Below are 57,047 nucleotides of genomic sequence, written 5' to 3' on the forward strand. Positions count from 1 at the left end.
CGACGATGGTGTTGAACTGCGTACGCATGCCGGCCGCCATGCCGTACTGCAGGTTGCCGCGCACCCGATAGTGCGGGAACAGGCGCGCATCCTGAAACACATAGCCGATACGGCGCTTTTCCGGCGGCAGGCAGAGGCCCGCGGCGGTATCCACCAGCGTGCGGCCATTGAGCGCGATGCGCCCCTGCTGCAAACGGGTCAGGCCGCCGATGGCGTTGATCAATGAAGTTTTACCCGCGCCGGACAGGCCGAAAATCGCGGTGATGCCCTGCGCCGGCAAATCGGCGCGGACGTTGAGATTGAGGTCGCCCAGCTGCTGCGAGAAATCCAGCTCCAGCATTTACACCCCCATCCGTTTGCGGCCCCAGCGGGCCAGCCATTCGGACACCATCAGCGAAGCCAGCGACAGCACGATGGCGATCACGCACAGACGCGCGGCGGCGGCCTCCGCCCCCGGCGTTTCGATCAGCGTATACATCGCCAGCGGAATGGTGCGGGTTTCACCGGGAATGTTGGAGACGAAGGTGATGGTGGCGCCGAACTCCCCCAGCGAACGGGCAAAGGCCAGCACCACGCCGACAATGACGCCGGGCAGCGACAGCGGCAGCGTGATGGTGAAAAACACCCGCCACGGGTTGGCGCCCAGCGTGCGCGCCGCCTGCTCCAGCCGGGTATCCACCGCCTCCAGCGCCAGCCGGATGGCGCGCACCATCAGCGGAAACGCCACCACCGCCGATGCCAGCGCGGCGCCGCGCCAGCTAAAGCTGAAGCTGAAGCCGAACCAGTCGTACAGCCACTCGCCGATGACGCCGCGCCGCCCCATGGCGATCAGCAGCAAATAGCCGACCACCACCGGGGGCAGCACCAGGGGCAGGTGAATGACGCCGTCCAGCAGTGCCTTGCCGGGAAAGCGGCAACGCACCAGCACCCAGGCCATCAGAATGCCGAACGGCAGGCTGCAGACCACCGCCAAACCGGAGACTTTCAGGCTCAGCTCAACCGCCTGCCACTCGTACTCACTCAGAATCATTTACGCGGGGTGAATCCATAATGTTCAAAAATAGCGGCCGCTTCCGGGCCCTTCAGATAGGTATAGAAAGCGCTGACCGTCGGATTTTGACGATCTTTCACAATCGCCATCGGATATTCAACCGGTTTGTGGCTGTCTTCCGGGAATACGCCCACCACTTTCACCTTGTCGCTGGCGACCGCGTCGGAGCCGTAGACGATGCCGAGCGGCGCTTCACCGCGCTCCACCAGCGCCATCGCGCTGCGCACGTTGTTGGCGCGCGCCAGTTTCGGCTCCAGCGCGCTCCAGGCGCCCAGGTGTTCCAGCGCCTCTTTGGCGTAGATGCCGGCCGGCACGTGATCCGGATCGCCCACCGCCAGACGGCCGCCGTTGAGCAGCTTGGTCCAGTCGGTCTGCTTGTCGATGGCGATCTTGTCTTGTTTATCGTTCTTGGCGGCGATCAGCACCAGTTCGTTGCCCAGCAGCGTATAGCGGGTGTCTTTCACCATCTGCTGCTTGTCGATGGCGTAATCCATCCACTGTTGATCGGCGGAGATAAACAGATCGGCCGGGGCGCCCTGCTCAATTTGGCGCGCCAGCGTCGAGGACGACGCGAAGGAGGAAACCACCTGCACGTCCTTGCCTTTTTGATACTGGGTGGCGATGTCCTGCAGCGCGTTGGTCAGCGACGCGGCGGCGAACACGGTGATCTTTTCCGCCGCCGAGGCCTGAGTCACCAGGCCCGATGCCAACACGATCCCGCCAACCCATTTGGTCCATTGCTGTTTCATTGTTTTTCTCCGCAAGTTAACGTGCATTATCACTCTTCGTTATATAAAAAATAATATAACGTTGCGCGAAAGCTTGTCATGCGGTTTATCGGCAAAGCGTGAGATAACTTGAGGAATGCCCGCCGGGCGATGCCGACGGGTATCGGGATGGGGAACGGTCAGTGCTGGGTGCGGTTTTCTTTCGAACGGCCCACTTTGGAGAAGACGTTGAACACTTCGCCAAAACCGTAGATCAAGCCGAGAATGAGCGCCATGACCACCGGCACCATCACCACGGCGAATAACAGACTTTTCAATAATTCCAACATGATAGCCTCGCTTAACTGCCCATTGAGCGGCAAATGCCTTTCACCGCATATCAGGTTATTCTAACCCAAAAAATCGCTAAAACCGGAGTTATTTTAGCCAGCGAGGCGAAATTGTGATCGGCTAAACGTGCCCTTTCCACCGGGCTCATGCCGGTGCGGGGTAATAGATCAGCGGCGGCGCATAGCCGGCGGGCGCCGCCAGCCGGGCCTCCACCCCGTACACCGCGCGAATGTTCTCCGGCGTCAGCGCCTGCCGCGGCGCACCTGCCGCACAGACCCTGCCCCACTGCAGCAGCGCCACCCGATCGCAATAGCAGGCGGCCAGATTCAGATCGTGCAGCGTTACCACCACGCTGAGCTTCAGCCGCCGCAGCAAGGCCATAAACTGCTGCTGATGGGCGATATCCAGATGGTTGGCGGGCTCATCCAGCAGCAGCCACGGCGTTTGCTGCGCCAACGCGCGCGCCAGGTGCACCCGCTGCCGTTCGCCGCCGGACAGCCGCTGCCAATCGCGATCGGCCAGGTGGCTGATGCCCACTTGCTCCATCGCCTGCCCGGCGAGACGGCGATCTTCGGGGCCGAAACCGCGCCAGCGGCCGATATGGGCCAGGCGCCCCAGCAGCACCGCCTCCTTCACCGGCAGCGCGAAGGCGCCGGGGGCGGATTGCTCGAGAAAGGCGATGCGCCTGGCGCGCTCCCGCGCGGAAAACGCGGCGATTTCGCGCCCTTCCAGCCAAACGCGGCCGCCGGCGGCGGGCTGCAGCCCGGCCAGCAGCTTGAGCAACGTGGATTTACCGCTGCCGTTGACGCCGAGCACGCCGGTGATCTCACCGGGCAAAGCGCAGAAACTGAGGTTTTCCAACACCGTGCGCGTGCCCGCTCGCCAACTTACCCCCTCGGCGCACAGGCCAGAACGCGTTTTTTCAACCGTCATGTATTGACCTTCCGATACAGCAACAGCAGGAATACCGGCACTCCCAACAGCGCCGTCAACACGCCGACCGGCAACTCGCGCGGAGCAAACAGCGTTCTGGCCAGGGTGTCCGCCGCCACGGCGAACAACGCGCCGCACAGCGCGCTGGCCGGCAACAGCAGACGATGCCGCGAGCCGACCAGCCGCCGGGCGACGTGCGGCACCGTCAGCCCGATAAACCCCACCGCGCCGCTGAACGCGACGATCGCCGCCGTCAGCGCGGTGGTCACCACATACAGCAGCAGTTTCAGCGGGGCCACCGCCACCCCCAGCGAAGCGGCGGTCACGCCGCCGAACGCCAGCGCGTCCAGCTCCCCCGCCCGCAGCCAACAAAGCAGCAGCGTCGCCGCCAGCGCCAGCCCGCACAGCCCTACCTGTGGCCAGCGTGCGTCGCTGAACGATCCCAGCAGCCAGAACATCACGCCGCGCGTGGCGTTGGCGTCCGCCTGCCAGAGGGTGATCAGCGAAGTCAGTGCGGAGAGCAGCTGCGTCACCGCCACCCCGGCCAGAATAAACAGCGTGGACTCCCCCTGCAGCGAACGCCCGGCCAGCAACATCACCAGCGCAAATGCCCCCAGCGCGCCGATAAACGCCCCGCCGGACACCGACAGCAGGCCGCCCCCCAATCCCAATACCAGCACCGTTACCGCCCCCACGCCGGCGCCGGAGGAAATCCCCAGCACCCAAGGATCGGCCAGCGGATTGCGGGTCAGCGACTGCAGCACGGTGCCCGCCAACGCCAGCCCGGCGCCGGCTAGCGCCGCCAGCAGCGCGCGCGGCATCCGCAACGACCAGATGATGCGCTGATACACCTCGGCATCGGTCTGCGCACCGCCGCTCACCCCGAGCACGATGCGCCAGGCGTCATGCCACGCGATCGGCGCAGGCCCCGACAAGGTGGCGCCCAGCAGAGCCAGCGGCAGCGCCGCCGCCAGCAGCACCAGCCAGCCGGCCTCACGGCCGGGCAGTAACCGCCGACTCATGCTATTTCCAGCCTGCGATCACATAGTCGTCTAATAGCTGCCACACCGTCGCCGCCTCGCTGAAACCGGCTTGTCTGAGGGCCGCGAGCTGGAAATCCACCGGCGTCGGCGGCGGCACCGGGCGGCCGGCGAACAGCGCTTCACGCTCGGCCTGATAAGCGGCCAGCGCCGGCGATTGCAGCGCGCCCGCAAACCAGCGATCCCAATCCTCGACGCCGTTGTCCCAGGCGCGCTGTTGGGTCTGCTCGTCGTGCCGCTCCGCCAACGCTTTCAGCCGCGGCTGACGCTGGTCATAGCGCTGATGATCGGCGTTCAGGAACACGCCGCCGTCGGCCAGCAGCCCGGCAACGTTGCGGTACAGCGCCAGCTGCTGCTCGGGCATCAGCCAGTGCAGCGCCGTGCTGGACACCGCCGCCTGCGGCGCGGGGCCGGACAGCGCGGCAAAACAGGCCGGATCCGCCAGATCGGCCTGCAGAATGCGGATCCGATCGCCGTACTCCGCCAGCGCACCGCGCGCCACCGCCAGCAACAGCGGATCGAGATCGATGGCGGTCACCCTGGCCTGCGGAAAGCGCTGCAAAATGCGCAGGCTCAGCGATCCCGGGCCGCAGGCCAGATCCACCACGTGAAAATCCTGGCCGGCGGCCAGCGCCAGCACCTCCAGCTGGGCGTTAAAACGCGCTTCCCGTTCGGCGATGTAGGCCGCCTGCTGGCGATCCCAGGAGTCCAGCAGCGAAGAGAATGAAACGGCAGTCATATCAAGGTTCCTTGTTGGAAAAAGTCGGCGCCTGCGGCGGCAAGGCCGCCAGGCCCCGAATCAAACGGCCCAGCGCCGCCACGGTGCGGGCGGAAGGGTCCATGTCGTAACCGGGGAGGATCACGTAGCGCCGCTGACGCACGGCGCGCAGCGTCGCGGTCAGCGGGTGATGTTCCAGAAAGGCGATTTTGTCGGCCGCGCTGTCGCCGAGGCCGCCGCGCGGCAGATCGCCAAGCACGATCGCATCCGGATCGCGGGCGGCGATAACCTCCCAGGACACCGTCGGCCACAGCTCGGGCCGATCGCCGAACAGGTTCTCGCTGCCGACGCTGCGGCTCAGCAAACCTGGCGCGCCGCAGCAGCCCGCCACGTAGGGCGTTTGCGCGCCGGCATACCACCACAGCAGACGTAAATGCGGCAGCGGCGCGCGCTGCGCCTCAAACGCCCTCAGCTGCCCGCGCAGCCGCGCGACCAGCGCTTCACCGGCGCTGCTGACGTTGAAAATGCGCGCCAGCTCCCGCAGCTCGGTGAAAATGTCTTCGAACGTCAGCGCGGCGGCGATCGCGCTTTGCTGGCCGCTGCAGGCGCCGGGAGAGAGATAAGTGCCGATGCCCCATTCTGCCAGCCGCGCCCGATCGGGCGTTTCCGGGCTGTGCAGCCAGTAATAGCTAGCCGAATAGACAAAATCCGGCCGCATCAGCAGCAACGCTTCCGCCGTGGGCGGCGCCGGGCTGGTGGGCGCCTGCAATGTCTCGGCCGACGCCGTTGGCACGGGATCGCGCGTGCGGTCATACCCGACCACGCCGATCGCGCGGCCAGCCAGCCCCAGCGCCATCAGGTTTTCCAGCGCCGGGTTGGCGTAAACCAGCACCCGCTGCGGCGGCTGCGGGTAATCGCGCGTTACCCCGCAATTTTGCAGGCTGACGGCATCGGCACGCAGCGGCGCGCTGCCGCCCAATTCCAGGGCGCACAACAGCAGGGCAAGCCAGCCTTTCACGCCGTCAGAACCTGACCGACACGAAGGTTTCATAGCTGCGCGGCAGCGCGATCAGCGCCTGGTCCGGGTAAGTACGCTGATAGGCGTACAGCTGGTTGGTGGCGTTGCGAATGCGAAAACCAACATCGACGATCGGCGTCAGCTGATAGTCTGCCGCCAGATCGAGCGTGGTGTACGCGCGCATCTTGCGCCGGTTGGCGTCGTCGTTGTAGCTGCTGCCGACGTAGCGCAGCGAAGAAGCCAGCCCCAGGCGCTCCGTCGCCTGATAATGCACGCTGAGGTTGGCGGTCCAGTCCGGGATATAGGCCGGGCGATTGCCGTTGTAGCTGCGCAGCGGGCTACCGCCGCGATAGTCGTCGTAGCGGGCGTGCGTGTAGGCGGCGTTGCCGGCCAGCTCCCAGCGTTCGTCGGGACGCAGCACCACGCCAAGCTCAATGCCGCGCGACGTCTGCCTGCCTACCGCGTTCAACGCATCCGGCCGCTGCGCGTCGGGCACAAACAGGTTGTCCTTGCGCAGTTCGTACAGCGCCAGCGTCGCCTCGCCCTTGTTCCCCCAGAACTGCCCTTTGGCGCCGGCCTCCCACTGGCGCGCTCGCGTCAGCGGCAGATCGGTCTGCGTTGGGCTGAGGAAGAACAGATCGTTGCCCGGCTCCTGGCCGGTGGTGTAGTTGGCGTAGAGCGTGAGGTTGTCGGTCAATGCATAGCTGGGGCCCAGGCTCCAGGTGCTGAAAACGTAGGTGTGCGCGCGGCTCTCTTCCTGCGGCCCCTGGAAGCGCCAGTCCATGTTCATATGGTTGTAGCGCAGCTGGCCCAGCAACGCTAAACGCTCGGTCAGGCTGAAGCGATCCTCGAGAAAGGCGGCGTACTGGTTCTGGGTAACGTGGCGCACCGGCGCGCGTTGGCGGTCGGTACCCTGGGCGAACGGCTCTCTGGGCGGCGCGCCAAGCGGTACGTCTTCCGAGCCGGGGAAACCGTTGGAATAATACTGAAAATGCCGCTTGCTCAGATCGAGGCCGACCAGCAACCGGTTATCAAAACCGGCGATGGCGCGGTCGAATACCAGCGAACTGCGGTTGCCGATCAGATCGTCGTCGTGCGCCAGGGCGCCGAAGGAGTCGCGGTTGACGTCGCCGGGCCGGGCCGCCGCCGCGACGCGGAAGCGCTCGACGTTGCGCCATTCGCGAAAGCCGCTGTAGTAATAGAATTGGTTATGCCATTCCACTTCGGGCGTCATAAACCAGTCCAGGCTGGCCTGAAATGCGGTGGCGTTGCTCTGGATGCGGCTGTCGGTCAGGTTGTTGTAATTGATGTCGCGCAGCTCGCCGGCAATGCGCCCGTCCAGCAGCGGCGTGCCGTAGTAAGGGTTGTTGGTGCGGTTGAGCATGCGGTCCAGGCTAAGCGTCAACAGCGCATCGTCCGTCAGCTTAAACAGCAGCGAGCCGGAAACCCGCTTCTGCCGATCGCGTTCATACTGCACGTTGCTGCCGCTGTCGTTGCCGCTGACGTCCAACCGGTACGCCACCGCATCGTCCACCAGCGCGCCGCCGGCCCCCAGATGCAGACGCTGGCTGCGGTAGCTGCCGAAGCCATAATCGAGCTCGAGCGGCTGGCGGCTGAAGGTCGGCCGCCGCGAGATCAGGTTGACGCTGCCGCCCGCGGCGCTCAGGCCGTTCAAGGCCGATCCCGGCCCGCGCAGTACCTCGATGCTGTCGTAATGCGCCGGATCGCCCAGCTGCAGCGTGCTGCCGGGCATCTCCACGCCGTTATACAACCAGGCGATAGGCCGGAAACCGCGCGCGGAAAAGTTATTGGACAACGTTGGCGAAGCGACGCCGGACAGACCGGTGGCATGCTCGACGGCGGCGGCCAGCGAGCGGTCGCCCCGCTGTTGGATCGCTCTTGCGCTGATGATATCGACGCTGCGCGGCGTTTCCCGAGCGGTCAGCCCGAGCTGCGAAGCGCTGCGGCTCACGGCGCTCAACGCATCGTAGCGCCCGGCGGGGGCCGCCGCCTCCACGGTGAGCTGTTCTTCGCACCCCGTGGCATTGCGGGCTTTATCGCAGTCGGCAGCGAAAGCCAGCGGCGCCGTCAGTGCGCCGCCGACCCAAGCGGCAAGGCATAAAGATTTTCTGGGCGTGACAAGACGCCGGCGTGTCGTACTCATGTGGAGCATCCCTGTGGTGAAATAAAAACCGGCCGTAAGCCGGCGTAAAGCCTTATCGTTTTTCTGTTATGTTATATTATAACAACAAAGCAATACCAGTCTTTATTGCCCCGCGCTCCACCGCACTGCGTTTGGCGCTTTGCCGCCAAATCGGCGACAATACGATTTTTGCCGCCGACAGGATGCGCTATGCAGGCCGAAATTCTTCTGACTCTCAAACTCCAGCAAAAGCTGTTCGCCGATCCGCGCCGCATCGCGCTGCTGAAACAGGTGCAGCACACCGGCTCCATCAGCCAGGGCGCCAAACTGGCGGGCATCAGCTACAAAAGCGCCTGGGACGCCATCAATGAGATGAACCAACTGGCGGAACAAACGGTGGTGGAACGCGCCACCGGCGGCAAAGGCGGCGGGGGCGCGCATTTGACGCACTACGGCCAACGGCTGATCCAGCTGTACGATCTGCTGGGCCAGGTGCAGCAAAAAGCCTTCGACGTGCTGCAGCAGGACGATCTGCCGCTCGATAGCCTGCTGGCGGCCATCTCGCGCTTCTCGCTGCAAACCAGCGCACGCAATCAGTTTTTCGGCACCGTGATCGAACGCGACCACCAGCAGGTACAGCAGCATCTGGCGATCCTGCTGAACGACGGCAGCACTCGCCTGACGGCGGCCATTACCCAGCAAAGCGCCGATCGGCTGCAGCTGACGCCCGGCAAAGAGGTGCTGGCGCTGATCAAGGCGCCCTGGGTGCGTCTGAGCGTCGATGCGGCCGATAACGCCGACGCGGATAATGCGCTGGCGGGCGTGGTGGCCGGCATTCAGCCGGGCGCCGAACACAGCGAGGTGCTGGTGACGCTGGCGGGCGGCGAAACCCTGTGCGCCACCCTGACGACGGCGGAGCTGCAGCGCCTGCAGCTGAGCGTCGGCGCCGCCGTACACGCCCTGTTCAACGCCGATCGGGTGATTGTCGCCACGTTGTGTTAAGCGCAACGTGATGTTGCGTTTTTGTTGATTGACATCACCCGGCAATGCGCCTATTTCTAAGGCAAATAATTGCAAAAAAAGGAACAGGTGATGTCGTCGTTGCACATTTCGCAAGGTTCATTCCGCTTGAGCGATACCCGCACCCTGACGCTGGAAGCGCTGGCGATCCAGGCCGGTGAAAGCTGGGCCTTCGTCGGCGCCAACGGCAGCGGCAAATCCGCCCTGGCGCGCGCGCTGGCCGACGAACTGGTTCTGCTGCGCGGCGAACGCCGCAGCGACTTTCAGCATGCGGTGCGCATCTCCTTCGAACAGTTGCAAAAGATGGTCAGCGACGAGTGGCAACGCAACAATACAGATCTGCTCAGCGCGGACGAAGACGACACCGGCCGTACCGCGGCGGAGATCATTCAGGAAGAGGTGAAAGACGCCGCGCGCTGTGAGCGACTGGCCGCGCAGTTCGGCATTACCGCCCTGCTGACGCGCCGCTTCAAATACCTCTCCACCGGCGAAACGCGCAAAACCCTGCTGTGCCGCGCGCTGATGCCGCAGCCCGACCTGCTGATCCTCGATGAACCTTTCGACGGGCTGGACGTCCACTCACGCGCGCAGCTCGCCGCGCTGCTGAGCGAGCTTTCCGCCCAGGGGCAGACCGTGGTGCTGGTGCTCAACCGTTTCGACGAAATACCGGATTTTGTCCGGCAGGTGGGCGTGCTGGCGGACTGCACCCTGACCAACCGCGGGCCGCGCAGCCAGGTGATGGCGGACGCGCTGGTGGCGCAGCTGGCGCACAGCGAAAATCTCAGCGGGCTGGCGCTGCCGGAAACGGAGGATCCGGCGCATAAAGTGGCCCTGCCGGCGGATCGTCCGCTGATCGTCCTGCGTGACGGCGTGGTCAGCTATAACGATCGGCCGATCCTCAATCATCTCGACTGGCAGGTTAACCCTGGTGAACACTGGCAGATCGTCGGTCCGAACGGCGCCGGCAAATCCACCCTGCTCAGTTTGATCACCGGCGATCACCCGCAGGGCTACAGCAACGATCTGACGCTGTTCGGCCGCCGCCGCGGCAGCGGGGAAACCATCTGGGAAATCAAACGCCATATCGGCTACGTCAGCAGCAGCCTGCATCTGGATTATCGCGTCAACACCAGCGTGCGCAACGTGGTGCTGTCGGGGTTCTTCGATTCGATCGGCATTTATCAGGCGGTCTCGGATCGCCAGCGGCAGCTGACAGAGCAATGGCTGGCGCTGCTCGGGCTCAACGGCGCGCGCGGTGACGCCCCGTTCCACAGCCTTTCCTGGGGCCAACAGCGGCTGGCGCTGATCGCCCGTGCGCTGGTGAAACACCCGGCGCTGCTGATCCTCGACGAACCGCTGCAAGGGCTGGATCCGCTCAATCGCCAGCTGGTGCGCCGCTTCATCGACGTGCTGATCGGCCAGGGCGCCACGCAGTTGCTGTTCGTTTCGCACCATGCCGAAGATGCGCCGCAGTGCATCACCCACCGCCTCAGCTTCGTGCCCGACGGCGAGGGCGGCTACGGCTATCAACACCAGCGGCTGGAGGCAGCCTCCGTCTGAAACGCGGCGTAAACATATCCGGCAACACTTCACCGCAGCACATCACATTTGGCCTTTTATCATAGAAAGAAAGAAGGCCATTTTCTGGAGACGCCATGTCCGCTGCGTTGATTATCATCGACCTGATCGAGGATCTTATCGGGCCCAAAGGCCGCGCCAACCACTGCCGTGAACAGGTGGCGGCGACCCATCTGCTCGCCAACGTCAATGCCGCCGCGGCCTATGCGCGGGTGCGAAAAATCCCGGTAATTTGGGTGCGGGTGGGATTCGCCGACGATTATCATGACATCCCGCCTCACTCGCCGCTGTTCAACCATCTCAAGCAGATCGGCGCGCTGCGGCTAAATGGCCCGGGATGCCGCTGGGTGCCCGAACTGCACCGGGAAGAGACCGATCTGCAGTTTGAAAAAACGGCGGTTAGCGCCTTCTCCGGTAACAATTTGTTAGCCTGGCTGCGGCAACATCGGTGCCACCATTTGCTGCTGGCGGGCATCAGCACGCCGCTCGCCATCGAAAGCACCGCGCGTCAGGCGCACGACGCCGGCTTTCAGGTGACCGTATTGCACGATCTGTGCGCAGCCCCTACGCAGGAGATCCACCAGCAGAGTCTGGATACCCTGCAAAATCTGGCCGAAATCACCCGTTCGCAGGCCTGGATGAGAGGTTAACCCGCATCGCCGCCGGTTGTGTCGGCCGGCATAATGCACGAATGCATCACTGCCCCGACCTTTAGCGTCATTCTGGTGTGCTACTATCCGCTTTAGCGCTCAATTTCGCCATCATCGCACGCCGCAAAGGCGCTGAGCGCCGTGTACATATTTTAAAGGGACATATTATGTGGGGCGTACTGGCTGCTTCGTTATTTTTCTTGCCGTTTAACCGGCTGATAGCCTGGGTGATCCTGGCCGCCTCGGCGGGCATGGGGCTTTATCATGGGGTGCTGACGCCACTCAGCCTGGGTTGCCTGTTGGCCATCGTGGCGCTGGCGGGTCTACGTCATTATTTTCGCGCGCAGCGTAATCTGGCGATCGCGCTCGAAGGGTTGGTGATCGCCGGCTGCGTGGCGCTGTTCTTGCATCTGGTGCCTGGCATCCACAACCAGCTGATGATCGACGGCGAAAAGGCCGGCCCGCTCAGCGCGCCGTTCACCATGTATTACAACTTCGACAAGGCGATGGTGCCGTTCCTGCTGTTCGCCTGCTTGCCCACATTGTTTTCCGCCGAACGCGGCGGCAACGGCGGCAAGGCGGGCTGGATTGCGCTGCTGCTGGCCGTGCCGGCGCTGTTGCTGCTGGCCGTGGCGCTGGGCGGTTTAAAAATCGAACTGCATGCGCCCGCCTGGATCCTGCCGTTCGTGATGGCGAACCTGTTCTTCGTCTGCATGGCCGAAGAAGCGCTGTTTCGCGGCTACCTGCAACAGCGCCTCAGCCAATGGCTGGGGGCCTGGCCGGCGCTGATCGTCGCCGCCCTGGTGTTCGGCGCCGCGCATTTGGCCGGCGGCATGCTGATGGTGATCTTCGCGACGCTGGCCGGCGTGATCTACGGCCTGGCATGGATGTGGAGCGGCCGCCTGTGGGTGCCGATTCTGTTCCATTTCGGGCTTAACCTCACCCATCTGCTGTTCTTCACCTACCCGCTGTATCAGCACCCCTGACGGCTGACGCCGGCAGAGAGCCTCTCTCTGCCGGTTGACCAGGTGAAAACGCTATCACCGGCAGCTCACCGCAATCCCCTCAATCACGTAGCCACCGGCTCATCTCCGCCCATCCGGCGCTTTTCAATCAAGTGTAAACGATTCCATTTTTCGCGTTAGATCACCTTTTTATCGCCGCGGGCATGCTATCTTTTTGCGCAATGTACTCTCCCTTTTCAGCAACGGGCGTATCAAGACGGCGGCTGAAAGCGATTACACCTCGTCGACGCCAAGAAAGGAACCGTATGACGGCATTTAACCCTATCGATCATCCACACCGCCGCTATAACCCGCTGAGCGGCCAATGGGTGCTGGTCTCACCGCACCGCGCCAAGCGCCCCTGGCAGGGCCAACAAGAGGCCGTCCCCACGGCAACGCTGCCGGCGCACGATCCCGACTGTTTCCTGTGCCCGGGCAACGCGCGCGTCACCGGCGATCGCAATCCGGATTATCGCGGCACCTACGTCTTCACCAACGATTTCGCCGCGCTGATGAGCGATACGCCGCCGGCGCCCGACAGCCAGGATCCTTTGATGCGCAGCCAGAGCGCGCGCGGCGTCAGCCGGGTGATCTGCTTCTCTCCCGATCACAGCAAGACCCTGCCCGAATTGACGCTGCCGGCGCTGGAGCAGGTGGTCGCCGCCTGGCAGGCGCAAACCGATGAGCTGGGCAGGCAGTACCCCTGGGTACAGCTGTTCGAAAACAAAGGCGCGGCGATGGGCTGCTCCAATCCGCACCCGCACGGGCAGGTCTGGGCCAACAGTTTTCTGCCGAACGAGGCCGAGCGCGAAGATCGCCTGCAGCACGAGTATTTTCAGGAACATGCCTCCCCGCTGCTGCTGGACTACGCGCAGCGCGAGCTGGCCGCCGGCGAACGCATCGTGGTGAACACCGAGCACTGGTTGGCGGTGGTGCCCTACTGGGCCGCCTGGCCGTTTGAAACGCTGCTGCTGCCGAAAGCGGCGGTGCAGCGCATTACCGATCTCAGCGCGGCACAAAGCCAAGATCTGGCGCTGGCGCTGAAGAAGCTGACCAGCCGCTACGACAACCTGTTCCAGTGCTCCTTCCCCTATTCGATGGGATGGCACGGTGCGCCGTTCAACGGTGCCGACAATCGGCACTGGCAGCTGCACGCCCATTTCTACCCGCCGTTGCTGCGTTCAGCCAGCGTGCGCAAATTTATGGTCGGTTACGAGATGCTGGCGGAAACCCAGCGCGACCTGACCGCCGAACAGGCCGCAGCGCGTCTGCGCGCCGTCAGCGATATTCATTACCGTGAAGCCGGAGCCCAAGCATGAGCCTGAAACCGCTTACCCATTCCCTGTTTACCGAACACTTCGGCTACGCGCCGGCGTTGACCATCCAGGCGCCGGGGCGGGTGAACCTGATCGGCGAGCATACCGATTACAACGACGGCTTCGTACTGCCCTGCGCCATCGATTATCAAACCGTCATCGCCTGCGCCAAGCGCGACGACCGCCAGATCCGCGTCCTCGCCGCCGATTATCAGAATCAGCAGGATCAATTCTCGCTCGACGATCCGATCGTCAGCCACCCCGATCAGCGCTGGTCCGACTATGTGCGCGGCGTGGTGAAGCACCTTCAGCGCCGCAGCGCCGACTTCGGCGGCGCGGATCTGGTGATCGCCGGGAATGTGCCGCAAGGGGCGGGGCTCAGCTCCTCCGCCGCGCTGGAAGTGGCGGTAGGCCAGGCGCTGCAGGCGCTCTATCAGCTGCCGCTGGACGGCGTCGCGCTGGCGCTGAACGGCCAGGAGGCGGAGAACCAATTCGTCGGTTGCAACTGCGGCATCATGGACCAGCTGATCTCCGCGCTCGGCCGGCGCGACAGCGCTCTGCTGATCGACTGCCGCTCGCTGGAGACCCGCGCGGTGCCGATGCCGGACAGCGTGGCGGTGGTGATCATCAACTCCAATGTGCAACGCGGGCTGGTGGACAGCGAATACAACACCCGCCGCAAACAGTGCGAAGAAGCGGCGCGTTTCTTCGGCGTCAAGGCGCTGCGCGACGTCAGCCCCGAACAGTTTGCAGCGCGTCAACATGAGTTGGATCCGTTGGTGGCCAAACGCGCGCGCCATGTCATCAGCGAGAATGCCCGCACGCTGGCGGCGGCCGATGCGCTGGCGGCCGGCGATCTGCAACGCATGGGCCGGCTGATGGCGGAGTCTCACGCCTCGATGCGTGACGACTTTGAAATCACCGTGCCGCCAATCGATCGGTTGGTCGAGATTGTCAAAGCGACCCTCGGCCCGCGCGGCGGCGTGCGCATGACCGGAGGCGGCTTTGGCGGCTGCATCGTCGCGCTGATGCCACAGGACCTCGTGGAAACGGTGCGCGCCGCCGTGGCGCACGAGTATCCGCTGCAAACCGGCGGATTGCGGGAAACGTTTTACGTCTGCCAGGCTTCGCAGGGGGCCGGCACATGCTGACGGTGAGCACGGAAGCGGCGCCCGATGGGCAGCCTTACCAGCTGACGCGGCTGCAAAACGCCGGCGGCATGACCGTCACCCTGATGGACTGGGGCGCCACCTGGTTGTCCGCGGTATTGCCGCTCACATCCGGCGAAAAACGCGAGCTGTTGCTGGGTTGCCGCAGCCCGGCGGACTACCAACGACAGGGCGCCTATCTGGGCGCCACCGTCGGCCGTTACGCCAACCGCATCGCCAACGCCAGTCTGTCCATCGGCGGGAAACCCCATGCGCTGGCCGCCAATCAGGGCGCCCACCAGCTGCACGGCGGCCCCGACGGCTTTCATGCCCGCCGCTGGCGCCGGGTACAGCAGGATGCGCAACAGGTCTGCTATGTGCTGCATTCAGCGGATGGCGATCAGGGCTTCCCCGGCAATCTCGACGTGCAGGTTTGCTACCGCCTGACCCCCGATAATCGTCTGGAAATCAGCTATCTGGCGCAGGTCGATCGCCCCTGCCCGGTCAACCTGACCAACCACGCCTATTTCAATCTGGACGGCCCCGGCATCGACGCCCGCGCCCAACGGCTGCAGCTGTTCGCCGATCGCTATCTGCCCGTCGACGCCGAGGGCATTCCCTGCGCCGAGCTGACGCCGGTGGGCGGCAGCGGCATGGATTTTCGTCAACCGAAAACGCTGCTGCAGGATTTCCTGCGCGATCGCGACCAACAGCGGGTCAACGGCTACGATCACGCCTTTCTGTTGCACCGCATCTGCGGCGCGCTGGAAAGCCCGGCGGCCCATTTATGGTCCGCCGACGGGCAGGTGCAAATGAGCGTGTTCACCGACGCGCCTGCGCTGCAACTCTACAGCGGCAATTTTCTGGCCGGCACGCCGGCGCGCGACGGCGGCAGCTATGCCAACCATGCCGGCGTGGCGCTGGAAAGCGAGTTTTTGCCGGACAGCCCGCACCATCCCGAGTGGCCGCAGCCGGATTGCTGGCTGCAGCCGGGGAGCCGCTACCGCAGCGCCACGCATTATCAGTTTTATCCTATCTAACCCGCCATGCCCCTCGCCGTGCGGCCGGGGGCGATTTGTTATAAATGCTTACCTTTTAGCCCTATCCCCCCGCCGGCGCCCACCTTCCCTTATTCCAAAGCGCGCACTACACTCAGGCTACCGTGATAAGCACAACGCCTTGTGCAACGTCACAATTTTCGGCCGATGGCGGCCAATCAATAGCTGAAGGAACACCTATGCGTCTGATTACTGCACTTCCATTGCTGGCGGGCTTAATGCTGAGCACCAATCTGATGGCGGCCGACGCGACGACGGCGACGAAAACGCCTTCGCCGGCGCAGGCGGCCCAACAGAAACGCATGACCGATTGCAACCAGCAGGCATCCACCAAGTCGCTGAAAGGCGCGGACCGCTCCACCTTTATGAGCACCTGTCTGAAATCCGAAGGCGCCGCTGCAACGGGCAAAACCCTGACGCCGCAGCAGCAGAAGATGAAAAGCTGCAACGCCGACGCCAAGACCAAGGATCTGAAGGGCGACGCGCGTAAAACCTTCATGAGCAACTGCCTGAAAAAATCGGCCTGATTTTCCCTCTGCCACGGCGCGTCCGAAGCGATTCCGACGCGCCGTTTCTCCCCCTTCCGCCCCAGCCTGAACGATTCAGCTTTTTCCTTTCTCCAGCCCTTACTTTGCGGCAAGAAATTGGCTATGGTTAGACACTATCGATTGCCGAGCCCCGGCCCGCGGCAATATAATGATTTTCGTTATCATTGAAATGTCAGATTATTAAGGAGTTAAGCTATGGCTGTAACTAAGCTGGTTCTGGTGCGTCACGGCGAAAGCCAGTGGAACCAAGAAAACCGCTTCACCGGTTGGTATGATGTTGATCTGTCCGACAAGGGCCGCACCGAAGCGAAAGCAGCAGGCAAGCTGTTGAAAGAAGAAGGTTTCACTTTCGACTTCGCTTACACCTCCGTACTGAAGCGCGCGATCCACACCCTGTGGAACATCCTCGACGAGCTGGATCAGGCCTGGTTGCCAACCGAAAAATCCTGGAAGCTGAACGAACGTCACTACGGCGCGCTGCAGGGTCTGAACAAAGCCGAAACCGCTGAAAAATACGGCGACGAGCAAGTGAAACAATGGCGTCGCGGCTTCGCGGTGACCCCGCCGGAGCTGACCAAAGAAGACGAACGTTACCCTGGCCACGATCCGCGCTACGCCTCGCTGAGCGAGCAAGAGCTGCCGCTGACCGAAAGCCTGGCGCTGACCATCGATCGCGTTATCCCTTACTGGGACGAAGAGATCCTGCCACGCATCAAGAGCGGCGAACGCGTGATCGTTGCGGCGCACGGCAACTCGCTGCGCGCGCTGGTGAAATACCTGGATAACCTGAGCGAAGACGAAATCCTCGAGCTGAACATCCCAACCGGCGTGCCGTTGGTGTATGAGTTCGACGAGAACTTCAAGCCAACCAAACGTTACTACCTGGGTAACGCCGATGAGATCGCTGCAAAAGCGGCGGCCGTGGCGAACCAGGGTAAAGCGAAGTAATTTCGCCGGTTCACGAAAAAGCCCCCGGTTTTCACCGGGGGCTTTTTTATTTCTGCTGCGCCATCGCCTCATTTACCGCATCCAGCCGTTCCTGCATCGCCGGATGAGTGCTGAGCCAGGCAGGCAGCGCCCAGTCATCGGTCTTTTCTCGTTCAGGCGCCTGCGCCAACGCGCGGTAGATCGCCGCCATTTCCGCCAGCGAACGCCCCTGGCGCTGCATTTCCGCTATCGCAAACGCATCCGCCTCACGCTCCATCCCGCGAGAAAACTGCATCTCATTTACGAAGGATGCGGACTGCAGCAACGTGTCGCCGATGCCGCTGACGTCACCCGTCATCCACATCAGCGTCAATGCCACCAGTGACGAGCGCACCAACATGCGCATCGGATGGCGATAAGCGTGATGCCCCATTTCGTGCAGCATCACCGCCGCCAAGCCATCGTCGTTTTTCGACAAGGTGACCAGGCTATCGCTGAGCACCAGCGTGCCGTCCGGCAACATAAAGGCGTTCGGCGCGCCGGGCGCCGCCATCAACTTCAGCGAGAGCGGCGTGCGCTCTTGGCGCATGTCGGCCGGCATCACCTGCCGGAACAGCTGCTGCAGCGCCCGTTGCCGTTCGGCCGGCAGTGCCGAGGGCGCGAAGCCACTCTGCTCCAAGAACGTCTGCGTATGTTCGCCCAGCTTCTGTTCCACCGAGGTGGGGATGCGCATGGCGATCTCGCTGCTCGCCCACGGCAGCACCACGTAAACGTAAGTCACTACCGCCAGCAGCGTCATCAGCAGCGCCAGGGCGACGCCGCGTTTATGGCGTTCCAGGCGATGCACCCAACCCGGCGAACGGCGCTGATAGAACCAGCGGCGAAAGGCCGCGTCGTCATCGGGCACAAAACGCCCGCCGCCCTTGAAGGTAAGCGTCAGCGGAATATTGCCCAGCGCGGCAGAAACGGTGATGTCCGTCAGCGGGATGTAACGCTGTTCATCCTGCCGCTGCAACGTCACGCCTTCGCCGCTTTCGTTCACCAGCAGACGAGCCGCCTCACGTGCGGCCCGCCCCGGCAACTGATAAGCGCCTTCAAGGATCATCGGCGCCTCAGAAGCTGCCGCCCAGATCCAGCGCCTGCACCGCTTCTTCGGCCACCGCGCTGTTGGCGGTTTCCTGATGCGCCGTAATGTCCAGCAGCGCCAGATCGCCTTCAACCGCCGTGCACGCCGCCAGATAACGGGCATGACGCACTTCCGCCACCGGCGCCGCCAAACCGAGCGAGAACAGGGTAATCAGGGTATTGGTGATCAACAATCCCATGTACGGCAGCGTTTTCATTGAGGAATGCAGCTTGATGTCGCCGTTCAGCCTTGCCTGGTTAAACAGGTAGTTGCGTTGGGCGACAACCTGGTAGCTGCTGGCCACCAGGGCGCCGATCAGCAGCACCACCATCATCAGCAGAAGGCTGCTGATATTGTCCAGCACCAGCACATCGATGGCTTCGTTGGTCAACATGCCCATCAATACCATCTGATAGAGGGTAAAGAAGAACGAACCGATGCACACCAGCGCGACCAACATGAACGGCAGGAATATGAGCAGGCCGATCAAGGCAAATTTGATAAAGGCCGATTTCTTCAGTTCGGCAATAAACGGCGTGTTCCCGAAAAACAGGTTATTAACGTACAAATCATGCTGCAGTGCGCTAATAATGCCGTTTACCGCCGCAAATGCCGGCACGGCCAAAATCAGCGTCAGCACCAGCATAAATGCGATGGCGTTGATGCTGCCAAGACCGCTGCCAATGCCGAGCAAGACGATCAGACCGACATACAGTCCGATAATCAGCAATAACGGGCAGAATAGCAAAGCCCAATAGGCGCGCCCGGTGCGGCAGACATAATTAAAGCGCACGCCGCGATAGCTCGACATAATCGCATTGTAGCGCCAGCTGCGGATAACGATCCACGGCAACAGGGCAAGCAATACCAGCAGCGCCAACAGCCCCAGCAATGGCGTCACCGCCAGCAGGAAATAAAATACGATGATGCCGCCGATCACCAACAGCCGTCCTTTCAGAATTTGCAGCGGCTGCGCATGATAATCGAAACGATCGCCGTCCAATTCCGTGTTGCCGTAAAAATAGCGACGACGACGCACCGTCGCCCAGGCGGAATAGATGCCCAGGGTCAGAGCGGTCAATAACGCGTTGACTAACCAAATAGCGAAGTACTCACCACCTTTCCCATGGAATTTAATCCGGTGCAGCCCCAGCGGCTGCGAGGTATTGTTTGTCATAATTCTTTCGTCCTGAAAGGAATAGGTCATACCACTCCCCGCTTATTCGTCATGCGGAGTTTGTGGAATAAAAAAGCGTCTTATATAAGCACAATGCCGAGAGCGGTGACAATTATTCTTTTATTAAATAGGAATAATGCGAATACGGCCGCTTAAAGATTTAATAAGCCTATTGACTGTAGGCCTTAAATTGACAGGAGATATAAAATTTTAAGGTAAATAGAAAAAGGGCCCGCTGACGAGCCCCTTCTTTACGCGGTTAACCGCGGCGCGCTTTCACCGCCGCCGCCAGATCGCGCAGCACGGTTTCGGTATCCTGCCAGCCGATGCAGCCGTCGGTGACGCTCTTGCCGTAAACTAGCGGCTCGCCGCTTTCGAGGCTCTGGTTGCCTTCCACCAGGTGGCTTTCGATCATTACACCGATAATCGCTTTTTCACCGCCGCCAATTTGCCCGCAAACATCGGCGCTCACGTCCATCTGTTTTTTGAACTGTTTGCTGCTGTTGGCATGGCTGAAGTCGATCATCACCTGCGCCGGCAGCCCCGCTTTGCTCAGACCAGCTTTGACGTCCTTCACGTGCGCCGCGCTGTAGTTCGGCTCTTTGCCGCCGCGCAGAATAATGTGGCAGTCACCGTTGCCGCTGGTGTTAACGATCGCCGAGTGGCCCCATTTGGTCACCGACAGGAAGCAGTGCGGCGCGCCGGCGGCGTTGATGGCGTCGATCGCCACCTTGATGGTGCCGTCGGTGCCGTTCTTGAAGCCGACCGGGCAAGAGAGACCAGAGGCCAGTTCACGGTGCACCTGCGATTCCGTGGTGCGCGCGCCGATGGCGCCCCAGCTCATCAAATCCGCCAGGTACTGCGGCGTGATCATGTCGAGGAATTCGCCGGCGGCCGGCAACCCGCTGTCGTTGATCTCCACCAGCAGCTTGCGCGCCAGGCGCAGGCCGTCGTTGATGTTGAAGCTGTTGTCCATTTGCGGATCGTTGATCAGGCCTTTCCAGCCCACGGTGGTGCGCGGTTTTTCGAAGTACACGCGCATCACCACTTCCAGCTCGCCGCTCAGTTCTTCACGCAGCGCCAGCAGGCGCCCCGCGTACTCTTTGGCGGCTTGGGTATCATGGATGGAGCAAGGGCCAATCACCACCAGCAGGCGATCGTCGCTGCCGCGGAGGATATTGTGAATTGCGCTGCGGGCCTGGGACACCGTCTTTGCCGCGCGTTCAGTGGCCGGGAATTTCTCCAGCAAAGCCACCGGCGGCAGGAGTTCCTTAATATCATTAATGCGTAAATCGTCGTTTTGGTAATTCATAGCTTTTCCATTCGGTATCGTGGGGTATTTCGCAGTGCGTAACGGTGTAGATCCCAACAATCTAGCCTGTGAGAATGGCGCTGTAAATCACCTTTGCCCCCCGCCGCTGGAACCGCCAAATTAACAGCAGATTGTGCTGTTTCATCAGGGGAGCGCAGAGCCTCCTTTTTCGCTATGCTAGCGATCGGAATATACAGCGACCCGAGTTGAACATGCCTTCTCTGTTATTAGTTGATGACCACCCGGTGGTTCATGTCGCACTGGAAGCGGCGCTAATGAAATCATCCAGCCCCTACCGCCTGCAGGCGGCGCAAGATGACGTACAGGCGCTGGCCCTGCTGGCCGAGGCCGCTTTCGGCCTGGTGATCCTGGATATCGGCCTGCCGCAGGTCGACGGGCTGCAGCTGTTGAAAAAAATCCGCCGACGCTATCCGCAACAAAAGATCCTGATCTACACCGCGCAGGAAGCCGATGTCTATGCGCGCATGGCGCATGCCGCCGGCGCCGACGGTTTCGTCAATAAAGGCAGCTCGCTGGCGGAGTTGGTGCAGGCGATCGAACAGGTGCTGGACGGTGAAATCAGCTTCCCCGCCGCCGCGCTGGCCGAAGAAGCGCCGACGGCGGACGGCGGGCTGCTCACGCCCAAGGAGCTCGAGGTGCTGGGCTTGCTGAGCCAGGGGCTGTCCAACCTGCAGATCGCCGACCGGCTGCACATCAGCAACAAGACTGTCAGCACGCACAAAAAAAACATCCAGCGCAAAACCGGCGCCGGCAACCTGCTGGAGCTGGTGGCGGTGTTTAAAGAGCTGGCGCCATGATGCGCCGCGCCCTGCTGCTGCTGATCCTGTGGTGCGGCCTGGCGCAGGCGGCGGAGCCGGTGCGCTATCAGCTGGTCAGCAACCTGAATACCCCCGAGAACATGCTGATCGTCGGCGAGAAAAATCCCTGGCGCGATCGCACGCTGCGCGTCGGCATCATCAGTGAGAACACCAGCCCGTACAACATCATCGTGGACGACGATCTGTATGGGCTGAACGCCGACTACCTCGGCTATATCCAGCAGGTGACCGGCATCCGCTTCGCCATTTACGGCTTCGCCGACCTGACCCAGCTGGAACAGGCGCTGCACGACGGCAAGGTCGACCTGCTGTACGGCATCCCGCAGAGCGAAGCACTGCACGGGCTGGAGATCTCCCAGCCTTACTACATCAGCAACCTGCGCGTATTGCGCGATCGCAGCAACGATAGGCCGGTGATGCTCAATTCCGCCAACGCCCGCGTCGCGATCGGCGCGCTGACCGACATGCAGTCCGGCGGCGCCCTGCAGGCGGTGGCGTCGCAGATCCAGCGCTACGACAACAACCTGCAGGCGGTCTATTCGCTGCTCAACGGCAGCAGCGACTACTTTATCGCCGACGAGGCCAGCGCCAGCTTTATCATCGACCAGCTGCAGCTCGGCCAGCTCTATCAAATTGAAAGCAACGAGAACCTGGGCAACCTGTCCTTCGTGTTCGCCGCCGCCGATCCGCGCCTGATAGACACACTGGACACCGCCATCGCCGACGCGCCGATGGAACTGATGAATGCCCTGCAGAGCCGCTGGAGCAAAAAGATCCCCAGCTACCTCGATACCGGCAATGCCGATCTGACGACGATGGAGAAGAATTGGGTGGCGAGCCACCGCGTGGTTTACTACGCCGCCATCGAGAACAATTTCCCGTTCGCCTACCGCGGCTCCGACGGCCAGCCGCGCGGCTACGCCATCGATATTCTCAACATCATCGCGCAAAACACCGGGCTGCGTTTCGCGCCGCTGTGGGCGCGCAACGCCGAGCAGGCCGATCAGCTGGTGCAATCCGGCCAGGCCAGCTTCCGCGCCGCCCTGCCGCTGGCGCGCGGCGTCAAGGCGCGCTATGGCGCCAGCATGCCGATCCACCGTTCGCTGTGGGGCGTTTACGTCGGCCAGTATGCCAACGGCGTCTCGACCTGGAGCGATCTGGCCGGCAAGCGCATCGGCGTGCTGCAGGGCGATTTGGCGCAGGGGCTGGTGCCGGAACAGGAACAGACCGTCAGCTTCGCCGACAGCAAGTCGATGTACGACGCGCTGGCCAACGGCCAGTTGGATGCGCTGGTGGATAACGTCATTTCCGCCAACTTTTTGGCGCTGTCGCGCTATTCCGGCGCCATCAAACTGGCCTTCGCCGCCAACAACATCCCCTATCCGGTAGCGTTCGGCGTACGCCGCGATCAGCCGCTGCTGCTGGCGATCCTCGATAAGAACCTGATGCAGATCCCGGCGGATACCCTGCAATCGCTGCGCGACGAGTGGATCGTCGACCGCAGCAACCTTATCGACGCGGTGAACGACAACCGCATGCCGCCGCAGACCACCTGGCTGCTGGCGCTGTTGGCCGCCGCCACCGTGTTGCTGTTGGCGCTGACGCTGCGCCGTTTCATGCTGCAGCGCCGTGAAAAACGCGAACGCGAAGAGCTCGAGCAGGCGCGCCGCCGCGCCGAAGCGGAAAACCGCATGAAGAGCAAATTCCTCGCCACCGTCAGCCATGAACTGCGCACGCCGATGCACGCCATCCTTGGCCTGCTGGAACTGGAGCTCAAACGCCAACCGGCGCCGGAAGGCCTGCCGGTGATTTACAGTTCGGCCTCATCGCTGCTCAACCTGCTCAACGACCTGCAGGATCACGCCCGACTGGAAACCGGGTCGTTGACGTTGGCGCCAAAACCGGTGGCGCTGCGCCCCTGGGTCGCGCGCATCGACGCCCTTTACCGGCCGCTTATCGGCGAACGGCCGTTGACGTTGAAGGTGGCGGCGGATCCGGCGCTGCCGGAGGCGGTGGTCATTGATGGTGAGCGTTTACTTCAGGTGGCTAACAACCTGATAAACAATGCGATAAAGTTCACGACGCGCGGAACCATTCAGGTCGAAGTTGGCTGGCGCGCGCAGGATGAACGACGGGGAGAGTTGCAGTTAACGGTGAACGACAGCGGCTGCGGCATCGCCGCCGATGAAGTAGGCAAGCTGTTTCAACCGTTTTACCGCGCGCGCGGCGCGCAACGCATCTCGGTGCAAGGTACCGGTTTGGGCCTCTCTATCTGCAAAGAAATCGTCGAACAGATGGGCGGCCGCATAGAGCTGCACTCGCAGCCGGGCGTCGGCACCCGCGTCGAGGTAGTGATACCGGTCGAGCTAAGCGGCGACGCGCCGGCTGGCGCCCAGGAGGAGCACACCTTTGCTCTGCCGTCTTCCGCCTTGCGTACCGCGCTGATCGACGATCATCCCACCAATTTGTTGCTGCTGGAACGCCAACTGCGCCACTTCGGGCAGCAACCCGCCCGCTTCGAACAAGGCTATGCGCTGCTGAAGGCCCAGCGACGGCAGCCGTTTGACCTGCTGTTTATCGACTATAACATGCCGCGCCCGGACGGCCTGACGCTGGCCAGGCTGATCCGGCGCGACGAACAGCGGCTGCAGCGCCCGCCTTGCCGCATCGTGCTCTGTTCGGCGGACGTGCAGGAGTTTACCCGCATCCCGCCGGGGCTGGTGGCGATCGATCACTTCCTGACCAAGCCGATTTCGCTGACGGCGATCGGCCAGGTATTGGCTCAGCAACCGCAGGCTCAGGAAGAAAAGTCAGTCCTTACTGACCTACGGCAAACGCTGGCCGACATGGCGGGCGGCGATCGCGCCATGCTGCAGCGGCTGGCGCAGACGCTCGGCGATACGCTGCGGCAAGACCGGCAGCGGCTCGCGGACGCCGTCGCCGCGCACGACTGGCCTCGCCTGGAGCAGGCGGCACACCGCATCAAGGGCAGCCTGCTGATGCTGCAGCTGCCGGAAGCCGCGCAGCTGTGCCAACAGCTGGTGGATACCGCACGTCGGGGCGAGCTTGCCGCCGCCGCTTATACTAAATTAAAGGCGTTAGTGGCGCAGATAGAACCGGAGCTGGACGCTCTGCTCGCCGCCGCCCCCTCTTTCGCTATGCATAAGGATGAATAATGTCGGACACTCCACACGTACACCTGCCGAAAGACAGTAATAGTAAACGCCTACTGACCGCTTTTTTAGTCACCGCCGTCTTTATGGTGGCCGAGGTGGTCGGCGGCCTGTTGTCCGGCTCGCTGGCGCTGTTGGCCGACGCCGGCCATATGTTGACCGACGCCGCCGCGCTGCTGGTGGCGCTGATGGCGGTGCACTTCTCCCAGCGTAAACCCAACGCGCGCCACACCTTCGGCTACCTGCGCCTGACCACGCTGGCGGCCTTCCTCAACGCCGCGGCGCTGCTGGTGATCGTGGTATTCATCCTGTGGGAGGCGATACGGCGTTTCTTCGAACCGCAGCCGGTGATGGGTACCCCGATGCTGATCATCGCCATAGCGGGGCTGCTGGCGAACCTGTTCGCCTTCTGGCTGCTGCATCGCGGCAGCGAAGAGAAAAATATCAACGTGCGCGCCGCCGCGCTGCATGTGCTGGGCGACCTGCTCGGCTCGGTGGGCGCTATCGTCGCGGCCATCGTTATTCTCGCCACCGGCTGGACGCCGATTGACCCGATCCTGTCGGTGCTGGTCTCCTGTCTGGTGCTGCGCAGCGCCTGGCGGCTGCTGAAGGAGAGCTTCCACGAATTGCTGGAAGGCACGCCGCAGGAGGTCGACATCGCCAAGCTGCAAAAAGACCTGTGCCTGAACATCCCGGAAGTGCGCAATATCCACCACGTACACGTCTGGCAGATCGGCGAACAGAAGCTGATGACGCTGCATGCGCAGGTCATCCCGCCACATGACCACGATGGACTGTTGCAACGCATCCAGGCTTATCTGTTGGAACACTACAAGATCGGCCACGTGACCATTCAGATGGAGTACCGGCACTGCGAGACGCCGGACTGCGGTATCAATCGGGCGCCGGAGCCGAGTGAACACTCACATGCCGAAGCGCATTCGCACCTGGGGCATCGCCACTAAGCCAAGAGGGCGCCATCACGGCGCCCTCTGCGTTGTTACGGAGCGGAAGATAACGGATTGGAATGGTTGCGCCCGGCGCTCTTGATCCACAGCCAGGAGCCGTTCAGCGCGATCAACGTCAGAATGACGTACTCCAGCGCCATCGCGTAAACGCCCTGGTAAGCGAAGATCGCCACGCTGATGACATCGATCACCACCCACAGCAGCCAGTTTTCCACGTACTTGCGCGTCATCAGGATCATCGCCACGATGGACAGCACCATCATCGCCGAATCCCAGAACGGGAAGGCGTCCGGCTGCAGCGTCGGCATCTGTACGTTCAGCCCCAGCCCTTGCATCACCGCCACCGCAATCTGCGTCAGCCAGGCGAACACGCGGTCGATGTTGAAGGTCATCAGGCCGATGCCGATGACGCAGACCGCCGCCCAAGCCAGCGCTTTCGGCAGCGGCAGCCAGCGGATCTGCAGTTCAGCCTGATTATCCTGGGTCTGGCGGCTCCAGGCATACCAACCGTAAATATTGGCGCCGAAGAAGAACAGCTGCAGCAGCAGGCTGGCGTACAGCTGGATCTGGAAGAAAATCACCGCGAACAGCGTGACGTTGATCAGGCCGAACAGGTAGTTGATGATTTTTTCCTTGCTGGCGTACCAGATGCACAGCAACCCGAACAGTGTGCCGATGGCTTCGATCCACGACAGATCGTAACCGCCCGCGCCAAGCGGAATATGCACCAGAATATTGCTGGTACTGAAGAAGCTCATGAGGTCATCCTTTTAAACGGTTAAGCGTTGCCTTTAACCTGCATCTTAAGCTGAGCGGCGAAATCCAGCATGCGGTTCAGCGGTACCAGCGCCTTTTCACGCAACGCAGCGTCCACGTGGATCTCATGCTGTGCGCCCCCCTGCTCCAGCCCTTCGGCAATCGCCTTCAGGCCATTCATCGCCATCCACGGGCAATGCGCGCAGCTGCGGCAGGTCGCGCCTTCTCCGGCGGTCGGCGCTTCGAACAGCTCCTTGTCCGGACAGGCCTGCTGCATCTTGTAAAAGATACCGCGATCGGTGGCAACGATCAGCTGTTGATGCGGCAATGTTTTCGCCGCCTGAATCAACTGGCTGGTAGACCCCACCGCATCCGCCAGCTCGACCACCGCCTGAGGCGATTCGGGATGCACCAGGATAGCCGCCTGCGGATAGAGCGCCTTCATGCGCCGCAGTGCCTGGGTCTTGAACTCGTCATGGACAATGCAGGCGCCTTGCCAGCACAGCACGTCGGCGCCGGTCTGCTTCTGCACGTAGCTGCCGAGATGGCGATCCGGCGCCCAGATAATTTTCTCGCCCAGGCTATCCAGATGCTCGATCAGTTCGACGGCGATGCTGGAGGTCACCACCCAGTCGGCGCGCGCTTTGACCGCCGCCGAGGTGTTCGCATAGACCACCACGGTGCGATCGGGATGGCTGTCGCAAAACGCATGGAACTCCTCTTCCGGGCAACCCAGGTCAAGCGAACATTCGGCAAACAGGGTCGGCATCAGCACCTGTTTTTCCGGGCTGAGGATCTTGGCGGTCTCCCCCATGAAGCGCACGCCGGCCACCAACAACGTGGAAGCCGGATGGGCGCTGCCGAAGCGCGCCATTTCCAGCGAATCCGCCACGCAGCCACCGGTTTCTTCCGCCAGCGCCTGGATTTCCGGATCGGTATAGTAGTGGGCGACCATCACCGCATTGCGCTGCTTGAGCAAGGTTTTGATCTTTTCGCGATAAAAGGCTTTTTCCGCTACGTCCAGCGGTACCGGTTTGGGCGGGAAAGGATATACCGCCGCGTTGACATCAAACATTTCACTCATCGCTGCAATCTCATGCTAGGCTGGGCGCCTGCCATTTGAATATCGCCTGCCGCAACGCCCTTCGTTTTATATACTAAACAAAATACCTAAAATTGCGCGAAAAGTCCGCTGATATTTTCAAATTTGCGCACTTAGTGTTTAATGGATTAAAAACACTGGAATGAGCCGCGCAGAACACAGCGGATAATGGCCTGGCGAAGACGCATAACGCCCAGGGAAGACCCGGATGCCGATTAGCGCAGAGTTGAAACGAGAAAGCAGGGATTCAGGTTGGGGTGCTGCATAGGCGAAAAAAGCGCCAAAAGGCGCTTTTTTCTGAATTGGTGGGTCGTGCAGGATTGATTCGGCCTGTGGCCTCACCCTACGGGCAACGCTGCGCGTTGTCGTATCGCTGCGCGATGCTCGAACCTGAACGCAGGATCTCACCCGCACGACTCAGTGGGCTATGTCAGCAAGAAGATAAAGGCAGAGCCAGGTAGGCGCAGATGCGAAAAAAGCGCCAAAAGGCGCTTTTTTCTGAATTGGTGGGTCGTGCAGGATTCGAACCTGCGACCAATTGATTAAAAGTCAACTGCTCTACCAACTGAGCTAACGACCCGCAGTGTGGTGGGTGATGACGGGCTCGAACCGCCGACCCCCTCCGTGTAAAGGAGATGCTCTACCAACTGAGCTAATCACCCACTGCTTTGGTACTGCTATTTTTCACATCCTGCTCTATCAAAGAGTGGTGGGTCGTGCAGGATAACTCGGCCTTTGGCCTCGCCCTTGCGGGCCATCACCGGGGTGATGTTGTCTCGCTTCGCGAGACTCGAACCTCTACGGTTCTCATCCTGACGATTTAACACCTTGCTCTATCAAAGAGTGGTGGGTCGTGCAGGATTCGAACCTGCGACCAATTGATTAAAAGTCAACTGCTCTACCAACTGAGCTAACGACCCACTGATGTGGTTTACTGCTGATGGCGAATAGGTTACAAAAACCGACTCGCGGAAAACAAGGATGGGGATGTTCAGGACAACTCGACGGGTACTCGACTCGGACCTTTACTTTGCCACATCAAACCGATTCTGAAGCTGCCATTCTCAAAGAATGGTGGGTCGTGCAGGATAACTCGGCCTTTGGCCTCGCCCTTGCGAGCCATCACCGGAGTGATGTTGTCTCGCTGAGCGAGACTCGAACCTTTACGGTTCTCATCCTTTACGATTCTCTATCGCAGCCATTCTCGAAGAATGGTGGGTCGTGCAGGATTCGAACCTGCGACCAATTGATTAAAAGTCAACTGCTCTACCAACTGAGCTAACGACCCATAACAGTGGTGGGTGATGACGGGCTCGAACCGCCGACCCCCTCCGTGTAAAGGAGATGCTCTACCAACTGAGCTAATCACCCACTGTTGTGGTTACTGCTACTTCAGAAATTGGTGGGTCGTGCAGGATTCGAACCTGCGACCAATTGATTAAAAGTCAACTGCTCTACCAACTGAGCTAACGACCCAATTTCCCTGCCGCTTTAACATCTTGCAAGATGTCTTGGCAACGGCGGCATATATTACTAATTTATCTTGGCAGCGCAACCTAAATTTTTTACCGATGCGTTCAACTGCTTGTTCTTCACGCGAATGAGCCCAGAAATCGGTCAAATCGACTAACTTCTGGGCTCATTTTTCTAACCGTTAACCGCCTACGCGACTTTTCGCCTGCTTGGCCGCCGCACTGGTTGGGTATTGTTTAATCACCTGCTGGAACACGGCCTTGGCTTTATCGGCCTGCCCTTTTTCCTGCATGATGATACCCACCTTGTACATGGCGTCCGGCGCCTTCGGTGATTTAGCGTAATTCTTCACCACCACCGCAAAATAATAGGCCGCATCGTCTTTTTTACCCTTGTTGTAGAACAACTGGCCCAGCCAATAGTTGGCGTTGGGCTGGTAAGTGGACTTCGGGTACTGTTTTACGAAGGACTGAAAGGCGGAAATCGCCTGGTCATACTGTTTTTTTTCCAGCGCCAGAGAAACAGCGGCGTTGTAGTCACTGTTCTCATCACCGCCGCTCGGCGTTGCAGAAGCGGCTGCAGGCGCGCTGCTGCCCGCATCGGAAGATGCGCCTGCGGCTGCCCCGCCGGCAGCGCCTGCTGCCGCAGAGGCGCTCTGAGCGCCGCCCTGGCTGAGGCTATCCATCTGTTGATAGATTTGCTTCTGGCGTTCAACGACCTGATTCAACTGATACTGGCTTTCCTGGATTTGTCCACGGAGAGAATCAATGTCGCGTTGATTGTCAGAGAGTTGCTGCTGGAGTTGGTTTAAAAGCTGGCCTTGAGCATTGCTGATGCGCTCAAGCGAGGTGACACGGTCTTCGACCGAGCCGGAGCCGACATTACTGATTGGCGCTTGGGCAGTAGCGGCCCAAGGGGCCGCTACGCCAACCAGTAACGACAGACTCAACAGGTGACGTCTGAAGTTACTGTTCATGCGATTCTCTTAGTAAACCAGAACGGCACGACGGTTTTTAGCATAAGCCGCTTCGTCGTGGCCCAGTACTGCTGGTTTTTCTTTACCGTAAGAAACGATAGAGATCTGGTCAGCGGAAACGCCTTTACCCTGCAGGTACATTTTAACGGCGTTAGCACGACGCTCACCCAGAGCGATGTTGTATTCCGGCGTGCCGCGTTCGTCAGCGTGGCCTTCAACGGTCACTTTGTAAGACGGGTTGTTACGCAGGAATGCAGCGTGCGCGTCCAGCATCTGAGCGAATTCGGAGCTTACGTCATACTTGTCCAGGCCGAAGTAAACGATGTTGTTCTTCTGCAGTTCTTGCATCTGCAGACGAGCTTGTTCTTCGGAAGACAGGTTGCTGCTGCCGTTTTCCATACCAGTGCCGGCGCCAGCGCCCATACCAGATTGGTCGTTGTTCGCGCTTTTGTTAGAACTACAAGCTGCTACAGCCAGAACTGGCAGTGCCAGCAGAAGCCCTTTCAGCACTTTGTTCAGTTGCATTTCTTTGATCCTTTTATAGTTTGCCATACATATTTACACATGCATCACAGATACGGCGACCAGGCAGGGAATTTGACCTGTCCATCAGTTGCCGGAAGACGCGCTTTGAAACGCCCATCAGTTGACACCAACTGCAGCACGGAGCCCATACCTTGCGTGGAGCTATAGATCACCATGGTGCCGTTTGGCGCAATACTAGGCGTTTCATCCAGGAAGGTGCCGGTCAAAACCTGAACGGCGCCCGATCCAAGATCTTGTTTGGCGATGTGTTGTGCACCACTGTTGGTGCTCACCATCACCAGGAATTTACCGTCGGAGCTGACTTCAGAATCCTGGTTCTGAGAGCCTTCCCACGTCAGACGCTGTGCGGCACCGCCGCTGGCGCTGATTTTATAAATCTGCGGACGCCCGCCCTGGTCGGAGGTAAACGCCAGAGACTGGCCATCCGGGAACCAGGTCGGTTCGGTGTTGTTGTTGCGGCCATCGGTCAGCTGCGTGATCTGGCCGGAGCCGAGGTTCATCACGTACAGGTTCAGGCTGCCGCTCTTGGACAGCGCGAAGGCCAGCTTGCTGCCGTCCGGCGAGAACGCCGGCGCACCGTTGTGGCGCGGGAAGGAAGCGATCTGGCGGATGGCGCCGTTAGCCAGGGTTTGCACCACCAGCGCGGAACGGCCGCTCTCGAAGGTCACGTAAGCCAGTTTGCTGCCATCCGGCGACCAGGCCGGCGACATCAGCGGCTCAGGCGAACGGTGCACCGTGAACTGGTTGTAACCGTCGTAATCCGCTACGCGCAGCTCGTACGGGAATTTCCCGCCGTTGGTCTGCACCACGTAGGCGATACGGGTGCGGAACGCGCCCTTGATGCCGGTCAGCTTCTCGAACACTTCGTCGCTGGCGGTATGGGCAGAATAACGCAACCACTGTTTGGTCACTTTATACTGGTTCTGCGCCAATACGGTGCCCGGCGAACCCGAGGTGTCCACCAACTGGTAGGAGATCAGGTAGCTGCCGTCGGCGCCAGGTTGAACCTGACCGACCACTACGGCGTCGATGCCCAATGCAGTCCAGGCCGCCGGCGTCACTTCAGACGCGGAGGTAGGTTGCTGCGGCATGCGCGCCACGTCGATCGGGTTGAATTTGCCGCTGTTGCGCAGATCCGCGCCGACAATCTTGCCGATATCTTCCGGCGGCGTGCCTGGGCCCGCCCATTTAAACGGCACCACGCCAATCGGACGAGCGGAGTCGACCCCTTGGGTGATTTCAATGCGAACTTCCGCGTGCAACACGGACGCCCACAGAATTAAAAAACCTAGCGCTACTCGAAATGCCTGCTTCATCTCATCTCCCTTATCCAGGCGGGATGCCTGCGATAAATTAGCAGAATTTTAACAAACCAACTTACGTAAAACTACATAATCCCTGTTGGTTACCTTAGTACATCCCTGTGATAACACTCACTCAATCAACCGTTATTGCGGCTTGAATTCAAGTATAGAATTCTTAAAGTGCTGATAAACGGCATCGCTCGGCGGCTTCGGTATATGCGCCAACTTGGCGGCAGACACCGCAGCTTGACACAGAGCAGGATCGCCCCCCGCTGCTTGTACGCTTATCAGCAGGCCGTCCGGCGCCAGCTTGATACGCAGGTCGCAGGTTTTGCCGGCGAACGAACTGGCGTCATAGAACTTGCTCTGAATCGCCCCTTGAATCTGCCCCATATAACCGCTGATATCCGCCCCGCTGGCGCCAGCCGTCTTGGCATTGCCCTGCCCGGCCGGTTTACCGTCGCCCTTCGATTTGGCACCGCCGCCTTTCGGCGCGTTCTTGCCATCCGCCAGGCCGCCAAACAGATCGCTAACTTCCTCCGATTGTTTCGCAGCCTCGGCGGCGGCCTTCTTCTTGGCGTCCGCAGCGGCTTTTTTGGCGGCAGCGGCTTTCTCGGCCGCCGCTTTCTTCTCTGCCTCGGCGGCAGCCTTCTTCTCGGCTTCCGCTGCGGCTTTTTTCTCGGCTTCAGCAGCCGCTTTCTTCTCCGCGGCCTCTGCAGCTTTCTTTTCTGCCGCGGCGGCGGCGGCTTTCTTCGCCTCTTCCGCCTGTTTCTTGGCGGCGGCGGCAGCGGCCGCTTCTTTCTTGGCTTCCGCTTCGGCTTTCTTCTGCGCGTCCGCCTGCGCCTTGGCGACCTTGTCCGCTTCGGCCTTCGCCTTGGCGGCGGCGGCTTCGGCGACCTTCTGTTGCTCTTGGGCCTTCGCAGCGGCGGCTTCCGCCGCTTTTTGCTGCTCGGCGGCCTGCTTCTGCTGCTCCGCCGCCTTCTGCTGTTGCTCAGCCTGCGCCTTGGCGTTCTGCGCGGCTTTCTCCTGCGCCGCCAAACGCTCTTTCTCCAGCTCTTTCAGGCGCTGCTGTTGCTCCGCCTGCTTCTGCTGAAGCTCTTCGGCCTGTTGCTCCGCTTTTTTCTGGCGCTGCTTCTCGGCACGCTGCGCATCGTTGCTCTGCTGCTGCTGGCGGTTGTACTGCTCCACCACCGCGCCGGGATCGACCATCACCGCGCCCACCACGGTACCATCACCGCCACCGCCGGCGCCCATGTCGACCTTTTCCTGCAGCGATCCCCAAATCAGCAGGGCAATCAATATGAAGTGCAGAACGACCGAAACAATAACGGCGCGGTTCAGCTTATCGTTTTGCTCAGTTGCCTTTACCAAAATAGATTCCCAAAAACTGGTGTTGCTTATACGGGGTTCCTGAGCCGCAGCGCAGGAACCGGGTTGCCGTTGGCCTTACGGTCAGATCGGCTGGGTCATCAGCCCCACGGAAGCCACGCCCGCCTGATGGAGAATATTCAATGCCTTGATAATCTCATCGTAAGGGACTTCCTTCGCACCGCCGATCAAAAAGACCGTTTTCGGGTTAGCCGCCAAACGCGACTTGGCTTCGGCCGCGACTTGTTCAGGCGGCAGCAGCTCCATACGGTTGTGATCCACCACCAGGGTGTATTGACCTACGCCGGAAACCTCGAGGATCACCGGCGGATTGTCATCGCTGGACACCGTTTTGGAATCGGTGGCGTCCGGCAGATCAACCTCCACGCTCTGCGTGATGATTGGCGCGGTTGCCATAAAGATCAGCAGTAGCACCAGCAACACGTCGAGCAGCGGAACGATGTTAATTTCGGACTTCAGCTCGCGCCGACTACGTCCACGTACTCTCGCCATGCTACCTCCTACTTATTTGCTGTCGCTGGAGAAGGCCTGACGATGCAGAATAGCGGTGAACTCTTCCATAAAGTTGTCGTAATTCTGCTCAAGCTTGTTGACGCGCTGGTTGAGACGGTTATAGGCCATTACCGCCGGGATGGCGGCGAACAGACCGATCGCGGTGGCGATCAGCGCTTCGGCGATACCCGGCGCCACCATCTGCAGCGTGGCTTGCTTCACCGCGCCCAGCGCGATAAAGGCGTGCATGATCCCCCACACGGTGCCGAACAGACCGATGTACGGACTGATCGAACCGACGGTGCCGAGGAACGGAATATGGGTTTCCAGCGTTTCCAGCTCACGGTTCATCGAAATGCGCATCGCACGCGACGCCCCTTCGATCACCGACTCCGGCGCATGGTTGTTGGCGCGGTGCAGGCGGGCGAACTCTTTGAAGCCGGAATGGAAGATCTGCTCGGAACCGGTCAGGCTATCGCGACGCGCCTGACTTTCCTGGTACAGACGGGAAAGCTCGATACCGGACCAGAATTTGTCTTCAAAGGCTTCGGCGTCACGCGTCGCCGCATTGAGGATGCGGGTGCGCTGAATGATGATCGCCCAAGAGGCTACCGAGAAGCATATCAAAATCAACATGATAAGCTTAACCAGCAGGCTCGCCTTCAAGAATAAATCTAGGATGTTCATGTCAGTCACTGCTTAAACTCCGCGACAATAGACTTAGGAAGCGCTCTTGGCTTCATTTGGTGTGGATCAATACAGGCAATCAGGACATCTGCCTGGCTCAGTAGGGCCCCGTCAGAATTGACAATGCGTTGAGCAAACGTGAGAGAAGCCCCGCGCAGAGAGGTGATTTCACTCTGGACCTCCAGTTGCTCGTCGAGACGAGCCGGAGCCAGATAATCCACCGTCATGCGCCGGACGACAAAAGCGACTTGTTCACTGAGCAGCTGCTGTTGATGAAAGTTGTGCTGACGCAGCATCTCTGTGCGCGCTCTTTCAAAAAAGGCGACGTAGCGGGCGTGATAGACCACACCACTGGCATCGGTATCCTCGTAGTAAACGCGAACCGGCCATCGAAACAACGTATTACTCACTCTACTTCCCAGCAATGCAATTTAACGCTGCTACTATACGCAAGACAGATCGGGTTGGGAATGGGTTACAAGATGGGAATGAAAATAATTATGGGCCGTGAGGGCCCATAACGTGGGGACATCGGGGAGATTATAAAGAAACGTAAAGTAATCCTGCGCACAAGATCACAATTGCAGGAAGCGGCGCGAAAAAAGCGCGCCAGACGCTGCGCTGCGGGCGGAATCCGAAGCCGTGGATCACTCCGGCGCATACGGCCCAAATCAGCAACAGCCCTTCCCAAATCTCCAGCGAGCTGGTTTTGGCGGCGAAACGCGTCGGATCCCAGAACACGCACCCCGCCAAAATCAACGCCAGCACCAGGGAAAGGGCCCGAACCGGGCCCTTGTCGGTGACAGCGTACAGCTTGTCAATCACGGACGAGCTCATTACTTACCGTCTTGCTGAGCTTTGGTCGCTTCGCTCTGCTCAAGCGCCAGCGCCGTGATGATGCCGAAGGCGCAGGCAAGAAGCGTTCCGAGAATCCAGGCAAAATACCACATGGTTTAGCTCCTTATCCTTAGTACAGCGAATGCTTGTTGTTTTCGATGTAATTCTTGTCGAGGCGACCGAACATTTTGTAGTACGACCAGCTGGTGTACGCCAAAACGATAGGCACGAAGATCGCCGCCACGACGGTCATCACTTTCAGCGTCAACAGGCTCGAGGTCGCGTCCCACATGGTCAGGCTGACGTTAGGCACGGTGCTGGACGGCATCACGAACGGGAACATGGTGACCCCGGCGGTGAGGATGACGCAGGCGATGGTCAGCGACGAGGTGACGAACGCCAGCGCGCCTTTCTCCAGACGCGAGAACAGGATGGTGAACAACGGCAGCACTACGCCCAGTGCAGGCAAAGCCCACAGCAGCGGATACTTGTTGAAGTTGATCAGCCATGCGCCGGCCTGATGCGCCACTTCTTTACGCAGCGGGTTGGATTCCGCCATGGTGTCCAGCGCCGAAGTGATCACGTAGCCGTCGATGCCTTTAACCAGCCACACACCCGCCAGCAGGAAGCATACCGCCATGATCAGCGTCGCGATCTGCGCTGCGGCGCGTGACCGCAGGTGGATCTCGCCGGTGGTGCGCATCTGCAGATAGGTCGCGCCCTGAGTGACCAGCATGGTCAGACTGACCACGCCCGCCAACAGACCGAACGGATTCAGCAGCTGGAAGAAGTTGCCGGTGTAGAACAGACGCAGGTACTCGTCCACATGGAACGGCACGCCCTGCAGCAGGTTGCCGAACGCCACGCCGAACACCAACGCAGGCACGAAGGAACCGATGAAGATGCCCCAGTCCCACATGTTGCGCCAGCGGCTGCTCTCCAGCTTGGAACGGTAGTCAAAACCGACCGGGCGGAAGAACAACGCCGCCAGCACCAGGATCATGGCGACGTAGAAGCCCGAGAAGGCCGCTGCGTAGACCATCGGCCAGGCGGCGAACAGCGCGCCGCCGGCGGTGATCAGCCACACCTGGTTACCGTCCCAGTGAGGGGCGATGGAGTTGATCATCACCCGGCGCTCGGTATCGGTTTTACCGATGATGCGCACCAGGATGCCGACGCCCATGTCGAAACCGTCGGTGACGGCGAAGCCGATCAGCAGTACGCCAACCAGCACCCACCAGATAAATCGCAGTACTTCATAGTCAAACATACGTGGACTCCTGTTTAGCGCGCTTCCTGCACGGCGGCAGTCGGTTGTTCAAAGTGGTAGCGGCCGGTTTTCAGGCTGCTTGGACCCAGACGCGCAAACTTGAACATCAGGTACATTTCAGCCACCAGGAACAGGGTGTACAAGCCGCAAATCAGCCCCATCGAGAACAGAATGTCGCCCGCGGTCAGCGAAGAGTTGGCGACTGCGGTCGGCAGCACCTCACCAATCGCCCACGGTTGACGGCCGTATTCCGCCACGAACCAGCCGGCTTCCACCGCGATCCACGGCAGCGGCAAGCCATACAGCGCCGCACGCAACAGCCATTTTTTCTGGCCGATGCGGCCGCGCACCACGCTCAGGAAGGACAGACCGATAATCAGCAGCATCAGCACGCCACAGGCCACCATGATGCGGAAGGCGAAGTACAGCGGTGCCACGCGTGGAATGGAGTCCTTGGTCGCCTGCTGGATCTGCGCTTCCGTCGCGTCGCTGACGTTCGGGGTATAACGCTTCAGCAGCATGCCGTAGCCCAGGTCTTGCTTGGTTTTGTTGAATTCCGCACGCACCGCAGGATCGGTATTGCCGCCGCGCAGCTCTTCCAGCAGCTGGTAGGCTTTCATGCCGTTGCGGATGCGCACTTCATGTTGCGCCAGCAGATCTTTCAGGCCGGTGACCTGAGTGTCGGTGGAACGCGTGGCGATCAGGCCAAGCGCATACGGGATCTGAATAGAGAAGGAGTTTTCCATCTTGTCCTGATCGGGGATGCCGAACAGGGTGAAGGACGCCGGCGCCGGCTGGGTATCCCACTCCGCTTCGATGGCGGCCAGTTTGGTTTTCTGTACGTCGCCCATTTCGTAACCGGATTCGTCACCCAGCACGATCACCGACAGCACCGCAGCCATGCCGAAGCTGGCGGCGATGGCAAAGGAGCGTTTGGCGAAAGCGATGTCGCGGCCCTTCAGCAGGTAGTAAGCGCTGATGCCCAGCACGAACATGGCGCCGGTGGTGTAGCCTGCGGCCACGGTGTGAACGAATTTCACCTGCGCAACCGGGTTAAGCACCAACTCGGAGAAGCTGACCATCTCCATGCGCATGGTTTCGAAGTTGAAATCCGACGCGATCGGGTTCTGCATCCAGCCGTTGGCGACCAGGATCCACAGCGCGGACAGGTTGGAGCCGAGGGCCACGAACCAGGTTACCGCCATGTGCTGCACCTTGCTCAGACGATCCCAGCCGAAGAAGAACAGGCCGACCAGCGTCGATTCAAGGAAGAACGCCATCAGACCTTCGATAGCCAGTGGGGCCCCGAAGATATCGCCGACGTAATGAGAGAAATATGACCAGTTAGTCCCGAACTGGAACTCCATGGTCAAACCGGTGGCCACACCCAGAGCAAAGTTAATCGCAAATAACTTTCCCCAGAATTTGGTCATGTCTTTATAGATTTGTTTGCCAGACAGGACATATACCGTTTCCATAATTGCCAGCAAGAACGCCATACCGAGCGTTAATGGGACAAATAAGAAATGGTACATCGCCGTTAAAGCAAACTGTAAGCGCGACAGTTCGACAATATCAAACATCTTGACTCCTTGCTCCTCGCAGGAAGACTCCGACACGCGGTTATCGGCACGCTTCTTTCAAAGCCGCCAGTAACGCCCCGCAGTGAATGCCCTTAAACACAACAAATTTGATCCAGCTTCTCCGCTTTCAACCGCACACTCGGCCAATAGCCCGCACGGGCCGTCGACAAGCACGCCACTGAAAACCGACAACGGGTAACAAATGCAACAAGATCAACCATCCATAATCACAACATGGATGATACTCACCCAATCCCACACAATAAATAGGTTTTTACGTGACGTGGGTTGGACTTTTGGTTACAGGTCAAATCTTAGCCGAAAGAGGTACTTCGGCCTAATTTGATCTGAGACAATTTAAGCCTATCCGCATATTATTTCCATATTCATCAGCACATTTCGCATAATTTTCTTAGGGTCATGTTGCGCAATGGTTTAATTGTTTTTTAATGATATTTTTGTGTTAAATAAATGTAATTCAAAAGAGCCGCCATTGTATTATTACGCACTTATTATGCGACATAATTAACCTTTTATTTCCAATAAGCCGTGACAGTGATAGCAGTCACAAAACAACAAATCTCTCTCCAATATTAGTCTATTTCTCGCAATGGGATCGTAAAGGTTGCGATTTTGTAGCAAAATGACCACTTATGTTAAAATTGCATTGAGTGACAATAACTTATGAAAAAAATCATCTTTGCCTCTGTCTTGGGACTCTCGGGAAACGCCATGGCCGCCGAAACGGTAAATATCACCCTGTTGGGCACCTCCGATCTGCACGGCACTTTCGTGCCCTGGGACTACGCCAGCGACACGGAAAACCTGGCGGGCAGCCTGAGCCAGATAGCCACCCAGGTCAAAAAGGTGCGCGCCGAACAGCCCAACCTGATTCTGGTGGACGCCGGCGACACCATCCAGGGCAACTTCGTCGAAACCTTCAAACAGGAGGCCGTCAGCCCGATGATGCTGGGCCTCAACGCGCTTGACTACGACGTTTGGGTGATGGGCAACCACGAATTCGACTTCGGTCTGCCGGCGCTGGCCACGCCGCTCAAACAGTTTAAAGGCGCGGCGCTGGCGGGCAACATCGTCTGGGACAGCGGCAAACCTTATCTGCCGGCCTATACCATCCTCGAACGCCAGGGCGTGAAGATCGGCATCATCGGCATGGACACGCCGATGACTGCGGAATTCGCCAAGGGCACCGATCGCATCAAAGGGCTGAACTTCACCGATCCGGTACAGGCGGTGAAACAGGTCATCAGGCAGATCGACGGCCAGGTCGACGCGATCGTGCTGGTCGCGCATATGGGCATCGACAACGAGAACCAGCGCCCCGGCACCGGCGTGGCGGACATCGCCAACGCCAACCCGGAGCTGGCGGCGATCGTCGCCGGCCACATGCATGTGAAAATCGACAAAGCGGTGGTGAACGGCGTCATCATCACGGAGCCGGATAAGTACGGTCGCGCGCTGTCACGCATTGACCTGCAATTTGAACGCCGCGATGGCAAATTCACGCTGATCGACAAAAACAGCTACACCTATTCCATCAAGCGGCTGGCGCCGGACAGCGCCATGCAGGCTCTCTACCAGCCGTATCATGACATTTTGCGCGCCAACGCCAACCGAGTCGTGGCGAAGCTGAGCGGCAGCGATCTGGTGCCTGCCGACGAGTTCCGCGGCATTCCTCAGGTACACGTTCAGGATACCGGCATCAGTGAGTTATTCCAGCAGGCCGCCCGTCACTATGCACCGCTGGCGCAGGTGATCGCCCTGCAGATCGACAACGATCGCGCCAAACTGGATGTCGGCGACATCAAGGCCAAGGATATCGCCTTTAACTACCAATACGCCGGCGGCGAGATCGCCGTTTATCAGCTCAACGGCAACGCGCTCAAACGCTACATGGAGTGGTCTGCCGATTATTTCAATCAGCTGCAGCCGGGCGACGTCACCTACAGCTTTAACCCGGCGCGGCGCTCGTCCAAATATTCCACCAACGATTTCTTCGACGGCGTCACTTACACCATCGATCTGCGTCAACCGGCCGGTTCACGCATCGTCAGTCTGCGCCTGGCAGACGGCACGCCGGTCACCGACGACATGCCGATCCGCCTGGGTATGAACAGTTACCGTATGGGCCACCTGACGCAGAAGGGCGGCGCGCTGGAGGGGCAATCCTTCCCGGTGCTGTTCGACAGCAAAGCGCAATACGGTGAAGAAGAAGGCACCATTCGCAACCTGACTCTGCGCTACCTGACGGAAGTGAAACACGGCCAGTATCAGAGCGTGCCGCCGCAGCGCTGGAAACTGGTTGGCATGGAAGGATACGAACCGCAGCGGGCGATCGTCAAACGGCTGCTCAATGAAGGCGTTATCCAGGTGCCGACCACCGACGACGGGCGCTACACCAACGTCGCCTCGATCAACGTCAAAGACGCGCTGTTCAACAATGCCGACGATTACCGCACCGCCCTCACCTCGCTGGAGCAACAGCGGCAAACCGCCGCGGATCCGGTGCGGCAGCGCCGCCTGCAGGATCGGATCGCGCTGATCAAGGCGCTCAACGATTTCTGATCTTCCCCCATAAAAAAGGCCACCCAATGGGTGGCCAAACATGTCGAGATAGTGTTATTTCGTACTCAATGCTTAGCGCTTCAGCACCGCTTTTACCGCGTCGCCGATGTCCGCCAGGCTGCGAACGGTTTTCACGCCCGCCGCTTCCAGCGCAGCAAACTTCTCGTCCGCCGTGCCCTTGCCGCCTGCGATGATGGCGCCCGCGTGGCCCATACGCTTGCCTTTCGGCGCGGTTACGCCGGCGATGTAGCCGACAACCGGTTTGGTGACGTGTTCTTTGATGTAAGCTGCCGCTTCTTCTTCAGCGCTGCCGCCGATCTCACCGATCATCACGATCGCTTCGGTCTGCGGATCCTGCTGGAACATCTTCAGGATATCGATGAAGTTGGAGCCCGGGATCGGGTCGCCGCCGATGCCCACGCAGGTGGACTGGCCCAGACCGGCATCGGTGGTTTGTTTCACCGCTTCATAGGTCAGGGTGCCGGAGCGGGAAACGATGCCCACTTTGCCCGGCAGGTGGATGTGGCCAGGCATGATGCCGATTTTGCACTCGCCCGGGGTGATCACGCCAGGGCAGTTCGGCCCGATCATGCGCACGCCGGCTTCGTCCAGCTTCACTTTCACGGTCAGCATGTCCAGAGTCGGGATGCCTTCGGTGATGGTGATGATCAGTTTGATGCCGGCATCGATCGCTTCCAGAATGGAGTCTTTGCAGAACGGCGCTGGAACGTAGATGACAGAGGCCGTCGCGCCGGTCGCTTCAACCGCTTCACGCACGGTGTTGAACACCGGCAGACCCAGGTGCTGAGTGCCGCCTTTGCCTGGGGTGACGCCGCCAACCATTTTGGTGCCGTAAGCGATAGCTTGTTCGGAGTGGAAAGTCCCCTGGCTACCGGTAAAGCCCTGGCAAATTACTTTGGTGTTTTTATCGATTAAGATGGACATTATTTACCCTCCACTGCTGCAACAACTTGCTGAGCCGCATCAGTCAGGCTGGTCGCAGCAATGATATTCAGACCGCTGTCCGCCAGTTTCTTGGCGCCCAGTTCGGCGTTGTTCCCTTCCAAGCGCACCACGACCGGGACGTTAACGCCCACTTCAGCCACTGCGCCGATGATGCCGTCAGCGATCAGATCGCAACGTACGATACCACCGAAGATGTTAACCAGAACCGCTTTCACCTTGTCGTCGGACAGGATGATTTTGAACGCTTCGGTCACGCGCTCTTTGGTCGCGCCGCCGCCAACGTCCAGGAAGTTGGCCGGTTCGCCGCCGTGCAGTTTAACGATGTCCATGGTGCCCATCGCCAGACCGGCGCCGTTCACCATGCAGCCGATGTTGCCGTCGAGGGCAACGTAGTTCAGCTCCCACTGAGCCGCACGGGATTCACGCTCGTCTTCCTGCGAAGGGTCACGCATTTCACGCAGTTCAGGCTGACGGAACAGGGCGTTGCCGTCGGCGCCCAGTTTGCCGTCCAGGCACACCAGATCGCCCTGCTTGGTGATCACCAGCGGGTTGATCTCAACCATCGCCAGGTCGCGCTCCAGGAACAGCGTCGCCAGACCCATGAAGATCTTGGCGAACTGGCTGACTTGCTTGCCGGTCAGGCCCAGTTTGAAGGCCAGCTCACGGCCCTGATAAGGCTGTGGACCCGCCAGCGGATCGATGGTCATTTTGTGGATCAGTTCCGGGGTTTCTTCCGCCACTTTCTCGATTTCCACGCCGCCTTCGGTAGACGCCATGAATACGATGCGACGGGTCGCGCGGTCTACAACGGCGCCCAGGTACAGCTCTTTATCGATGTCGGTCGCCGCTTCTACCAGGATCTGGTTAACCGGCTGGCCCAGCGCGTCAGTCTGGTAAGTCACCAGACGTTTGCCCAACCAGGCTTCCGCGAAGGCACGGATATCTTCTTTGCTGTTGACGACTTTAACGCCGCCCGCTTTACCGCGGCCGCCAGCATGAACCTGACATTTCACCACCCACGGGCCGGAGCCGATTTTGGATGCGGCTTCTTCTGCTTCACGCGGAGTGGTACAGGCGTAACCGGTTGGTGCCGGCATGCCATACCGAGCAAACAGCTGTTTTGCCTGATATTCGTGTAAATTCATGATGTTCTATCCATTCAGTTCTGAAGGTTTTTAGCCGGACCATTATTACGCGGTAAACCGCATGGTTTTCCGGCCACATAGCACAGAGTGCGGGCGCGGCATGCCGCGCCCGGCAAGGGTTACTAGACGTCCAGCAGCAGACGAGCCGGATCTTCCAGCATCTCTTTGACCGTCACCAGATAACCGACGGATTCTTTACCGTCGATCAGGCGGTGGTCATAAGACAGCGCCAGATACATCATCGGCTGGATCACCACCTGACCATTGACCGCCATTGGGCGATCTTTGATGGCGTGCATGCCCAGGATGGCGCTCTGCGGCGGGTTGATGATCGGGGTGGACATCAGGGAGCCGAATACGCCGCCGTTGGTAATGGTGAAGTTACCGCCGGTCAGCTCTTCCACGGTCAGTTTGCCGTCGCGGCCCTTAACGGCCAGCTCTTTGATTTTCTTCTCGATGTCAGCCATGCTCATGGCGTCCACATCGCGCAGTACCGGCGTCACCAGGCCGCGCGGAGTAGAAACCGCGATGCTGATGTCGAAGTAGTTGTGGTAAACCACGTCGGAACCGTCGATCGACGCGTTCACTTCCGGGAAACGCTTCAGCGCTTCAACCACCGCCTTGATGTAGAAGGACATGAAGCCCAGACGCACGCCGTGGCGTTTCTCGAAGGCTTCGCCGTACTGCTTGCGCAGATCCATGATCGGCTGCATGTTGATTTCGTTGAAGGTGGTCAACATCGCGGTGCTGTTTTTCGCTTCCAGCAGACGCTCGGCGACGCGTTTGCGCAGGCGGGTCATCGGCACGCGTTTTTCGCTGCGGCCGGCCAGAGCAGGCTGCGGCGCGGCTTCAGCGGCGGCTGGTTTGGCAGCGGCGCCGCCTTTAGCCAGGTGCGCTTCCACGTCTTCACGCGTAATGCGGCCACCCACGCCGGTGCCTTTGATGGCGCCGGCATCGAGATCGTGTTCAGCAATCAGGCGGCGAATCGCCGGGCTGAGCGCGTCATTGCTTTCTTCTTCCAGGCTCGCGGTCGCGCGCTGTGCAGGCGTGGCTTCTTTCTCCTGGCTCTTCTCAGCGGTCGGCTTGCCGGAGCTGTCGCCCGGACGGATGCGGCCGAGCAGCTGGCGAGACAGTACGGTCGCGCCCTCTTCTTCCACGATAGCATCGAGAATACCCGCTTCACTGGCCGGCACTTCCAACACCACTTTGTCGGTTTCGATTTCAACCAGGACTTCGTCACGCTGAACGCTGTCGCCCGGTTTCTTGTGCCAGGTGGCTACGGTCGCATCGGCAACCGATTCAGGAAGGTCAGGAACCAGAATATCTACGCTACTCATTTAGCTTTCCCTTAAGTTTTTTATCATCTGCTTGCCGGCCCCTCGGCCGGCAAGCGAGCGAACATTAGTCAATATTCAGCGCATCATTCACCAGAGCCTGCTGCTGCTTCTGGTGTACGGACATATAACCCACCGCCGGAGAGGCGGAGGCCGGACGTCCTGCGTAACGTAAAGAAGCCCCGAACGGCACCACTTCACGGAAGTTGTGTTGGCTGCAGTACCAGGCGCCCTGGTTCAGCGGCTCTTCCTGACACCAGACGAAGTCATGCACGTGCGAGTATTGCTCCAGCACGGCCTGCACGGCCAGATGCGGGAACGGATACAGCTGCTCGATGCGCACGATGGCCACGTCTTTCTGCTCGTTCTTGCGACGCTGTTCCAGCAGGTCGTAGTAAACCTTACCGGAGCACAACACGACGCGCTTGACCGCTTTCGGATCCAAATCGTCGATCTCGCCGATCGCCGGCAGGAAGGTGCCGTTGGCCAGCTCGTCCAGCGAAGAGACCGCCAGCGGATGACGCAGCAGCGACTTCGGCGACATCACCACCAGCGGACGACGCATACCGCGCAGCGCCTGACGACGCAGCATGTGGTAAACCTGCGCCGGCGTGGACGGGACGCACACCTGCATGTTCTGCTCAGCGCACAGCTGCAGATAACGTTCCAGACGCGCGGAGGAGTGCTCTGGGCCCTGGCCTTCATAGCCGTGCGGCAGCAGCATCACCAGGCCGCACATACGGCCCCATTTTTGCTCGCCGGAGCTGATGAACTGATCGATAACAACCTGCGCGCCGTTGGCGAAGTCGCCGAACTGCGCTTCCCAGATGGTCAGCGTGCGCGGTTCCGCCGTGGCGTAGCCGTATTCGAACGCCAGCACCGCCTCTTCAGACAGCACGGAGTCCCAGACCTTGAATTCGCCCTGGCCGCTGTGGATATTCGCCAGCGGAACATAGACCGAACCGTTTTTCTGGTTGTGCACCACCGCGTGACGGTGGAAGAAGGTGCCGCGGCCGGCGTCTTCGCCGGAGATGCGGATTGGAATGCCTTCATCCGCCATGGTGGCGTAGGCCAGCGTTTCGGCGGCGCCCCAGTCGAACGGCTTGTTGCCCGCCGCCATCTCGGCGCGGTCAGCGTAGATTTTCGCCACGCGCGACTGCATTTCGATCGCTTCCGGCACGGTGCTGATGCGGCGGCCCAGTTCCTGCAGACGCTTCATCTCAACCTTGCTCGGGTACTCTTCGTCCCACTCGTGGTTCAGGTACGGCGACCAGGTGAAGGAGTGCAGATTCATCGGACGCCATTCTTCAACCACACAATCGCCGCGGTCGAGCGCATCACGATACAGGTTGACCATTTCCGTGGCATCTTCCAGGCTGGCCACTTTCTGTTCGGTCAGAATGTCAGCGTAGATTTTGCGCGGCGTAGGATGTTTCTTGATCTTCTGATACATCACCGGCTGGGTGGCGCTCGGCTCATCGGCCTCGTTGTGCCCATGGCGACGGTAGCAGACCAGATCGATCATCACGTCACGCTTAAAGGTGTTACGGAAATCCAACGCCAGGCGAGTGACGAAGGCCACGGCTTCCGGATCGTCCGCGTTAACGTGGAAGATCGGCGCCTGAACCATTTTGGCGATGTCGGTGCAATATTCGGTAGAGCGCGCATCCAGCGGGTTGGAGGTGGTGAAGCCAACCTGGTTGTTGATGACGATGCGCACGGTGCCGCCCACTTCGTAGCCGCGAGCCTGAGACATGTTCAGGGTTTCCTGAACCACGCCCTGGCCGGTAATGGCGGCGTCGCCGTGGATAGTGATCGGCAGCACCATGTTGCTGCGCGCTTCGTCCAGACGATCGCGACGGGCGCGAACCGACCCCATGACCACCGGGCTGACGATCTCCAGGTGCGACGGGTTGAACGCCAGCGCCAGGTGAACCATGCCGCCTTCGGTTTCCACGTCGGAGGAGAAGCCCTGGTGATATTTCACGTCACCGGTGCCGAGGTGTTCTTTATGCTTGCCGGCGAATTCGTCGAACAGGTCGGCCGGTTTTTTGCCCAGCACGTTGATCAGCACGTTCAGACGGCCGCGGTGGGCCATGCCCAACACCACTTCACGCGTACCGTTCTTGCCGGCGTGGCGCACCATCTCTTTCAGCATCGGCACCAGCGCGTCGCCGCCTTCCAGCGAGAAGCGTTTGGCGCCCGGGAATTTGGCGCCCAGGTAGCGTTCCAGGCCTTCCGCAGCGGTCAGCTCGTTCAGGAAACGGCGTTTTTCGTCGGCGGTAAAGCTGGCGCGCCCCACCACCGACTCGATGCGCTGCTGGATCCAGCGTTTCTCTTCGGTGTTGGTGATGTGCATGTATTCAGCGCCGATCGAACCGCAGTAGGTCTGCTTCAGCGCGGCGTACAGATCGCCCAGCTTCATGGTTTCTTTGCCGATGGCGAAAGAGCCCACGTTGAAGGTTTCCTGGAAATCGGCTTCGGTCAGGTTGTGGTAAGCGGGCTCAAGGTCAGGAACTTGCTCACGCTGCCACAGGCCGAGCGGATCGAGGTTGGCATGCTGATGTCCGCGGAAGCGGAAGGCGTTGATCAGCTGCAGTACCTTGACCTGTTTGGCATCGGTTGCCGGATCGGTGATGGTGGTGTTGTAGCGCGCGGAGTCTTTCGCCAAGCGGCGGAAGTAGTCGCGCGTTTGAGAGTGGAGCTGATCGGGTTTGACACCCGCGGTTGGTAGCTGTTGAAAAATGGAACGCCAGCTATCTTCAACGGAACCCGGATCGGTTAAGAAATCTTCATAGAGCTGCTCTATGTAAGACTGGTTCGCGCCCGCCAGATAGGAGGAATCCAGCCAGGCCTTCATTGCGCCGTTCTGCATCATGATCCCTTAAGCTTTGAAGCTTTAGTTTTCGCCGTGGTTAACATAATTACCGTGATGAATACGGTTTGCCGTAAAACGGTTCACTCGACGTACTTGCGGCCATGACGGCCCGATACGTTCTGTTATGGACCTTGCGGTCCCTTACAAGGAACCTCTAAAAACCGGCGGAAGAACCAGGCTGCATAGCGCCGCAGCCGCGGGTCAGTTTTTAGAGGTTCCCTCCCCTATGGGATGTGCGCCGGAAAAGAGCCCGGCGCAGCATCTCATTCCGTTTATGCGCCGCGTTGCAGCAGCATGGACTTGATATGCCCGATCGCACGCGTCGGGTTCAAGCCTTTAGGACATACACTGACACAATTCATAATGCTATGGCAGCGGAAAACACTAAAAGCATCGTCCAGATCATCTAAACGTTCTTGCGTTTCCGTGTCACGGCTGTCGATCAGGAAGCGATACGCCGCCAACAGACCGGCAGGCCCGATGAACTTGTCCGGGTTCCACCAGAACGATGGGCAAGAAGTCGAGCAGCAGGCGCACAGGATGCACTCGTACAGACCGTCCAGCTTGGCGCGCTGTTCCGGCGACTGCAGGTGCTCACGCGCCGGCGGATTCTTGCCGTCGTTCAGCAGGTATGGCTTGATCTTTTCATACTGGGTGTAGAACTGCCCCATATCCACCACCAGATCGCGCACCACCGGCAGCCCCGGCAGCGGACGGATCACGATCTTGCCGTTGCCTTTGCGCAGCGACGAAACCGGAGTGATGCACGCCAGGCCGTTTTTACCGTTCATATTCAGGCCGTCGGAACCGCACACGCCTTCGCGGCATGAGCGACGGAACGACAGGGTCGGATCTTTTTCTTTCAGCTGGATCAACGCATCCAGCAGCATCATGTCACGGCCTTCTTCCGCTTCCAGGGTGTAGTCCTGCATGTGCGGCGCGTCGTCGACATCCGGATTGTAGCGATAAATGGAAAATTCGAGTTTCATCTGTCGATCTCCGCAATTAGTAAGAACGCACTTTCGGCGGGAATGCCGGGCGCAGCTTCGGTTGCATGTTCACTTCACGACGCGTCATGCTTTCCGATTGCGGCAGATACAGCGAATGGCACAGCCAGTTGGCGTCATCGCGTTCCGGGTAGTCGAAGCGGCTGTGTGCGCCACGGCTCTCGGTACGGAAGTTGGCCGACACGGCGGTGGAATACGCGGTTTCCATCAGGTTATCCAACTCCAGGCACTCGATGCGCTGGGTGTTGAACTCGCTGGAGGTATCGTCCAGGCGTGCGTTCTTCAGACGTTCACGGATCACTTTCAGTTCTTCCAGGCCCTTGGCCATCGCATCGCCTTCGCGGAATACCGAGAAGTTGTGCTGCATGCAAGACTGCAGCGCTTTGCGAATTTCGACCGGGTCTTCGCCGGAACGGGTATTGTTCCAACGGTTCAGACGATCAAGCGAAGCTTCCACGTCGGAGTCGCTGGCGTCACGGCTCACGCCCTGCTCTTCCAACGATTCCTGCAGGTGCATGCCGGCGGAACGGCCGAACACCACCAGGTCCAGCAGCGAGTTGCCGCCCAGACGGTTGGCGCCGTGCACCGATACGCAGGCGATTTCGCCCACGGCGAACAGCCCCGGGATCACCACGTCTTCGCCTTTCTCGTTTACGGTCAACGCCTGACCGGTCACCTTGGTCGGAATGCCGCCCATCATATAGTGACAGGTTGGGATAACCGGGATCGGCTCTTTCACCGGATCGACGTGCGCGAAGGTGCGGGACAGCTCCAGAATGCCCGGCAGACGGGATTCCAGCACCTCTTTGCCCAGGTGATCCAGCTTCAGCTTGGCGTGCGGGCCCCAAGGACCGTCGCAGCCGCGGCCTTCGCGGATTTCGATCATGATCGAACGGGCAACCACGTCGCGCCCCGCCAGATCTTTGGCGTTCGGCGCATAACGCTCCATGAAGCGCTCGCCGTGCTTGTTCAGCAGGTAACCACCTTCGCCGCGGCAGCCTTCGGTCACCAGCACGCCCGCGCCGGCGATGCCGGTCGGGTGGAACTGCCACATTTCCATGTCCTGCACCGGCACGCCGGCGCGCAGCGCCATGCCGACACCGTCGCCGGTGTTGATGTGGGCGTTGGTGGTGGACTGGTAAATACGGCCTGCGCCGCCGGTCGCCAGCACGGTGGCCTTGGCTTTGAAGTAAACCACTTCACCGGTTTCGATGCAGATAGCCGTGGTGCCGACCACCGCGCCGTCCTGGTTTTTCACCAGATCGAGCGCATACCACTCAGAGAAAATGGTGGTGTGGTTTTTCAGGTTCTGTTGGTACAAGGTGTGCAGCAGCGCGTGGCCGGTACGGTCGGCTGCGGCGGCGGTACGCGCCGCCTGCTCGCCGCCGAAGTTCAGCGACTGGCCGCCGAACGGACGCTGATAGATGCGGCCGTCGTCCAGGCGAGAGAACGGCAGACCCATGTGTTCCAGTTCCAGAATCGCTTCCGGGCCGGTTTTACACATATATTCGATGGCGTCCTGGTCACCGATATAGTCGGAACCTTTCACCGTGTCGTACATATGCCATTCCCAGTTGTCCTCGTGGCTGTTGCCGAGCGCGACGGTAATGCCGCCCTGGGCGGACACGGTATGGGAACGGGTCGGGAAAACTTTGGACAGCAGGGCACAGGTCGAGCCCGCTTGGGAAATTTGCAGCGCGGCACGCATGCCCGCACCGCCGGCGCCGATTACGACGGCATCAAACTCTCTGACTGGCAGTTTCATTTAAGCACCCCACACTACGATTGTTCCGTACAGTAAATAGACCAGCAACGCGACCACGACAGCCAGCTGCAACACCAGGCGAACCGCCAGCGGCTTGACGTAGTCCGTCAGCACCTGCCACAGCCCGATCCAGGCGTGAACCAGAATCGACAGCAAGGTCAGCAGAGTGAACACTTTCGTAATGGAAGTGGCGAAGAAACCGCGCCAGATGTCATAAGTGAGTTCCGGAGCCGTGACGAAAAAGCCCAGGATATACAGGACGTACAGGGTGATGATGATAGCGGAAGCACGCAGCAGCAGCCAATCGTGCACGCCGTTGCGCCCTAATGCAGAAACGTTGTTTACCATACGAGGACTCCAGCCAGAACTGACAGCACGACGGTCAGACCGATCGCCACCTGGGCGGAACGGGTGCCGGCGGCCAAACTCTCTTCGATGTAGCCAAAATCCATTAACAAGTGACGGATGCCACCGCAAATGTGATAGGCCAGCGCCGTGAGGATGCCCCAGAATATGAATTTGACGATGAAGCTATTCATGATGGCGGCCGCCTGCAGGAACCCCTCTTGGGAAGAGAGTGACAGGCCCAGCAGCCAGAGGAGGATACCCACGGCAACGAAGGTAATTACGCCAGAGACTCGGTGTAAGATAGACGCTATCGCAGTTACGGGGAACCGGATCGTTTGCAGATCCAAGTTGACAGGTCGTTGTTTTTTCACGTATTTGCCCACACAGCTCTTATTATTTTCCTTCCTCCGGGCCTGGGCGGGGATCAGACAGCGTTAAGAGCCTAAAACCCTTACACGTCACGCGCTCAAACATCAACATCCTCTGTGCTCAAACGGCGCGCATTTATAACGCTGGGTGCTCCTACTTCAGGGTAATCCGGAGACCTGGCGGCAGTATAGGAGGATCACATTCTGATTACAATTCTCATACAACCGCTTTGATAACATTTCCCCCGAACAGTGATTCAGATCACGGATTTCACAATTAGTGCAAAATTAATTATCTGATTTGACAAGAGATCAACATTTCCATTACATATAGGGGCACAAACGGTCCTATGATGCGCTACGGGTCAGCAGATACACTTCCCCCCGGGTTCGAGTTATGCAACAGTGTATTTGGCGAACCTATCCCAATAGCCGTTGTTTCCCGCTCGATTTTGCCGGCGTCAAAAAGCAAATAAAGCAAATAAAAACAGTTTATTGGGATAGGTTCACATCTCTTCGAACAGCTCATAGGTAAGATTAACAGACTATAACGAATTACTCTGAATCGTTAACAACTGGTCACCCGTCTCGTTCGCCTGGTCAGCACTCTGTACCCTACCCGCGCACAGTTGCGCAGTCGCTCACAGAGTTAGCGTCCGCACCATTTTTTGCGGGCAACCTGCAGAGATTTAAGGTATTTCAGTTGTTAGTGGTTTTTAAAATAAGGCGCTAAGGAGACAGTAAATGACTGATAAGAAAGCGACGCTAACCATTAACGACAGCGAAGCTCCGATCGAACTGGGCGTATTGACACCGACACTGGGCCCTGATGTCCTCGATGTCCGCGCTCTGGGTTCCAAAGGTTATTTCACATTTGATCCCGGCTTTACCTCCACCGCTTCTTGCGAATCCAAGATTACCTTCATCGACGGCGACAAAGGCGTGCTGCTGCACCGCGGCTTCCCTATCGAGCAGCTGGCGAAAGAGTCTTCCTACCTGGAAGTGTGCTACATCCTGCTGTACGGCGAGACCCCAACGCCGGAAGAGTTTGAGACCTTCAAGACGACCGTAACCCGCCACACCATGATCCACGACCAGATCACCCATCTGTTCCGTGGTTTCCGTCGCGACTCGCACCCGATGGCGGTGCTGTGCGGCGTGACCGGCGCGCTGGCGGCGTTCTACCACGATGCGCTGGACGTCAACAACGAGCGTCACCGTGAAATCACCGCGTTCCGTCTGCTGTCCAAAATGCCGACCGTGGCCGCGATGTGCTACAAATACTCCCTGGGCCAGCCGTTCGTTTACCCGCGCAACGATCTGTCCTATGCCGGCAACTTCCTGCACATGATGTTCGCCACCCCATGCGAAGAATACGTGGTGAACCCGGTGCTGGAACGCGCCATGGATCGCATCCTGATCCTGCACGCCGACCATGAGCAGAACGCCTCTACCTCAACCGTGCGTACCGCCGGCTCTTCCGGCGCCAACCCGTTCGCCTGCATCGCGGCCGGTATCGCCTCCCTGTGGGGACCGGCGCACGGCGGCGCCAACGAAGCGGCGCTGAAAATGCTGGAAGAGATCAAGACCGTCGAGCACATTCCGGAATTCATCAAGCGTGCCAAGGACAAGAACGACTCCTTCCGCCTGATGGGCTTCGGCCACCGCGTGTACAAGAACTACGATCCGCGCGCCACCGTGATGCGCGAAACCTGTCACGAAGTGCTGAAAGAGCTGAACAAGAAAGACGACAACCTGCTGCAGGTGGCGATGGAGCTGGAACACATCGCGCTGAACGACCCGTACTTCATCGAGAAGAAACTGTACCCGAACGTCGACTTCTACTCCGGCATCATCCTGAAGGCGATGGGCATTCCTTCTTCCATGTTCACCGTGATCTTCGCCATCGCGCGCACCATCGGCTGGATCGCCCACTGGAACGAAATGCACGACGAAGGCATCAAAATTGCCCGTCCGCGTCAGCTGTACACCGGCTATGCCGAGCGTGATTTCAAATCCCAGCTGAAAAACAAGTAAGCCGCTTTCCTGGCTGAAACCGCACAGCGCCGCCCCTTCGGGCGGCGTTTTTTTTAGCTATTTCTGGCAGCCCGGGCACCAATAAAACGGCCGCGACGACAGCTCGGTGCGCACGATCATCCCACCACAGCGTTCGCAGGGCTCGCCGCTGCGATGAAATACCTTGAAGCGAAACAGCGCGCCGTGATGACGGTTGTCATCCGCCTGCCCACGCGTCTGGTAGGAGAGGCGCGGCACTGCCAGCAATGCCTCCGCCAGGTGGCGCAGCGCCTCTGGCGTCAGATCCTGCGGTTTGTGCTGCGGCGCCAGTTCGGCCTGCCACAGGATTTCGGCGCGCAGATAATTGCCCAATCCGGCGAGAAACGCCTGGTCGAGCAGCATGCCGCCCAGCTGCCTGCGGCGAAAACGCGGCGTCAGCAACCGCTCCGCCACATCGTCTACCGTCAGCGACATGTCCAACACGTCAGGGCCGATGCGTTGCAAAAACGGGTGCTGTTCTATCTCCTCGCGCGGCCCGACGGTGATGTCGGAAGCGCTGTAAAGCAATATTGCGCTGCGAGCGGTTTCCAGCCGCACCCGCAGATCGCGCTTGGTCTCCGGCGTCTCTCCCGCCGCCGCCACTTTCCATACGCCGTACAGCTGGTTGTGGCTGTACATCGTCAGCCCATTGGAGAAATGGGTCAGCAGCGCCTTGCCACGCGGCTCGATGGCGACGATGCGCTCGCCGAGCAGACGCTGGCGATAGTGTTTCAGCTGGGGAAAAGCGAAATCGACGGCGGTCAGCGGCTGATCGATCACCGCCGCCGCCAGTTTGTCCGCCGCCCGGCGAATCTCCGGTCCTTCCGGCATAGACCACTCCTTGCGTAGACCCGGCGCAGCCCGATGCGCCGGGGATGACATGATTAATGCGTCGCGCCGCCCACCACTTTCAGATCGTGTTCCACCTGCAAAGCGATGGAAACGGCCAGCTCCAGCGCAAACAGCACCGTCGAAGCCGCCATGCTCGGCGCACCGGGGTGCGCCGCCGCCTGTTCCGGCAGGTACGGGATATGGATAAACCCGCCCTTGACCTCGCGCTGGCCGCTCAAACGGTGCAGCAGGCCATACATGACATGGTTGCACACGTAGGTGCCGGCAGTCTGCGAAACGGCGGCCGGAATGCCGGCCTCGCGCATCGAACTCACCATCGCTTTGATCGGCAAAGTGCTGAAATAGGCCGCCGGACCGCCGGCGACGATCGGCTCATCCACCGGCTGCTGCCCCTGATTGTCGGGAATACGCGCATCGTCGACGTTGATCGCCACCCGTTCAATCGTGATATCGGTGCGGCCGCCGGCCTGGCCGATAGCCAGCACCATCACCGGCTGCACCTCGTCGATCGCCGCATTGAGCGCCTCCAGCGCGGCCCCGAACACGCACGGCAACTGGCGCGCCACGATACGCGTGCCCACCAGTTCCATATCGTTGAGCTGCTTCACCACTTCCCAGGAGGGATTGAGGCGCTCGCCGCCAAACGGCTCGAAGCCGGTAATCAATACTTTTTGCATCCTTACTCCTACAGGAACATCAGGAAATACAGCAGGAACACGTTAACCAACAGCAGCAGCACGCCGGTCGGCACCTGCGCCTTGATCACCGCATTCTTGTCCGGCAACTCCAGCAGCGCCGCCGGCACAATGTTGAAGTTCGCCGCCATCGGCGTCATCAGGGTGCCGCAATAGCCGGAGAACATGCCGATCGCCGCCATCACCGCCGGGTTGCCGCCGTGCTGCAACACCAGGATCGGAATGCCGATGCCGGCGGTAACGATCGGGAAAGCGGCGAAGGCGTTGCCCATCACCATGGTCAGCACCGCCATACCGATAGCGTAGACCGCCACGGCGATAAAGCGGTTATCGACCGCCAGATATTCCTGGGTCAAATGCGAGATCGCGGTACCAACGCCGGCGACGGTAAACAGCAGCCCCAGCGTGGCGAGGATCTGCGGCAGAATGAACGCCCAGCCGATCGAATCCAGCAGGCGCCGCGCTTCCTGTATCGGCTGCAGCGCCTTCTCATGGGTCATTGTCACCGCGATCGCCAACCCGATCAGGCAGCCGACGGTCATCGAGAACAGGGTGATCAGCGTCGCGTGGTTACCGCTGCCGAATACCGCGTTTTGCAACGCCGGCACGTTGTTGAACAGCAGCACGCCGACCACCGTCACCACCGGGATCGCCAGCGCGGGAATGAACAGCTTGTTGCCCAGGCGCTTGGCGCTCGCCTCGCGCTCCTGCGGCGTCCGCTGGTGATAGCTGCCGAGGCGCACGCCGCCGAAGCCGGCAATCAGGGCCATCACCACCACCACCGCGCCAACGATGATATGCAGCATGCGTTTTTCGTTACTGCCCTCGCCCAGTACATCGCTCAGCAGGCGATAAGTCCAGTCGCCGACCAGGAATACCAGGCCGTACAGCCCCCAAAACAGCCCGGTGGTGATGCGGCGCGGGTTGGCGCGATCGCGCAAGGACATCACCGCCACAATCAGCAGCACCGCGCCGGCCAGCCAGTAAAGGTATTGTTGCTGGAAGTTCATCGCGCTTCCCCCTTCGCCTGCAGCGCCGCCTGATTCAGCTGCGCCAGCTCGGCGCTCAGCTGTTTATCCATCCGATACAGCCGGAACGCGTGGATCAGGAAAGCGAAAATGGCGGTCGGAATGCCCCACAGCGCGATATGCAGCGGCTCGGTCTGAATGCCGCCGGACTCCAGCATAAAGTTATGCATGAAGATGATCGCACCGAAGGCCACGAAGATATCCTCGCCGAAGAACAGCCCGACGTTGTCGGTAGCGGCCGACATGGCGCGCAGGCGGTGGCGGGTACGCTCCGGCAGCTCGCCGTAGCGGTTTTCCGTCGCCCCTTCCGCCATCGGCGCCAGCAGCGGCCGCACCATCTGCGGATGCCCGCCCAGGCTGGTCAGCCCCATCGCCGCGGTGATCTCGCGCACGAACAGGTACACGATCAGCAAACGGCCGGCGGTGGCGCTTTTGATCTTGGCGATCCACGCCTGCGCCCGCTCTTTAAGCCCGTGACGTTCCAGCAGGCCGATCACCGCCAGCGGCAGCAGCAGGATCAGCGGCAGGTTTCGGGTATTGAGAAAGCCCTCGCCGAGCTTTTCCAGAATGACGTCCAGCGGCATCAGCGCCGCCAGACCGGTAATGATGCCGGCGGCGATCACCACCAGCACCGGATTGAAACGCAATACAAACCCGACCACGATCGCGGCGATGCCGATCAGTGGCCAGAGATTCACGGCCTGTTCCATAGTCTTCCCTCGATATTTTCTAATAATTTTTTGTTTGTGATGTTGTGTCTTGCTTTACTGCTCTGCGCTGACGCGGATGCCCTGTTGAACAAAACTGTCCCGCAGCTTGCGCGCATACGCCAGCGCATGCTCGCCGTCCCCGTGCAGGCAGACGGTCTCCGCCTGTACGGCGGTCCAAACGCCATCGACGCTGCGCACCCGGTGATGGCGCACCATCTCCAGGGTTTGCGCCAGCGCCTGTTCGTCATCCTCGATCAATGCCCCCGGCAAACCGCGCGGCACCAGCGTGCCGTCGGCCTGATAACCGCGATCGGCGAACACCTCCTGCCGGGTGGTCAGACCGAGCCGTTGCCCGGCGCGGATCAGCTCGCTGCCGGCCAGCCCCACCAGCCGCAGCGCCGGATCGACCGCCTGCACCGCCCGGGCGATGGCTTCCGCCAGCGCCGGCTCAACCGCCGCCTGGTTGTACAGCATGCCGTGCGGCTTAACGTGCACCATCACCCCGCCCTCGGCGCGGGCGATGGCCGCCAGCGCCCCGAGCTGATACACCACCTGCGCGTACACCGTTTCCGGCGGCAGCTGCATGCGAGTGCGGCCGAAATTCTCCCGATCGGGAAAACTCGGGTGGGCGCCGATCGCCACGCCGTACTGCAATGCCCAGCGCACCGACTGACGCATGGTCTGCGCATCGCCGGCGTGGAAGCCGCAGGCGATGTTGGCCGAACTCACCAATTGCAACAGCGCCTGGTCGTTGGCGCAGCCTTCGCCGAGATCGGCGTTCAAATCAACGATCATGTAACCCCCAGGCAATCTGTCGAAGGAAAAGATCCTGCTCGGCCTTGGCGCGCTGCGCCTCGGCCAGTGAACAGAGAACGAAATGGATCGGTTCGCCGAGACGGATCTGCGCCAAATGGTAAAGATCGGCTTCGATCACGCAGGCGATGCGCGGGTAACCGCCGGTGGTTTGCGCATCGGCCATCAACACGATCGGCTGGCCGTTGTGCGGCACCTGCACCACGCCGGGCATCAGGCCGTGCGACAGCATCTCTCTGTCGGTGGTGCGTGCCAGCGGCGTGCCGCCGTGCAAACGGTA

53 protein-coding genes, 6 tRNA genes and 3 other RNA genes (2 of these 62 only partly in view) are annotated in these 57,047 nt (G+C 60.3%); 14 read left to right on the plus strand and 48 right to left on the minus strand.

Features of this window, described 5'->3' with window-relative positions:
• The 9 genes from modC to J0X03_RS17470 all read right to left on the minus strand — a co-directional run.
• A protein-coding gene (gene modC, locus J0X03_RS17430) for a molybdenum ABC transporter ATP-binding protein ModC (protein WP_160204092.1) crosses the window boundary here: on the minus strand, positions 1-340 show its start. The gene continues 728 nt to the left of window position 1, outside the view; only the first 340 of its 1,068 coding nucleotides appear in the window; its start codon is at positions 338-340; the stop codon falls past the left edge of the window.
• Positions 341-1,030: a molybdate ABC transporter permease subunit gene (modB, locus tag J0X03_RS17435; RefSeq protein ID WP_015377003.1), complete on the minus strand. Its 690-nt coding sequence runs from the start codon at positions 1,028-1,030 to the stop codon at positions 341-343.
• A complete protein-coding gene (modA, locus tag J0X03_RS17440; protein ID WP_160204091.1) occupies positions 1,027-1,800 on the minus strand; it encodes a molybdate ABC transporter substrate-binding protein in 774 nt (257 codons plus the stop codon). The genes modB and modA overlap by 4 nt, the downstream gene beginning before the upstream one ends.
• Before the next feature lie 158 nt (positions 1,801-1,958).
• On the minus strand, positions 1,959-2,108 hold the full coding sequence (locus tag J0X03_RS17445; RefSeq protein ID WP_004939813.1) for an AcrZ family multidrug efflux pump-associated protein: 150 nt from the start codon (positions 2,106-2,108) through the stop codon (positions 1,959-1,961).
• Positions 2,109-2,253: 145 nt separating this feature from the next.
• Positions 2,254-3,015, minus strand: coding sequence for an ABC transporter ATP-binding protein (locus J0X03_RS17450; RefSeq protein ID WP_412770897.1), 762 nt, complete (start codon positions 3,013-3,015; stop codon positions 2,254-2,256).
• Positions 3,016-3,038: 23 nt separating this feature from the next.
• Complete coding sequence (locus tag J0X03_RS17455) at positions 3,039-4,064, minus strand: FecCD family ABC transporter permease (protein WP_069100584.1); 1,026 nt, start codon at positions 4,062-4,064, stop codon at positions 3,039-3,041.
• 1 nt (position 4,065) lies between these two features.
• On the minus strand, positions 4,066-4,821 hold the full coding sequence (locus J0X03_RS17460; protein ID WP_160204089.1) for a class I SAM-dependent methyltransferase: 756 nt from the start codon (positions 4,819-4,821) through the stop codon (positions 4,066-4,068).
• Position 4,822: 1 nt separating this feature from the next.
• On the minus strand, positions 4,823-5,818 hold the full coding sequence (locus J0X03_RS17465) for an ABC transporter substrate-binding protein (RefSeq protein ID WP_033642219.1): 996 nt from the start codon (positions 5,816-5,818) through the stop codon (positions 4,823-4,825).
• A gap of 4 nt (positions 5,819-5,822) precedes the next feature.
• Entirely contained in the window at positions 5,823-7,982 is a 2,160-nt protein-coding gene (locus J0X03_RS17470; RefSeq protein ID WP_033642218.1) for a TonB-dependent siderophore receptor, read from the minus strand.
• Between the two features lie 189 nt (positions 7,983-8,171).
• On the opposite strand from J0X03_RS17470, the gene modE reads away from it, so the two are divergent.
• The 9 genes from modE (at position 8,172) to gpmA (ending at position 17,231) form a co-directional block, all read left to right on the plus strand.
• Positions 8,172-8,963 carry a molybdenum-dependent transcriptional regulator gene (gene modE, locus J0X03_RS17475; RefSeq protein WP_089196734.1) on the plus strand — a complete coding sequence of 264 codons (792 nt, stop codon included), beginning with the start codon at positions 8,172-8,174 and terminating at the stop codon, positions 8,961-8,963.
• Between the two features lie 90 nt (positions 8,964-9,053).
• Positions 9,054-10,541, plus strand: coding sequence for a molybdate ABC transporter ATP-binding protein ModF (gene modF / locus J0X03_RS17480; protein ID WP_060660845.1), 1,488 nt, complete (start codon positions 9,054-9,056; stop codon positions 10,539-10,541).
• 95 nt (positions 10,542-10,636) lie between these two features.
• Positions 10,637-11,209: a cysteine hydrolase family protein gene (locus J0X03_RS17485; RefSeq protein ID WP_033642216.1), complete on the plus strand. Its 573-nt coding sequence runs from the start codon at positions 10,637-10,639 to the stop codon at positions 11,207-11,209.
• Positions 11,210-11,376: 167 nt separating this feature from the next.
• Positions 11,377-12,195 (plus strand): CPBP family intramembrane glutamic endopeptidase, encoded by an 819-nt coding sequence (locus J0X03_RS17490; protein ID WP_033642215.1) that lies wholly within the window; start codon positions 11,377-11,379, stop codon positions 12,193-12,195.
• Positions 12,196-12,479: 284 nt separating this feature from the next.
• The gene (gene galT, locus J0X03_RS17495; protein WP_033642214.1) at positions 12,480-13,532 is read left to right on the plus strand and encodes a galactose-1-phosphate uridylyltransferase; all 1,053 of its coding nucleotides are present in this window, start codon (positions 12,480-12,482) and stop codon (positions 13,530-13,532) included.
• Positions 13,529-14,680, plus strand: coding sequence for a galactokinase (gene galK, locus J0X03_RS17500; protein WP_033642213.1), 1,152 nt, complete (start codon positions 13,529-13,531; stop codon positions 14,678-14,680). Before galT ends, galK begins: the two co-directional genes overlap by 4 nt.
• Positions 14,674-15,717, plus strand: coding sequence for a galactose-1-epimerase (gene galM, locus J0X03_RS17505; protein ID WP_160204088.1), 1,044 nt, complete (start codon positions 14,674-14,676; stop codon positions 15,715-15,717). The genes galK and galM overlap by 7 nt, the downstream gene beginning before the upstream one ends.
• A 197-nt stretch (positions 15,718-15,914) precedes the next feature.
• Positions 15,915-16,262, plus strand: coding sequence for a PsiF family protein (locus tag J0X03_RS17510; RefSeq protein ID WP_033642211.1), 348 nt, complete (start codon positions 15,915-15,917; stop codon positions 16,260-16,262).
• A gap of 216 nt (positions 16,263-16,478) precedes the next feature.
• Entirely contained in the window at positions 16,479-17,231 is a 753-nt protein-coding gene (gene gpmA / locus J0X03_RS17515) for a 2,3-diphosphoglycerate-dependent phosphoglycerate mutase (protein ID WP_016928714.1), read from the plus strand.
• A 46-nt stretch (positions 17,232-17,277) separates the two neighbouring features.
• Here gpmA and J0X03_RS17520 read toward each other — a convergent pair whose 3' ends face one another.
• From J0X03_RS17520 to aroG, 3 genes are all read right to left on the minus strand, one after another.
• The gene (locus J0X03_RS17520) at positions 17,278-18,315 is read right to left on the minus strand and encodes a M48 family metallopeptidase (protein WP_046686585.1); all 1,038 of its coding nucleotides are present in this window, start codon (positions 18,313-18,315) and stop codon (positions 17,278-17,280) included.
• A gap of 7 nt (positions 18,316-18,322) precedes the next feature.
• Complete coding sequence (locus J0X03_RS17525; RefSeq protein WP_033642207.1) at positions 18,323-19,513, minus strand: YjgN family protein; 1,191 nt, start codon at positions 19,511-19,513, stop codon at positions 18,323-18,325.
• 259 nt (positions 19,514-19,772) lie between these two features.
• Positions 19,773-20,825 (minus strand): 3-deoxy-7-phosphoheptulonate synthase AroG, encoded by a 1,053-nt coding sequence (gene aroG / locus J0X03_RS17530; protein ID WP_025301893.1) that lies wholly within the window; start codon positions 20,823-20,825, stop codon positions 19,773-19,775.
• A gap of 212 nt (positions 20,826-21,037) precedes the next feature.
• On the opposite strand from aroG, the gene J0X03_RS17535 reads away from it, so the two are divergent.
• From J0X03_RS17535 to zitB, 3 genes are read left to right on the plus strand one after another with little or no spacing between them, the layout of a single operon-like run.
• The gene (locus J0X03_RS17535) at positions 21,038-21,643 is read left to right on the plus strand and encodes a response regulator (protein WP_089194395.1); all 606 of its coding nucleotides are present in this window, start codon (positions 21,038-21,040) and stop codon (positions 21,641-21,643) included.
• Positions 21,640-24,840 (plus strand): ATP-binding protein, encoded by a 3,201-nt coding sequence (locus tag J0X03_RS17540; protein WP_160204087.1) that lies wholly within the window; start codon positions 21,640-21,642, stop codon positions 24,838-24,840. The genes J0X03_RS17535 and J0X03_RS17540 overlap by 4 nt, the downstream gene beginning before the upstream one ends.
• Positions 24,840-25,802, plus strand: a complete 963-nt coding sequence (gene zitB, locus J0X03_RS17545) for a CDF family zinc transporter ZitB (RefSeq protein ID WP_033642204.1) — start codon at positions 24,840-24,842, stop codon at positions 25,800-25,802. Before J0X03_RS17540 ends, zitB begins: the two co-directional genes overlap by 1 nt.
• 35 nt (positions 25,803-25,837) lie before the next feature.
• Here the strand turns inward: zitB and pnuC are convergent, their stop codons facing one another.
• From pnuC to cydA, 22 genes are all read right to left on the minus strand, one after another.
• Complete coding sequence (gene pnuC / locus J0X03_RS17550; RefSeq protein ID WP_021504601.1) at positions 25,838-26,563, minus strand: nicotinamide riboside transporter PnuC; 726 nt, start codon at positions 26,561-26,563, stop codon at positions 25,838-25,840.
• Between the two features lie 20 nt (positions 26,564-26,583).
• Positions 26,584-27,645, minus strand: coding sequence for a quinolinate synthase NadA (gene nadA, locus J0X03_RS17555; protein ID WP_015376982.1), 1,062 nt, complete (start codon positions 27,643-27,645; stop codon positions 26,584-26,586).
• 321 nt (positions 27,646-27,966) lie between these two features.
• Positions 27,967-28,091, minus strand: a non-coding RNA gene (locus J0X03_RS17560) — RtT sRNA.
• A gap of 76 nt (positions 28,092-28,167) precedes the next feature.
• Positions 28,168-28,243, minus strand: a tRNA-Lys gene (locus tag J0X03_RS17565).
• A 6-nt stretch (positions 28,244-28,249) separates the two neighbouring features.
• Positions 28,250-28,325: transfer RNA gene (locus J0X03_RS17570), tRNA-Val, on the minus strand.
• Between the two features lie 45 nt (positions 28,326-28,370).
• Positions 28,371-28,494: non-coding RNA, RtT sRNA (locus tag J0X03_RS17575), on the minus strand.
• Between the two features lie 13 nt (positions 28,495-28,507).
• Positions 28,508-28,583, minus strand: a tRNA-Lys gene (locus tag J0X03_RS17580).
• Positions 28,584-28,735: 152 nt separating this feature from the next.
• A non-coding RNA gene (locus J0X03_RS17585) (RtT sRNA) lies at positions 28,736-28,860 on the minus strand.
• Positions 28,861-28,875: 15 nt separating this feature from the next.
• A tRNA-Lys gene (locus J0X03_RS17590) sits at positions 28,876-28,951 on the minus strand.
• Positions 28,952-28,958: 7 nt separating this feature from the next.
• Positions 28,959-29,034 (minus strand) — tRNA-Val (locus tag J0X03_RS17595).
• Between the two features lie 29 nt (positions 29,035-29,063).
• Positions 29,064-29,139, minus strand: a tRNA-Lys gene (locus tag J0X03_RS17600).
• Positions 29,140-29,317: 178 nt separating this feature from the next.
• Positions 29,318-30,112 carry a cell division protein CpoB gene (cpoB, locus tag J0X03_RS17605; protein ID WP_004939852.1) on the minus strand — a complete coding sequence of 265 codons (795 nt, stop codon included), beginning with the start codon at positions 30,110-30,112 and terminating at the stop codon, positions 29,318-29,320.
• 9 nt (positions 30,113-30,121) lie between these two features.
• Positions 30,122-30,637: a peptidoglycan-associated lipoprotein Pal gene (gene pal / locus J0X03_RS17610; protein ID WP_004939853.1), complete on the minus strand. Its 516-nt coding sequence runs from the start codon at positions 30,635-30,637 to the stop codon at positions 30,122-30,124.
• Positions 30,638-30,681: 44 nt separating this feature from the next.
• Positions 30,682-31,974 carry a Tol-Pal system beta propeller repeat protein TolB gene (gene tolB, locus J0X03_RS17615; protein WP_004939856.1) on the minus strand — a complete coding sequence of 431 codons (1,293 nt, stop codon included), beginning with the start codon at positions 31,972-31,974 and terminating at the stop codon, positions 30,682-30,684.
• Positions 31,975-32,106: 132 nt separating this feature from the next.
• The gene (tolA, locus tag J0X03_RS17620) at positions 32,107-33,333 is read right to left on the minus strand and encodes a cell envelope integrity protein TolA (RefSeq protein ID WP_046686581.1); all 1,227 of its coding nucleotides are present in this window, start codon (positions 33,331-33,333) and stop codon (positions 32,107-32,109) included.
• A gap of 81 nt (positions 33,334-33,414) precedes the next feature.
• Positions 33,415-33,843 (minus strand): colicin uptake protein TolR, encoded by a 429-nt coding sequence (gene tolR / locus J0X03_RS17625; RefSeq protein WP_004939859.1) that lies wholly within the window; start codon positions 33,841-33,843, stop codon positions 33,415-33,417.
• Between the two features lie 12 nt (positions 33,844-33,855).
• A complete protein-coding gene (gene tolQ / locus J0X03_RS17630) occupies positions 33,856-34,539 on the minus strand; it encodes a Tol-Pal system protein TolQ (protein ID WP_004939862.1) in 684 nt (227 codons plus the stop codon).
• Positions 34,536-34,940, minus strand: coding sequence for a tol-pal system-associated acyl-CoA thioesterase (ybgC, locus tag J0X03_RS17635; RefSeq protein ID WP_004939863.1), 405 nt, complete (start codon positions 34,938-34,940; stop codon positions 34,536-34,538). The genes tolQ and ybgC overlap by 4 nt, the downstream gene beginning before the upstream one ends.
• A 130-nt stretch (positions 34,941-35,070) precedes the next feature.
• On the minus strand, positions 35,071-35,367 hold the full coding sequence (gene ybgE / locus J0X03_RS17640) for a cyd operon protein YbgE (RefSeq protein ID WP_004939866.1): 297 nt from the start codon (positions 35,365-35,367) through the stop codon (positions 35,071-35,073).
• Positions 35,367-35,480, minus strand: a complete 114-nt coding sequence (cydX, locus tag J0X03_RS17645) for a cytochrome bd-I oxidase subunit CydX (RefSeq protein WP_004939868.1) — start codon at positions 35,478-35,480, stop codon at positions 35,367-35,369. Before cydX ends, ybgE begins: the two co-directional genes overlap by 1 nt.
• A gap of 17 nt (positions 35,481-35,497) precedes the next feature.
• Positions 35,498-36,637 carry a cytochrome d ubiquinol oxidase subunit II gene (cydB, locus tag J0X03_RS17650; protein ID WP_015376980.1) on the minus strand — a complete coding sequence of 380 codons (1,140 nt, stop codon included), beginning with the start codon at positions 36,635-36,637 and terminating at the stop codon, positions 35,498-35,500.
• A 14-nt stretch (positions 36,638-36,651) separates the two neighbouring features.
• The gene (cydA, locus tag J0X03_RS17655) at positions 36,652-38,220 is read right to left on the minus strand and encodes a cytochrome ubiquinol oxidase subunit I (protein WP_004939873.1); all 1,569 of its coding nucleotides are present in this window, start codon (positions 38,218-38,220) and stop codon (positions 36,652-36,654) included.
• 684 nt (positions 38,221-38,904) lie between these two features.
• Here cydA and J0X03_RS17660 point away from each other — a divergent pair.
• Entirely contained in the window at positions 38,905-40,803 is a 1,899-nt protein-coding gene (locus J0X03_RS17660; protein ID WP_160204086.1) for a bifunctional metallophosphatase/5'-nucleotidase, read from the plus strand.
• A gap of 72 nt (positions 40,804-40,875) precedes the next feature.
• Here J0X03_RS17660 and sucD read toward each other — a convergent pair whose 3' ends face one another.
• The 8 genes from sucD to sdhC all read right to left on the minus strand — a co-directional run bounded on the left by sucD (position 40,876) and on the right by sdhC (position 50,629).
• On the minus strand, positions 40,876-41,748 hold the full coding sequence (sucD, locus tag J0X03_RS17665) for a succinate--CoA ligase subunit alpha (protein WP_004939878.1): 873 nt from the start codon (positions 41,746-41,748) through the stop codon (positions 40,876-40,878).
• Entirely contained in the window at positions 41,748-42,914 is a 1,167-nt protein-coding gene (sucC, locus tag J0X03_RS17670; RefSeq protein WP_015376978.1) for an ADP-forming succinate--CoA ligase subunit beta, read from the minus strand. The genes sucD and sucC overlap by 1 nt, the downstream gene beginning before the upstream one ends.
• 122 nt (positions 42,915-43,036) lie before the next feature.
• Positions 43,037-44,251 carry a 2-oxoglutarate dehydrogenase complex dihydrolipoyllysine-residue succinyltransferase gene (odhB, locus tag J0X03_RS17675; RefSeq protein ID WP_033642197.1) on the minus strand — a complete coding sequence of 405 codons (1,215 nt, stop codon included), beginning with the start codon at positions 44,249-44,251 and terminating at the stop codon, positions 43,037-43,039.
• A gap of 64 nt (positions 44,252-44,315) precedes the next feature.
• The gene (gene sucA, locus J0X03_RS17680; RefSeq protein WP_160204085.1) at positions 44,316-47,123 is read right to left on the minus strand and encodes a 2-oxoglutarate dehydrogenase E1 component; all 2,808 of its coding nucleotides are present in this window, start codon (positions 47,121-47,123) and stop codon (positions 44,316-44,318) included.
• 275 nt (positions 47,124-47,398) lie between these two features.
• Positions 47,399-48,115, minus strand: coding sequence for a succinate dehydrogenase iron-sulfur subunit (locus J0X03_RS17685; RefSeq protein ID WP_015376975.1), 717 nt, complete (start codon positions 48,113-48,115; stop codon positions 47,399-47,401).
• A gap of 16 nt (positions 48,116-48,131) precedes the next feature.
• Complete coding sequence (gene sdhA, locus J0X03_RS17690; protein ID WP_015376974.1) at positions 48,132-49,898, minus strand: succinate dehydrogenase flavoprotein subunit; 1,767 nt, start codon at positions 49,896-49,898, stop codon at positions 48,132-48,134.
• Positions 49,899-50,246 carry a succinate dehydrogenase membrane anchor subunit gene (gene sdhD / locus J0X03_RS17695; RefSeq protein ID WP_004939891.1) on the minus strand — a complete coding sequence of 116 codons (348 nt, stop codon included), beginning with the start codon at positions 50,244-50,246 and terminating at the stop codon, positions 49,899-49,901.
• Positions 50,240-50,629: a succinate dehydrogenase cytochrome b556 subunit gene (sdhC, locus tag J0X03_RS17700; protein ID WP_004939893.1), complete on the minus strand. Its 390-nt coding sequence runs from the start codon at positions 50,627-50,629 to the stop codon at positions 50,240-50,242. The genes sdhD and sdhC overlap by 7 nt, the downstream gene beginning before the upstream one ends.
• Positions 50,630-51,358: 729 nt before the next feature.
• Here sdhC and J0X03_RS17705 point away from each other — a divergent pair.
• Positions 51,359-52,651 carry a citrate synthase gene (locus J0X03_RS17705; RefSeq protein WP_016928730.1) on the plus strand — a complete coding sequence of 431 codons (1,293 nt, stop codon included), beginning with the start codon at positions 51,359-51,361 and terminating at the stop codon, positions 52,649-52,651.
• Positions 52,652-52,708: 57 nt separating this feature from the next.
• Here the strand turns inward: J0X03_RS17705 and nei are convergent, their stop codons facing one another.
• The 6 genes in view from nei to pxpC are tightly spaced (at most 54 nt apart) and all read right to left on the minus strand, a layout consistent with a single transcriptional unit that may run on beyond the window.
• A complete protein-coding gene (gene nei, locus J0X03_RS17710) occupies positions 52,709-53,500 on the minus strand; it encodes an endonuclease VIII (protein ID WP_069100738.1) in 792 nt (263 codons plus the stop codon).
• Between the two features lie 53 nt (positions 53,501-53,553).
• Positions 53,554-54,198, minus strand: coding sequence for a pyroglutamyl-peptidase I (gene pcp / locus J0X03_RS17715; protein WP_016928732.1), 645 nt, complete (start codon positions 54,196-54,198; stop codon positions 53,554-53,556).
• An 8-nt stretch (positions 54,199-54,206) separates the two neighbouring features.
• Positions 54,207-55,226: a DUF979 domain-containing protein gene (locus J0X03_RS17720; RefSeq protein WP_047025692.1), complete on the minus strand. Its 1,020-nt coding sequence runs from the start codon at positions 55,224-55,226 to the stop codon at positions 54,207-54,209.
• Positions 55,223-55,954 (minus strand): DUF969 domain-containing protein, encoded by a 732-nt coding sequence (locus J0X03_RS17725; RefSeq protein WP_016928734.1) that lies wholly within the window; start codon positions 55,952-55,954, stop codon positions 55,223-55,225. The genes J0X03_RS17720 and J0X03_RS17725 overlap by 4 nt, the downstream gene beginning before the upstream one ends.
• Before the next feature lie 54 nt (positions 55,955-56,008).
• Positions 56,009-56,749, minus strand: coding sequence for a 5-oxoprolinase subunit PxpA (pxpA, locus tag J0X03_RS17730; RefSeq protein WP_004939906.1), 741 nt, complete (start codon positions 56,747-56,749; stop codon positions 56,009-56,011).
• Positions 56,739-57,047 carry the end of a 5-oxoprolinase subunit PxpC gene (pxpC, locus tag J0X03_RS17735; RefSeq protein ID WP_129993245.1) on the minus strand. The gene runs 624 nt beyond the window's last position, so the window shows 309 of its 933 coding nt (coding positions 625-933); its start codon lies off the right edge, out of view; its stop codon occupies positions 56,739-56,741. The genes pxpA and pxpC overlap by 11 nt, the downstream gene beginning before the upstream one ends.

It is taken from the genome of Serratia ureilytica, assembly GCF_017309605.1.
Lineage (GTDB): Bacteria > Pseudomonadota > Gammaproteobacteria > Enterobacterales > Enterobacteriaceae > Serratia > Serratia ureilytica.

Coding starts and splice junctions, on each gene's coding strand:
- modB (WP_015377003.1), bottom strand. CDS start 1,030: ATGATTCTGAGTGAGTACGAGTGGCAGGCGGTTGAGCTGAGCCTGAAA.
- modA (WP_160204091.1), bottom strand. CDS start 1,800: ATGAAACAGCAATGGACCAAATGGGTTGGCGGGATCGTGTTGGCATCG.
- J0X03_RS17445 (WP_004939813.1), bottom strand. CDS start 2,108: ATGTTGGAATTATTGAAAAGTCTGTTATTCGCCGTGGTGATGGTGCCG.
- J0X03_RS17455 (WP_069100584.1), bottom strand. CDS start 4,064: ATGAGTCGGCGGTTACTGCCCGGCCGTGAGGCCGGCTGGCTGGTGCTG.
- J0X03_RS17460 (WP_160204089.1), bottom strand. CDS start 4,821: ATGACTGCCGTTTCATTCTCTTCGCTGCTGGACTCCTGGGATCGCCAG.
- J0X03_RS17470 (WP_033642218.1), bottom strand. CDS start 7,982: ATGAGTACGACACGCCGGCGTCTTGTCACGCCCAGAAAATCTTTATGC.
- modE (WP_089196734.1), top strand. CDS start 8,172: ATGCAGGCCGAAATTCTTCTGACTCTCAAACTCCAGCAAAAGCTGTTC.
- modF (WP_060660845.1), top strand. CDS start 9,054: ATGTCGTCGTTGCACATTTCGCAAGGTTCATTCCGCTTGAGCGATACC.
- J0X03_RS17485 (WP_033642216.1), top strand. CDS start 10,637: ATGTCCGCTGCGTTGATTATCATCGACCTGATCGAGGATCTTATCGGG.
- J0X03_RS17490 (WP_033642215.1), top strand. CDS start 11,377: ATGTGGGGCGTACTGGCTGCTTCGTTATTTTTCTTGCCGTTTAACCGG.
- galT (WP_033642214.1), top strand. CDS start 12,480: ATGACGGCATTTAACCCTATCGATCATCCACACCGCCGCTATAACCCG.
- galK (WP_033642213.1), top strand. CDS start 13,529: ATGAGCCTGAAACCGCTTACCCATTCCCTGTTTACCGAACACTTCGGC.
- galM (WP_160204088.1), top strand. CDS start 14,674: ATGCTGACGGTGAGCACGGAAGCGGCGCCCGATGGGCAGCCTTACCAG.
- J0X03_RS17510 (WP_033642211.1), top strand. CDS start 15,915: ATGCGTCTGATTACTGCACTTCCATTGCTGGCGGGCTTAATGCTGAGC.
- gpmA (WP_016928714.1), top strand. CDS start 16,479: ATGGCTGTAACTAAGCTGGTTCTGGTGCGTCACGGCGAAAGCCAGTGG.
- J0X03_RS17520 (WP_046686585.1), bottom strand. CDS start 18,315: ATGATCCTTGAAGGCGCTTATCAGTTGCCGGGGCGGGCCGCACGTGAG.
- J0X03_RS17525 (WP_033642207.1), bottom strand. CDS start 19,513: ATGACAAACAATACCTCGCAGCCGCTGGGGCTGCACCGGATTAAATTC.
- aroG (WP_025301893.1), bottom strand. CDS start 20,825: ATGAATTACCAAAACGACGATTTACGCATTAATGATATTAAGGAACTC.
- J0X03_RS17535 (WP_089194395.1), top strand. CDS start 21,038: ATGCCTTCTCTGTTATTAGTTGATGACCACCCGGTGGTTCATGTCGCA.
- J0X03_RS17540 (WP_160204087.1), top strand. CDS start 21,640: ATGATGCGCCGCGCCCTGCTGCTGCTGATCCTGTGGTGCGGCCTGGCG.
- zitB (WP_033642204.1), top strand. CDS start 24,840: ATGTCGGACACTCCACACGTACACCTGCCGAAAGACAGTAATAGTAAA.
- pnuC (WP_021504601.1), bottom strand. CDS start 26,563: ATGAGCTTCTTCAGTACCAGCAATATTCTGGTGCATATTCCGCTTGGC.
- nadA (WP_015376982.1), bottom strand. CDS start 27,645: ATGAGTGAAATGTTTGATGTCAACGCGGCGGTATATCCTTTCCCGCCC.
- cpoB (WP_004939852.1), bottom strand. CDS start 30,112: ATGAACAGTAACTTCAGACGTCACCTGTTGAGTCTGTCGTTACTGGTT.
- pal (WP_004939853.1), bottom strand. CDS start 30,637: ATGCAACTGAACAAAGTGCTGAAAGGGCTTCTGCTGGCACTGCCAGTT.
- tolB (WP_004939856.1), bottom strand. CDS start 31,974: ATGAAGCAGGCATTTCGAGTAGCGCTAGGTTTTTTAATTCTGTGGGCG.
- tolR (WP_004939859.1), bottom strand. CDS start 33,843: ATGGCGAGAGTACGTGGACGTAGTCGGCGCGAGCTGAAGTCCGAAATT.
- ybgE (WP_004939866.1), bottom strand. CDS start 35,367: ATGAGCTCGTCCGTGATTGACAAGCTGTACGCTGTCACCGACAAGGGC.
- cydX (WP_004939868.1), bottom strand. CDS start 35,480: ATGTGGTATTTTGCCTGGATTCTCGGAACGCTTCTTGCCTGCGCCTTC.
- cydB (WP_015376980.1), bottom strand. CDS start 36,637: ATGTTTGACTATGAAGTACTGCGATTTATCTGGTGGGTGCTGGTTGGC.
- cydA (WP_004939873.1), bottom strand. CDS start 38,220: ATGTTTGATATTGTCGAACTGTCGCGCTTACAGTTTGCTTTAACGGCG.
- J0X03_RS17660 (WP_160204086.1), top strand. CDS start 38,905: ATGAAAAAAATCATCTTTGCCTCTGTCTTGGGACTCTCGGGAAACGCC.
- sucD (WP_004939878.1), bottom strand. CDS start 41,748: ATGTCCATCTTAATCGATAAAAACACCAAAGTAATTTGCCAGGGCTTT.
- sucC (WP_015376978.1), bottom strand. CDS start 42,914: ATGAATTTACACGAATATCAGGCAAAACAGCTGTTTGCTCGGTATGGC.
- odhB (WP_033642197.1), bottom strand. CDS start 44,251: ATGAGTAGCGTAGATATTCTGGTTCCTGACCTTCCTGAATCGGTTGCC.
- sucA (WP_160204085.1), bottom strand. CDS start 47,123: ATGCAGAACGGCGCAATGAAGGCCTGGCTGGATTCCTCCTATCTGGCG.
- J0X03_RS17685 (WP_015376975.1), bottom strand. CDS start 48,115: ATGAAACTCGAATTTTCCATTTATCGCTACAATCCGGATGTCGACGAC.
- sdhA (WP_015376974.1), bottom strand. CDS start 49,898: ATGAAACTGCCAGTCAGAGAGTTTGATGCCGTCGTAATCGGCGCCGGC.
- sdhD (WP_004939891.1), bottom strand. CDS start 50,246: ATGGTAAACAACGTTTCTGCATTAGGGCGCAACGGCGTGCACGATTGG.
- J0X03_RS17705 (WP_016928730.1), top strand. CDS start 51,359: ATGACTGATAAGAAAGCGACGCTAACCATTAACGACAGCGAAGCTCCG.
- nei (WP_069100738.1), bottom strand. CDS start 53,500: ATGCCGGAAGGACCGGAGATTCGCCGGGCGGCGGACAAACTGGCGGCG.
- pcp (WP_016928732.1), bottom strand. CDS start 54,198: ATGCAAAAAGTATTGATTACCGGCTTCGAGCCGTTTGGCGGCGAGCGC.
- J0X03_RS17720 (WP_047025692.1), bottom strand. CDS start 55,226: ATGAACTTCCAGCAACAATACCTTTACTGGCTGGCCGGCGCGGTGCTG.
- J0X03_RS17725 (WP_016928734.1), bottom strand. CDS start 55,954: ATGGAACAGGCCGTGAATCTCTGGCCACTGATCGGCATCGCCGCGATC.
- pxpA (WP_004939906.1), bottom strand. CDS start 56,749: ATGATCGTTGATTTGAACGCCGATCTCGGCGAAGGCTGCGCCAACGAC.